Below are 57,671 nucleotides of genomic sequence, written 5' to 3' on the forward strand. Positions count from 1 at the left end.
GGACTTTTTCAAAGGAACCTCAACCCACCGGAAACCCGGCAGATCGGGGTATCAACATATCTGGCGTTGACTTTTGGCACGCTGTTGAGTTCTCAAGGAACGGACGCTTCCTTCGAAACCATCTCACTGGCTTCTCCGGGCGCTTCCCTTTCGGTGTCTCCGACTCTATCAGATCGAATCTGCTAGAAGATCGGGGCGCTTCTTTCAAAGGAATACCGTTACCGGTTTCTTTGTATGAAGCAGAAGAGAGACTAACTGTTGCTGCCGAGCTCGTCCAGCTCTAGGCAACTGTTGGAATCTACTACCCACAGTCTGCCGTGTCAACGGTTTTCTGGGGCGAAGAGGACAGTAGCAGGTTGTCGGCCCCCTTCGCACATCAAGCAGGTCGCGGGGGACCCCGACGGGCTGTCGGGGCGCGGCTTCGGGGCTCAGGTGAAGGCCGAGGGCGGGGACTCTAGGTCTTCCAGTTCGATGCCGGGGGCCGCGAGGACGACGTCACCGGCTAGGTGCACGGCATGCTGTTCGCCCGTCTCCAGGTCGTTGACCTGGTAGTCCTCCACGACGAGGGGGGCAGTGTCAGTGGTGTGTGCTTCGGTTTTCAGCAGGGCCCAGGACTGGTCGAGAGTGCGGGGTGCGAGGACGGGGGGCGTGAGGGCGACAAGGCGGACGCGGGTGGCTCTGTCGCCAGGAGCCAAGCGCAGCAGTCGCGATGTCGCGATGAGGAATGCGGGGGAAGCCCCGGTGAAGGAGTGAGCGGCGACGTTGCCCTCCTGGGCGTACTCGCCCGTGGGGTCGGTGCGTACCCATGTGACCCCGTGCAGAGCCGCGCCGCGTACCTGCCAGTTGGCGGCGTGCAGTTCGAGCCGGAGGGGACGGCCGAGTTCGTCGAGGGTGAGATCGACGGATCCCGTGTGTTCGCCTGTGGGGGTGGTGAGTTGGGAGACGTAGCGCCAGCCGGAGGGGCCGGTGGCGCAGTGGAAGTGCTCTTCGCCGAGGGGGGTGTGATCGTGCGGGTCGTGAAGCGAATATCGGCCTCGGGGCATGAGGAGTGTCCGGGGTCGGTGCGGTGGGGCTGAAGTCCGTGGGGTGGCCGGCGCTCGGCGGGGGCTGGGGTCTGTGAGGCCCCCGCCCGGGGGCGGGGGCCTCACAGACCGAGCGACTGGCGGGCGTTGAGCCTGGTGTGGCTCAGCGCCGCTGTGCCTGACGGATCAGTAGCGGTAGTGGTCAGGCTTGTAGGGGCCCTCGACCGGGACGCCGATGTAGGACGCCTGCTCCGGGCGGAGCGTCGTCAGCCTGGCGCCGAGTGCGTCGAGGTGGAGGCGGGCGACCTTCTCGTCCAGGTGCTTCGGCAGCACATAGACGTCGGTCGGGTAGGACTCGGGCTTGGTGAAGAGTTCGATCTGGGCGATCGTCTGGTCCGCGAAGCTGTTGGACATCACGAATGAGGGGTGTCCGGTGGCGTTGCCCAGGTTCAGCAGGCGGCCCTCGGAGAGGACGATGATCGTCTTGCCGTCCGGCCAGGTCCAGGTGTGCACCTGCGGCTTGACCTCGTCCTTGACGATGCCGTCGATCTTCGCGAGGCCGGCCATGTCGATCTCGTTGTCGAAGTGGCCGATGTTCCCGACGATGGCCTGGTGCTTCATCTTGGCCATGTCCGAGGCCATGATGATGTCCTTGTTGCCGGTGGTGGTGACGAAGATGTCGATCGTCTCGACGACGTCGTCCAGTGTCACGACCTGGTAGCCGTCCATGACTGCCTGGAGCGCGCAGATCGGATCGACCTCGGTGATCAGGACGCGCGCGCCCTGGCCGCGGAGGGACTCGGCGCAGCCCTTGCCGACATCGCCGTAGCCGCAGACCAGGGCTGTCTTGCCGCCGATGAGTACGTCGGTTGCGCGGTTGATGCCGTCGATCAGGGAGTGGCGGCAGCCGTACTTGTTGTCGAACTTCGACTTGGTGACGGCGTCATTGACGTTGATCGCCGGGAAGAGCAGCGAGCCGGCCTGCTGCATCTCGTAGAGGCGGTGGACGCCGGTGGTGGTCTCCTCGGTGACGCCGCGGATCGCGGAGGCGAGCTGCGTCCACTTCTGGGGGCTCTCGCGCAGGGTGCGGTTGAGCAGTTCGAGGATGACGCGGTGCTCGTCGCTCTCGGCGGTGTCCACCGCGGGGGCGGCACCGGCCTTTTCGTACTCGACGCCCTTGTGGACGAGGAGGGTGGCGTCGCCGCCGTCGTCCAGGATCATGTTCGGGCCGCCGGTGGCGGTGTTGGGCCAGGTGAGGGCCTGCTCGGTGCACCACCAGTACTCATCCAGGGTCTCGCCCTTCCAGGCGAAGACCGGCACGCCCTGGGGGTTTTCCGGGGTGCCCTCGGGGCCGACGGCGATGGCAGCCGCGGCGTGGTCCTGGGTGGAGAAGATGTTGCAGGAGGCCCAGCGGACCTCGGCGCCGAGGGCGACGAGGGTTTCGATGAGCACGGCCGTCTGCACCGTCATGTGCAACGATCCGGTCACGCGTGCGCCGGCAAGGGGCTGCTGTGCGGCGTATTCCTTGCGGATCGCCATCAGGCCGGGCATCTCATGCTCGGCCAGCGTGATCTCCTTGCGGCCGAAGGCCGCCAGGGAGAGGTCCGCGACCTTGAAGTCCTGGCCGGTCGTGGAGGTCGTCGTCATTGCGAGCTGCTCCTCGAAGTCGAGAGTGTGGCTGACTGGTCCGTGCTGCGGCGCGGGGCGGTGTGGTGACCGGACGCGCGGAGGCGCGCATTCTTTCCGGGCACACTCGTCCCCTGCTCGCAGCTCAGTCCGTCGGAGGCCCTCTCTCCCTCGGTGGCCCGCTGGGCGGACCGCCCGACCGCCATCAGCAGCGACGTCTGGCTCTACGAATCTACACCGCCCGTCCAGTCGAACGGATTGCCTCGGGTCACAGCAAGGGCGACACTGGGGCGGTTTTCGGCCGCTTGCGCGCCGGACTGCGCGTTGATTCGGTGCAGTTGCGGACTGCCTCGACGCCACTGCCGGCTCGTACGAAACATTGATCACATCCCCCACCACACCGGCCGAACGAGGAGTTGCCACGTGACCAGTCCTGCACACCCCCACGACGAGGCGACGCCTCCGCCCGAGCCGGGGCTGAAACTGCTCGCTGTCACGGCCTGCCCCACGGGTATTGCTCATACGTACATGGCGGCAGAGAAGCTGTCCCAGGCCGCCAAGGGGCGGGGCGTCGCCATGAAGGTAGAGACCCAGGGCTCCATCGGGGCCGAGAACGTCTTGACTGACAACGATGTCAAGACCGCTGACGGAATCATCATCGCCGCGGACAAGGATGTGGACCTCAGCAGGTTCGAGGGCAAGCGGCTGCTGTTCACCGGAGTCTCGGAAGGCATCAGCGATCCGGGCGGGCTGATCGACAGGGTGCGCGAGGCACCCGTCCACCGGGGCTCCGGATCGTCCTCGCCCGGCCCCGACTCCGCCTCCGGGTCTGCCTCCGCCGGAGAGGGCCGGGGCGCAGATGGCGGCGCGGGCGGCGGATCGTCACCCGGTGCGTCCGGTGCGTCCGGTGCCCGTGGGCCTGCCGGGGCCAAGGGACGGGAGCGCAGCGCGGGCTACAAGGCGCTGATGAACGGGGTCTCGTACATGATCCCGTTCGTCGTTGTCGGCGGACTGCTGATCGCCGTCTCCCTCGCTCTCGGCGGGCATCCGCAGGCCGATGGCGGGCTGGTGATCCCGGATGACAGCTTCTGGAAGCATGTGAACGACATCGGGACCATCGGCTTCCAGCTCATGGTGCCGATCCTGTCCGGCTATATCGCCTACGCGATCGGAGACCGGCCGGCGCTCGTTCCGGGGATGATCGGCGGCTGGATCGCCAACACCGGTGAGCTGTACGACTCCAAGTCGGGAGCAGGCTTCATCGGGGCGATCGTGACCGGATTCCTCGCCGGGTATCTGGTCCGCTGGATAAAGCTCGTGCCGGTCTCGCGGTTCGTGCGGCCGATCATGCCGATCATCGTGATCCCGGTCGTGGCCACTTCTGCGCTCGGTTTGTTCTTCATCTACGTCATCGGGCGACCGATTTCCTGGGTTTTCGAGAGTCTGACCGAGTTCCTGGGTGGCATGACGGGCGCCAGTGCCGCGCTGCTCGGCGTCGTACTGGGCCTGATGATCGCGTTCGACATGGGCGGCCCGGTCAACAAGACGGCGTTCTTGTTCGGCGCGGGCCTGGTCTCCAAGAGCCCCGAGGTGATGGGCATGTGCGCGGCGGCGATTCCGGTGCCGCCGCTGGGCCAGGGGCTCGCGACCCTGGTGCGCCGCGGGCTGTTCTCCGGGCAGGAGCGTGAGACAGGGTATGCGGCGCTGTTCATGGGTTTCTTCGGCATCACCGAGGGCGCCATCCCGTTCGCGGCGGCCCGGCCCGCGCGAGTCATCCCGGCGAACATGCTCGGCGGCGCCGTCGCGGGCGCTGTCGCCGGAATCGCCTCGGTCGGGGACAACGTGCCGCACGGTGGGCCCATCGTCGCGGTGCTCGGGGCAGTCGATGGCGTGGCGCTCTTCTTCTTCGCCGTCGTCGCTGGTACGGCGGTTACGGCTCTGACCACGGTCGCGCTGATGACCGTGGGAGAGCGGCGCGCGGGGCGGGTACCGGACGGCCGCTCGGGAGGGCAGCCGGACGGCGGCGGGGTGCCGGAGGTGGCGCGCGAGTCCGGGGAAGCGGCGGCAGTGGCTGTCGGGGCGGAGCAGCCCGAGGTGCTCTCCGGGTATCTGACGGCGCGGACGGTCGCGGACCGGCTGTCGGCGGGCGGCAAAGAGGCCGCCATACGGGAGATGGCGGCGGTGCTCGGCCGCAGCGGCAAGGTGAAGGACGGTGAGGCGCTCGTCCGGGCGGCGCTGGCCCGGGAGGAGCAGGGCACGACGGGGCTCGGCGAGGAGGTCGCCGTTCCGCATGCGAAGACGGACGCGGTGAGTGCTCCGGTGGTCGGGTTCGCGCGGGCGCCGGAAGGCATCGAGTGGGGCGCTCCGGATGGCACGAAGGCACGGCTGGTCTTCATGATCGCGGTGCCGGAGGCCGCCGCGGGCGATGAGCATCTGCGGATCCTGGCGCTGCTTTCCCGGAAGCTGGTGGACCCCGGATTCCGGACCCGGCTGCTGGATGCGGCCGACGAGGATGCGGCGCTCCGGATACTCGCTGAAATCCGCTGACGCCTGCTGCTGCTCTCTACGGCTGCTCCACAAGCCGGAAGACTCCGGCCGGCCCCACGCTGGACGCGGGGCGGCCGGAGTCTTCCGGGGTGAGGGAGGCGGCGGGACGGGCAGGCGGCAGGGTGAACAGAGGGGCGGGCGGGCTCAGTTGCCTTCTGACGCACCGGATGCCTGGACGGACTCCGCACCGGGGGCGCGGAGGATGTCCGGTTCCAGGTAGATCACCCGGGCGATCGGCACGGCTTCGCGGATGCGCTGTTCCGCCGCGTTGATGGCGTTGGCGACCTGCTCGGCCGTGTCGTCGTGCTGTACGGCCACCTTGGCGGCCACCAGCAGTTCCTCGGGGCCGAGGTGCAGGGTGCGCATGTGGATGACGCTGGTGACGGTCTCGCCGTCCACGAGGGCCTCGCGGATGCGGTCACGCTCGGCCGGGTCGGCGGACTCGCCCAGCAACAAGGACTTCGTCTCGGCCGCGAGCACGATCGCGATGACGACGAGGAGCGCGCCGATGCACATCGTGCCGACGCCGTCCCAGACGCCGTTGCCGGTCAGCAGCGCCAGCCCGACGCCGCCGAGGGCGAGTACGAGGCCGACCAGGGCCCCGAAGTCCTCCAGCAGGACGACGGGCAGCTCCGGCGCCTTGGCGCGGCGGATGAACTGGCCCCAGCCGAGCTTGCCGCGGATCTCGTTGGACTCCCGGATGGCCGTGCGGAAGGAGAACGACTCCGCGATGATGGCGAACAGGAGCACGCCCACCGGCCAGTACCAGTGTTCGACCTGGTGGGGGTGGCTGATCTTTTCGTAGCCCTCATAGAGCGCGAAAACCCCGCCGAGGGTGAACAGGACGATGGAGACGAGGAAGCCGTAGATGTAGCGTTCCCGTCCGTATCCGAACGGATGCTCCTCGCTGGCTTCCTTCTTGGCCTTCTTTCCGCCGAGCAGCAAGAGCCCCTGGTTCCCGGAGTCGGCGACCGAGTGGACGCCTTCCGCCAGCATCGAGGCCGAGCCGCTGAAGGCCGCGGCGACGAACTTGGCGACCGCGATGGCCAAGTTGGCGCCGAGCGCCGCGACGATCGCCTTCGTACCGCCTGATGCACTCACGAGTTGGGGGTCCCTTCCTGCTGGGGTCAGCCGCTGTGTCAGACGGCCGCTGTGGCGCGGAAGAGCGTACCGTCACCCGAGATCCGGACTCGCTCGCCTGCTGGCACATATGCGGACCGGCCCGGGGCGAGGGTGATTTCGGCGCTGTCGTCCCCTTGGAGCGCTGCTTCTCCCCCGGTGCACAGGAGGATCTGCGCGGCCGGGCCGTGCAGCATGTGCGGGGCGGCACCGGATACCAGCGTGAAACGGGAGAGCCGGAACTCGCCGACCGGAGTGTCGTAGATTTCCTCGCCGTCGGTGTCGTCGGCTTCGGGGCGAAGGATGCCCGGGTCGGTCGGCTCGAACCGGACGATGCGCAGGAGTTCGGGCACGTCCACGTGCTTGGGGGTCAGGCCGCAGCGAAGGACGTTGTCGGAGTTGGCCATGATCTCCACGCCGAGTCCGCTGAGGTAGGCGTGCGGGACCCCCGCCGCCAGGAAGAGTGCTTCTCCGGGGCGCAGGCTCACGTGGTTGAGGAGCATGGCGGCGAGGACTCCGGGGTCGCCCGGGTAGTGACGGGCGATGTCCGCGCAAGTGGCGTACTCCCGCTGGAGGCCCGCCCCCTCACTCCCGGCAGACGGACCGGACAGGCCGGACGGGCCGGAGGCCAGCCGGGCCGCCGCTTCCGCCGCCTCCGTGACGGTCTCCGCCATCTCGTCCTTCTCGGCCGTGAGAAGGGCCGTCAGCACCTCGCGCAGGGCTTCCGTTCCGGGCCGGGCGCGCAGGATGTCGGCGAAGGGCTTCAGTCCGTTCACGCCGAGGCCCTCGAAGAGTGCGGCGGCCTCGTGGGGGGCCCGGAAGCCGCACAGGCCCTCGAACGGGGTGAGAGCGCAGATCAGTTCGGGCTTGTGGCCGGCGTCCTTGTAGTTGCGCTCCGGAGAATCGAGCGGCACCCCGCGGGCTTCCTCCTCGGCGTACCCCTCGGCGGCCTGCGTGCTGTCGGGGTGCACCTGGAGCGAGAGGGGCGCGGCGGCGGCGAGCAGCTTGAGCAGGAACGGCAGCCGCGGCCCGTAGCCGCGCACGCTGTCGGCGCCCAGTTCCCCTTCCGGGTCGGCGGCGATGATCTCGGAGAGCGGTGTGCTGCCCCCGCCCCGGTCGATGCGGGAGGGCGCTCCGGGGTGGGCGCCCATCCACAGCTCCGCGCGTGGCTCGCCGGTGGGCTCCTCGCCGAGGAGTTCGGGGATGGCGGTGGTGGAGCCCCAGGCGTACGGCCTGACGGTGTTCTCCAGACGGTCCATGGAAGTGCGTTCCTGTCGTGCTCGCGGGCGTTCAACGGGCGTTCAGCGGACGTGCGGTGGGGGCGCGAGGGGCGTGCGGTGGGTGTTCGAGGACGACGATTCGCAGGCGGGGCCGTTCCCGCCTGCGTGCGACACCGCCGTACCCCTCCAGCTCCGTCACCGCCCGGAGGTCACGCCCAAGGGGAGTCGCTGTCGGCGATCGTGAGGTAAACGGCGGCGAAATCCGCAGTGGCGATCAGCTCGGCCGCGGCCTCCAGCGCGCTGCTGCCCTCGGCCGGCTCCAGCTCGCTCAGCGGCGTGTCATGGGCGTATGTGAGGTCGCGGGCCGCGACGGCCGACGAGTCCGCCCCGGGCGGGGAGTCGCGCACCAGGACGACTCGGGCGTGCAGGGACTCGGGCTCCGCCACCCTGTCGCGGAAGAAGTCGTCCTCGGTGGAGCCCGCCGCGAAGGATCCCGACAGCAGCGCTCCGTGCGAGGTCATGGCCTCGGGCAGTTCGGCGGCCAGCGCCGGCCTCCCAGGAAGCGCGCCGAGGGCGGCGACCCAGTGGCGGGCCGCGGCGCCCGCGATGTCGCCCTCGCTCCACAGCAGCGGGAGGGCACCGGCCAGTTCGGCGGCCAGGGTCTTGCCCGGGTTGCTGTAGGGGGCGATGGCGGGGCCGCAGCGCTCGGCGACCGTGTCGAGGCGGTCGGCGAGCGCCTCTATGGCGGACGGCCCGCTCTGCGCGAGGCCGAGCCGGTCGGTGAGCAGGAGCAGCGGGGTGAGCAGCGCCCAGAACGTGCCGGGTGCCGCGCTCGGCAGGCCCTCCCCGGGCTGCGTCGGATGCCGCGTGCTCTCCCCGCCCGCTCGGTGGCCCGGCCCGGAGTCGCTCAGCGCCGCGTCGCTCAGCGCGGCGTCACGCGGGACAGTGTCGTTCGACCCGGCATCCGGTGCGCGCGGAATATCCGCGGCATCCGGTCGTGTGGGCTCGGCGGGGTGCGAGGGCAGGTCCGGGGACGCGTAGATCGCGTGCGGGCCGGGGGCCAGCGGCACGGCCAGCCCCCTGGTCTCCCCGATGGACTCGGCCAGCGGGACGCCGGAGGGTGTGACGGCCACGACGGTGCAGCCTCGGCGGTACGCCTGCTCGACCAGCGCGGTCAGGCCGGGCTCGGTGCCGTCCGGCGTGACGAGCAGCAGCAGGTCGAGCGGACCCGCCCAGCCGGGCAGCGACCAGCGCAGCGCCCCGGAGGCGGCCAGCGCGCCGGAGGGCCGCAGTCGGGTGACCGGGAGGGCGCCGTTGGTGAGACCGCCGAGCACGTCGGCGATACAGGCGGTCGCGGGCCCGGGACCGGCCACCAGGAGCGCGCGAGGGCGGCCGTCGGGCTGGAGCTTGCCCAGGCCCGCTTCGGTGGCCTGACGCAGCGCTGTACGGACGCGGGCCCCGGCCTGGGCCGCGCCGCGCAGCAGGCCCAGGGCGTCGGCCCGCGCCAGGGCCTCGGGGGCGTCGAGGAGGGACTCGTCGAGCATCTTCCGTAGCCTCCGCTCGCTGCCTTGGGCAGCGTCGTCTGGTAAGGCGGCGTCTGGTGAGGCCGGTGTCTCCTGGTGCGGCGGTGAGTCAGGGGCCCGGTCCGGTGGGCAGGACTCGGGCTCAGGCTCGGGCTCAGGAGGGCCGGCGTGCCTCGTCCACCAGGAGCACGGGAATGCCGTCGCGTACCGGATACACGAGGCCGCACTCCGCTTCCCCGGTGCAGACCAGCTCGTCGCCCTCCTCACGCAGCGGCGCGTGGCACGCCGGACAGGCGAGGATCTCAAGGAGTCCGGCTTCGAGCGGCATGTGGTTTCCTCCTGGACGAACGGCTGACTGTGCGGTCAGGGTACCGCCGGGGCCCGGGGCCCATGCCATCGAGGACATGCCCCGGGGCCCGCCCCGCGAGAGGCGGACCCCGGTGGCCCGCGCCCCGGCGCCTCGGCGCCCCGGTGAGCCGTCCCCCGGATCCCGCGGCACGGACGCCCGGCCGAACAGGCGCGCAACCGGCCGGGCCGGCAGACGCGAGCGACCGGATGCCCGGGCACAGACGTCCGGGGCGCTCAGGCGCGGACGCCGCCCGGCGCTCAGGCGCGGACGAGGGCCAGGACCTCGTCGCGGACCCGCTCGACCGTGGCCGCGTCCCGCGCCTCCACGTTCAGCCGCAGCAGCGGCTCGGTGTTGGAGGGGCGGAGGTTGAACCACCAGTCCTCGGCCGTGACGGTCAGGCCGTCCAACTCGTCGAGTTCCACGCCCTCCCGGCCCGCGTACGCCTCCTTGACGGCCGCTGCGCGGGCCGCCTGGTCGTCCACCGTGCTGTTGATCTCGCCGGAGGCGGCGTAGCGGTCATAGCGGGCGACGAGCTGCGAGAGGGTGTCGTCCTGGCCGCCGAGGGCCGCCAGGACGTGCAGGGCGGCGAGCATTCCGGTGTCGGCGTTCCAGAAGTCGCGGAAGTAGTAGTGCGCCGAGTGCTCACCGCCGAAGATCGCGCCGGTGGCGGCCATCTCCTGCTTGATGAAGGAGTGGCCGACCCGGGTGCGGACGGGCGTCCCGCCGCACTCCTTGACGACCTCGGGGACCGACCAGGAGGTGATGAGGTTGTGGATCACCGTGGAGCCCGGAACCCTGGCGAGTTCGCGGGAAGCGACCAGTGCGGTGATCGCCGACGGGGGGACGGGGTCGCCGTTCTCGTCCACCACGAAGCAGCGGTCCGCGTCACCGTCGAACGCGAGGCCGATGTCGGCGCCGGTCTCGCGGACACGACGCTGGAGGTCCACCAGGTTCTTCGGATCGAGCGGATTGGCCTCGTGGTTGGGGAACGTGCCGTCCAGTTCGAAGTACAGGGCGTCGAGTTCGAGCGGCAGCCCTTCGAAGACCGTGGGCACGGTGTGGCCCCCCATGCCGTTGCCCGCGTCCACGACGACTTTGAGGCTCCGGATGCCGGAGAGGTCCACCAGGTCGCGCAGGTATTCCGCGTAGTCCCGCAGTATGTCCCGCTGTGTCAGGGCGCCTTGGGGCCCGTCGGCCACCGGGGCTCCCGCGTCCGACCACTCCTCCACGAGCGTGCGGATCTCGCCGAGACCGGTGTCCTGGCCGATCGGAGCGGCGCTGGCGCGGCACATCTTGATGCCGTTGTAGCGGGCGGGGTTGTGGCTGGCGGTGAACATGGCGCCGGGCAGGCCGAGATATCCGCTGGCGAAGTAGAGCTGATCGGTCGAGCACAGCCCGATCTCGGTGACGTCGGCGCCCTGTCCGGCCGCGCCCTGCCCGAACGCCCGCGCGAGGCCGGGTGAGGAGGGGCGCATGTCGTGCCCGACGACGATGGCCGAGGCGCCGGTGACGCGCACGAAGGCCGCACCGAACAGTCCGGCGAGCGCCTCGTCCCACTGGTCCGGCACGACTCCGCGCACGTCGTACGCCTTTACGATCTGGGACAGATCAGCCACAGCGAGCACTCTCCTGGGGTTGTCAGCCGTCAACGAGCCCCAAATCTACCCAAGAGGGTGAGCACCACGACCCGGCAGCCGGACCGTTACGGCTCCGGGGAGCGCAGGACCCTCAGATGGCCGCGCCGTGCGACCTCCATCGGGTCGGCGTCGCGTCCGTCGGGCCCGCTGAGCGCGTCGGTGGCGCTCCGGGAGGGCCGCTGTTCGCGGGGCGGCGTACGGGCGGCCTCACGCACGGCGTTGGCGAGCGCTTCGAGGTCGTCGCCGCTGGGGCGGGCCGAGGCGGCGTCGATGGCGAGCCGGACGACCTCCCAGCCGCGCGGCGCCGTGAGCCGCTCCGAGTGCTCGGCACACAGGTCGTAGCAGTGCGGCTCGGCGTAGGTGGCGAGGGGGCCCAGAACGGCGGTGGAGTCCGCGTAGACGTACGTCAGCGTCGCGACGGCGGGACGACCGCAAGCGGTGCGCGAACAGCGACGTACAGGGCTCACGACGTTGGACCGTACCGCACTCTTGAGCGGGCTGCGACGACTCTTCATGAGGTCACTCTGCCGTGTCGTCCGGGTTCGCCGGAAACGCCTGATCTGCTGAAAGACGCGCTCTGCGGTGCGATACGGCGGCTCCCGGCGCTTCACGAGGGGCCACCGGAGACCGGGCAGAACCATGAATCGGAAGGTTCCGGTCATAGGTCGGTCTCCTGCGGCCTCGGCACGGAAAAAATTCATGCCACGTTCCGTCATCAAGGTGACAGGAAGGCGGCGGAGGGCGCCCGGAAGAAGACGGAACCGGCTACGGCGGAGGACGACGCGAAGGCGACGGGGCGGGCGGGGCGGGCGGGACACGAGGGTGAGGATGTGCGGCGGGGAACGGGAGCCGAGACCGGGAGAACGCGGGGCGGCGACGGAACGGAACCCTCCGGTCTCCGTGGCGGCGGCTCGGCCGGAGGCGGAACGGCCCGCGGGGCCCGTCGGGCCTCGCGCGGGGCGCCTTGAGGGCTAGGCTCGGAGACGATGGAAAGCCCCGTACCGCCGCGCCGGTCCGATTCGCGGCCCCGCAGCCGAGACCGCCATGGCCGCGGCATGCGCGGGCCGGTGGCGCCGCCCCAAGTGCCGCTCGCAGTCAGCAGGTCCGAGGCGTTCGACGACCTCGTGCGCGATTCGGTGAGTCGGCTCGAACGGCACTGGCCACAGCTGGCGAGCGTCGAGTTCGCCGTCCAGGAAGTGCCGAGATCCGACAACGGCGAGGTGCCCGAGGGGGACGAGACCGTTCCGCTCGGCCGCGTCACCCAGGGGAACGGCGAGAATCCCGACCGGGTGATCGTCTACCGGCGGCCGGTGGAGATCCGCACCAGGAGCCGGGACGAGCGCGCCCTGCTCGTCCACGAGGTCGTCGTGGAACAGGTGGCCGAACTGCTCGGCCTCGCCCCGGAGTCGGTAGACCCCCGCTACGGGCAGGACTAGGTCCCCCGGCGGGCACGGACGGGAGACGGGCGGACGGGAGCGGCAAGCGGCTCCGCCTCCGGAACGCCGCCACGTCACCCCGTCACCCAGGCACCCCGTCCCCCAGGCACCCGCCGGGCGTCCCGCTTGTCGTCGTTCGCCTCACTTGTCGTCGTTGAGCACCGACAGATCCTGCGAGGAGTGCGGTACGGCGACGGTGCTGCCGTCGTCCGGGAGGGTCTGGATGGTGAAGGCGGGGATGCCGTCCTGCTTTCGGGCGAGCATCCGGGACGCGTGAACCTGTCCACCGGATACTCGCTCGACCGTCACCGCGTAGGTGCCCTTGCCGCCCTCGGGGCGGGGCGGGGCGAGCGCCTTGGTGGTGTGGGCCTTGACCGTGAGGGTGGTGCTCTTGGGGCTGCCGCCGCCGCTGCCCGCGGAGGCGGTCACCCGGACCCTGGTGTCCTTGTCCGGGGCTGTCAGCGCCAAGGTGGCATCCCCGTTCCCGTTGCCGGCCGCGGTGGCGCGCTTGCCGACCGGGGCCGTGGACGGGATGAACGCGGTCTCCTGGTCGGCGCCCTTGCCACGGGTGACGCGTACGGCGGCGACGATGGGTGCGGCATCCGAGCTGTTCTCGGCGGGCGAGAGCACCAGGGAGCCCGCCTCGCCCTTGGTGAGCTCTTTCAGATCGACGGCGGTGGTCATGCCGCCCTTCACATGCAGGGTCTCGTAACCCGCGGGGCTGATGAGGCTGGAGGCGCCCGCGAGCCGGACCTTCAGGTCGGCGTCCTTCCCGCCCCGCGCGAAGACGACGAGCCGCACGGAGGTGGCGTCCTCGGGGATGCCGGGCAGGACGGCGGTGGGGGTGGCCTCCCCGGCGGGCGCCAGCCAGTCGCCGCCCGATTTCGTATCGGATGCCTGCACTTGTGCGCCCACCCGCCCGGTGCGCGCGGTGACGTGCAGCGTCGCGTTGGTGACCGGCTTCGCCGTCAGCGTGGACAGCAGTACGGGGACGGTGGAGCGGGGCGGGATGGTGACGCCCTCGCCGGTACCGGCGCCGCCCTTCTCCTTGCCGTTCTTTCCGTACAGCTCAAGATCGACGACGGCGCTGGTGTCGTCCGGGTTGGTGAGGTGCGCGTAGTCCTGGCGGTCGGTCGCCGTGCTGACACCGGGGAACCAGAAGGAGGTGTCGGGCGCCGTGCAGGCCGCGCCCTGCAGACCGCGCCCGGCTCCGGCGCCGATACTCGTCGTCTGCTGGACGGTCCAGCCCGGCGCGAAGGGGCCGTCGGCCGTGCCGAACAGCGCCGGGGCTTCCGGATCGTCCGTGCCGGCGGTTACCGGGGTGCCGGGTGAGGTGAGGGGGACGACGGGCTTCTGACTGCTGCCCTTCCCGCCCTTGTCGCTCTTCCCCCCCTTCTTCCCCTTGCTGTCCTTGCCGCCCTTCTTGTCCCCCTTGCCGCCCTTGCCGTCCTTCTCACCGGAGTCGGCGGGGTCCTCCGGTTCGGCGAGTTCGGCCGGGTGGAGCTCGGCGCCGCCCTTCTTCTTGCCCGCGGCGGAGCCCTTGGGTGTGAAGGCGGCGTAGGAGGTCTCCGCGACGTCCGAGCTGCTCGGCCGGGGGCACACCAGGGTGGAGCGCTCCACGGGCTGGTGCGCGGCTGCGGACGCCGCCTCGGGGCCTTGTGAGTCCTCGTCAGGGGTCGTGAGGGCCGCGACCCCGGTCACGGCGGCGAGCGCGACGACGGCGCCCCCGAAGCTGAGGATGGTGCGGTTCACTGCTGCTCGCTCCCGTTGCCGTACCGGTTGTCATAGCCGCGCGTGCCGTCGTAGCCGTCCTGCGGGTATCCGTACGCGTCGGCGCCGGGCGCGGCCTGCGGAGCCTGCGGATCCTGCGGAGCCGCGTACTGCTGCGCCTGCCACTCCTCGTAGGGCATCTGGTCGCCCTGTTCGTACGGCTGTCCGTAGGACTGCTCGTACGAGCCCTGGTACGGCTGCTGCTCGTACTGCTGCTCGTAAGAGCCTTGGTAGGGCTGCGCGTAACCGGATGCCTGGTCGTACGACGGGTCGTAGGGCCGCTGTTCATAGGGCGCCCCGCCGTACGGCGCCTGCTGCGGCACATAGGGCTGCTGCTGCTCGTACGGGTCGGCGTATCCGGGGTCGTAGTGCGGCTGGCCCGGCACGGTGGGCAGGGGCGGGTTTCCGGTGTCCGGATGCTCCGGGCCTTCGCCGCCGTCCGGATGAGGGGCGTCAGTGCCGTCGGGGCCCTGAGCGCCGCCTTGTGCCTCGGCCGCTTCCGCCGCCGCTGCCGCGCGCAGCCTGCGCGCCCTGCGGCCCTCGCCCGTCACGGGCTGCTCGGGTACGGGCTCTTCCTCCGGCAGGTCGTCGTCGATGTCGCGGCGGCGGCCCGGCAGTGCGAGGACCAGGACGACCAGCAGCAAGAAGCCCTGCGCCCAGGCCCAGAGGGTGTGCGTGAGGGGGGCCTCGTACGTCAGCTCCAGCTTGCCGCCGCCGGTGGGGAGTTCGAATCCCTGTGCCCAGCCATCGACCGTGACGCTCTTGAGCGGGCTGCCGTCGAGCGTGGCCTGCCAGCCGCTGTCGGCGGTGTCGGCGAGCCGCAGGACGCGCCCGGAGGGCCCCGAGGGCAGCGTGGCGTGCGACTCGACCGGACCGGCGGCGACGGGGACGGGCGCGGTCACCGCGCCGGCCGCGCCGTTCTCCGCCTTCCCCGGGACGATCGAGACCCGCGAGACCTGCTGGTCGAGGCGCCACAGCGCGCTGCCGTCCGCCTGGCTGAGCCGCGTCAGGCCGGGGGTCGCGTCCAGCACGCGGCTCATCCGGTGCGAGGCGCCGTCGCGCAGCAGGACGTAGCGCACGGCGTAGCCGCCGAGCTGGCTGGTCTGGTCGGCGCCCGAACCGGCGACCAGATGCGAGACGATGCCGTCCAGGCGCTGGTCGTTCCCGTCGGCCGCCGCGAGGTCGGCGTCGCCCAGCCGGGCCCCGGAGCCGCGCACCAGCGTGTACGTCACACCGGATGCTTCCCCGCCGCCGTCCAGCACCAGCGTGCGGGCCTGGTCCTCGGTGCCGCTCTCCTCGGCAACGAAGGCGGGCACCTGGACCGGGTCGCGCCGCGAGAGCGGCCCGTCCGCGCCGCCGATCATCCAGCCGACGGCGGCGAGCAGCGGGGCGGCCACAGCCGCGGCGGCGACCAGCGCGGCCAGCGGCTGGCGCCATCCGAAGCTCTGCGTCGCCACCCGCTCCTTGGCTCCCTCCGCGCCGACCACGGCGGCGCTCAGCAGCGCCAGACCGTAGACGAGCGTGGCCGGGCCCGCCCAGGCCGAGCCGTTGGAGAGCCCGGCGAAGAGCAGCCCGGCGAGGGCCGCGACCCAGGCAGTGCGTACCGCCAACTGGCGCCCGGCGCGCAGCAGTGCGGCCAGTCCGGCGGCCACCAGGCCGACCAGGAACAGCCCGCTGGTGGCGCCGGGGCCGCCCGGCGACAGCGTCAGCAGGTCCACCGGGGTGGCGGCGCCGGCGCCGTAGTCGAGGCCGGCCTCGGTGAGGAACTGCTTCGGGCTGCCCAGCAGCGTCAGCGACCAGGGGGCCAGCAGCAGCATCGGGGAGGCCAGCGCGACGGCGCTGCGGAGGGCGCCCGCGACCAGTGAGTCGCCCTCTCCCCGGGGCAGCGCGAGCGCGGCGACGGCGAGGACCAGCGCGATCGGCCACACGACGGGGGTGAAGGCGGTGGCCAGGGTCAGCAGCAGCGCGTACGCCCACACGGCGCGCCAGCCCGGCCTGCCGCGCAGCCCGTGGGCCGCCGCTCCGGTGCGGGCCAGCAGGGGCAGCAGGACGGCCAGCACAGCGGTGCCGATGCGGCCTTGGGCGAGCGCTCCGGTGGCCGCGGGCAAGAAGGCGTAGGCGACGCTGCCCCAAGCACGGACGAGGCGGGAGTCCACCAGCGGCCGGGAGACGAAGTAGGCGGTGAGCCCGGCCAGCGGGACGGAGCACACGAGCAGCAGCGTCAGCGCGAAGCCGGTGCTGCCGAACAGGAGTGTGGCGAAGGTGGCGACGATCGCCAGGTACGGAGGCGCGGACTGGGTGCCTCCGGTGCCGACCGGATGCCAGCCGTCCAGGTAGCGCGACCACAGCTCCGAGACGCCGTCGGGGGTCGGCAGCAGCGCGCCGCCCGCCAGTGCCCCGCCGCCCAGCAGCGCCCGGCAGGCCACCAGGGAGACGACGAGCAGGACGGCGAACAGGACGGGGCCCGGCTTGCGCGCGAGCCGCTTGAGGCGCGCGAACTGCTCGACCTCCAGGAAGTCGGCGTCATCGCCGCCGGGCCCGGACTCGACGGCGCCGTGCCGCCCTCCGGAGGTGAGTTCCGGCTCGGAGCGGCCCCCGAAGTTGCTGGCGACCTGTTCGGCCGTGGCCCGCAAGGTGGCGCCGGGCGGCGGGAAGAGGGGGCGCAGTTCCTTGTGCGCGACGGCCGGCCTGCCCCGTCTGCGGCGTGCCGCCGTGATCCGTCCGGCGCGCAGCAGCGTGCCGGACAGGCCCGCCACCTCATCCAGCGCCTGTCCCGGCACCTTGCCCACCAGATACGCCAGGGTGCGCAGCAAGGTACCGAGGACGAGCCGCAGCAGGACCCAGGGCAGGAGTGCGGTGGGCGCGTTGGCGAGCAGGGTGTAGACGGCGCCGGCCTTGTCCACCCGGTGCGGGCTGGCCCCGCGGCTGGCGCGCCCGACACAGTCGACGGGGCGGCGCTCGCGCGAGGCCGCCTCGGCGTGCCGCATCGCGGCATCCGGCACGACGAAGACGCCGTGTCCGGCGGCCTGGGCGCGCCAGCACAGGTCCACGTCGTCGCGCATCAGCGGCAGTCCGCGATCGAAGCCGCCCAGCTGTTCGAAGACATCGCGCCGGATGAGCATTCCGGCGGAGGAGACGGACAGCACGGGCCGCACCTGGTCGTGCTGGCCCTGGTCCTGCTCGCGCCGCTCCACGCCGGTCCAGCGACGGCCGCTGTGGGCGATGGAGACGCCGGCTTCCAGCAGCTGCCTGCGGTCGTACCAGCTGCGCAGCTTGGGGCCGGTGACGGCGACCGAGGGGTCGGCATCGACGACGCGCAGCAGCTGGGTCAGCGTGTCCGCCTCCGGCGCGCAGTCGTCGTGCAGCAGCCACAGCCACTGCACGGGCTCGCCGTAGGGGAGTTCGGGCATGTCGTAGGCGTCGTCGCGCCAGGTGCGGCTGACCGGGTCCCAGCCGCTGGGCCGCTTCAGGTACGGGAGGTCCTCGGGGGTGAGCACCCGTGCGGTACGGACGGCCTCTTCGACGGCGGTGCCGAATCCGGTGCGCCGGGCCATGTGCAGGACGCGTTCGGCGCCCAGGGCCTCGGTCAGCAGTTGGGCGGAGTCGTCGGCGCTTCCGGTGTCGGCCGCGATGATGTTCTGCACCGGGCGCTCTTGCCCCAGCAGACCTGAGAGAGCGTCAGGAAGCCAGCGTGCGCCGTCATGCGCGACGAGCACCGCCGTGACGACGTGCCGGGGGAACTCGGGTGGTGTGGAGTTGGCCAACCCTGCTGTGGCCGCCTCGTAGTGGGCCGCCATATGGCTGTGCACGGACATCGAGGTAGGGGCCCTCCCCGGGGGTGCCAGGGCCTCGCGGCGGTGCCGCGTAAGGCTGCAAGCTCCCGGAAGACGCGTATCGGAGCGGTGGACGCACCCGCCCCGCGGGGGTGGTGTGTCTCGGACGGCCCCACACTAACGGCTCGCCCGCGCCTGCCCCGCGTCTCCGTGCAACTGTCCCGGGCGGGCTCGGTGGCGCCCGTGTGACCTGTGCCGTGCGGGACCTGTGCCGGATACGCGGGCGATCGCGCCCACCCCGGTGCGCAGTCCGGTTCACCGGGCGGCTTCGCACGGTCCGGCTTCACCCGGTCCGGTTCACACAGCGGCTTTCTTCAGGCGGCGCCGTTCACGCTCGGACAGGCCGCCCCAAATACCGAATCGCTCGTCATTGGCGAGGGCGTATTCGAGGCATTCCGAGCGGACTTCGCAGGCGAGGCAGACCTTTTTCGCCTCCCGGGTGGACCCGCCCTTCTCGGGGAAGAACGATTCGGGATCGGTCTGCGCGCACAATGCGCGCTCCTGCCAGCCCAGCTCCTCGTCCGCCTCTTCGACCAGCAGTTGCTGGAACAGCTCGGTCATGTGCGCGCCCCTCGTCCGTCTTTGCGGCCCCGTGATGCTGTCGTTCCCGTGATGCTGTCGTTATCGAACCTTCTTGAACGACACGAGTGAAATTACAAGTGTGCCGATCCGGGGCAGTCAAGCCGAGATCTGCTATTGAGCCCGTTATTCACTCGGCGGAACCAAGCCTTCGCGGTAAGTGTTCAAATCACCACGAACTATGACACATGCCCGAGGCAGATGGCCGTTTTGCCCCGCTCCTCTCTCCAGAACGCGGTGACCTGCGGACACGTTCCGCGCCGCCCCTCGGATGGCCCTGGTCACGCCGCGGTCACAGAAGCGCAACGGCGCGCCGGGGCAGTCAGAGCGCCGTGTCTCCCGGATCGCGCCACACAAACCCCCCGGCACTCCGGGCAACCGGATGCGGTGAAACATCGGCCGCAAACCCGACATCCGGTTGACACCGGAGCATCGAAACGTTGTCCTGGTACGCATGCCAGTGCACTCCGACTTCCCCATGGCCCGCGGCCCGCTCGCCGCGGGGCCCGTCGCGGGCCGCGGTGCCCGCGCCGCCTCGGGTGTCCTGGAGTCCTGTCGCTGTCGCTGTTGTTGAGTTCCCCCTCCGACACGCCCGCCGTCCTCTGTACGGCTCCGCACTCCTCTCCGAAGGCACTCACGCACGTGAACAGCGACGTCGAAATCGCGGGCGATCCGCTCGCGATCGCACACCTCCTCCCGCCCGTCCCCGCGCACCCCTCCACGGTCTCGGGCTTCGCCGGGCTCATCCGTCAGCTCGCCGACGACCGCGCCGCCTGGGCGCCGCTCGTGCGCTACGACCCGACGGTGCGCTGGTACCACCGGCTGCGCACCGGCCCCGGCTATGAGATGTGGCTGCTGAGCTGGCTGCCGGGCCAGGGCAGCGGGCGGCACGGCCACGGGCCCTCCGCCGGGGTCTTCGGCGTCCTGGACGGACAGCTGACCGAGCACGGGCGCGGCTCGCGCGCTCTCGGCGCCGGGACGGTGCGCGTCTTCGCGCCCGGCTACGTGCACGAAGTGGTCAACGACGGACTCGAACCCGCCGTGAGCGTGCACGTCTACTCACCTGGGCTGACGGAGATGCCGATGCACTGCCCGCTGGTGCCGGATACCGCGCGTGATGCCCTGGCCTGGTGACGGAGTCGGGCCGTGGGCTGCGAGACTGGTGCCCATGCAGCGCATTGTGGTTCTGGCCGGGGGCATCGGCGGTGCCCGCTTCCTTCGCGGGCTCAAGTCCGCGGTGCCTGACGCGGACATCACCGTGGTGGGCAACACCGGTGACGACATTCATCTGTTCGGCCTGAAGGTCTGCCCCGACCTCGACACCGTGATGTACACCCTCGGCGGTGGCATCCACGAGGAGCAGGGCTGGGGCCGGGCGGCGGAGACCTTCGCCGTCAAGGAGGAGCTGGCCGCCTACGGCGTGGGCCCCGAGTGGTTCGGGCTGGGCGACCGCGACTTCGCCACCCACATCGTCCGCACCCAGATGACCGCCGCCGGCTACCCGCTCAGCGCGGTCACCGAGGCCCTGTGCGCGCGGTGGCAGCCGGGGGTACGGCTGCTGCCCATGACCGACGACCGGGTCGAGACCCACGTGCTGATCGACGACCCCGAGGCCGAGGGCGGTCGCCGGGCCGTGCACTTCCAGGAGTACTGGGTGCGGCTGCGGGCCTCGGTGGACGCGCACGCGGTGGTGCCCGTCGGCGCCGAGGCGGCCAAGCCGGCGCCCGGGGTGCTGGAGGCCATCGCCGGGGCTGACGTCATCCTCTTCCCGCCGTCCAACCCCGTCGTCAGCATCGGCACGATCCTGGCCGTGCCCGGCATCCGGGAGGCGATCGCCGACGCGGACGTGCCCGTCGTCGGCCTCTCCCCCATCGTCGGTGACGCGCCGGTGCGCGGGATGGCGGACAAGGTGCTGGCGGCCGTGGGTGTCGAGAGCACGGCCGCCGCCGTCGCCACGCACTACGGCTCGGGACTGCTCGACGGCTGGCTGATCGACACGGTGGACGCGGACTCGGTGGCCGCGGTGGAGGAGGCCGGCATCCGGTGCCGTGCCGTTCCGCTGATGATGAGCGACGAGGAGGCCACCGCGACGATGGCCCGGCAGGCGCTCGAACTAGCTGAGGAGGTACGGCCGTGACGGCTTCGGTCATGGACGCCGAGGGGGCGCGCCCCGCCTACGAGGTGTGGGCGCTGCCCGGCATTCCCGAGGTGCGGCCGGGTGACGACCTGGTCGGGCTGATCCGCGACGCCGTGGGTGCGGCGGACGGGCGCGGGCTCGCGGACGGCGACGTGCTCATCGTGACGTCGAAGATCGTCAGCAAGGCCGAGGGCCGAATCGTCGAGGCGGAGGACCGGGAGACGGCGATCGAGGCGGAGAGCGTGCGGGTCGTCGCGCGGCGCGGACCCGCCAGGATCGTCGAGTCGCGGCACGGCTTCGTCATGGCGGCTGCCGGGGTCGATGCCTCCAACACCCCCAAGGGCACCGTGCTGTTGCTGCCGGAGGATCCGGACGGCACGGCGCGGCGGCTTCGCGAGGGCGTGCGGAAGGCCCTCGGGGTCACCGTCGGCGTGGTGATCACCGACACGTTCGGGCGGCCGTGGCGCGTGGGCCAGACGGATGTGGCGATCGGCGCGGCGGGCGTCCGGGTCCTGGAGGACCTGCGCGGCGACGTCGATATGTACGGCAACCCGCTCGGCGTGACCGTCACCGCTGTCGGGGACGAACTGGCCGGCGCGGGTGAGCTGGTGAAGGGCAAGGCCGCCGGGCTGCCGGTGGCGGTGGTGCGCGGACTGTCCCAGTATGTGCTGCCCGCGCCCTCGGACGGGGAGACGCCGGGCGGGGAGGCGGTGCCCGGCCCCGGGGAGACCGCGCGGGCGCTGGTGCGGGACGCGGCCGACGACATGTTCCGGCTGGGCACTTCGGAGGCCGTGCGCGAGGCGGTGACGCTGCGGCGCACCGTACGGGAGTTCACCGACGAGGCCGTGGACGGCGCGGCCGTGCGGCGCGCTGTCGCCGCCGCCGTGACCGCGCCGGCTCCGCACCACACGACGCCGTGGCGGTTCGTCCTGCTGGAGACGGCGCAGATCCGCGTCCGGCTGCTCGATGCCATGCGGGACGCCTGGATCGCCGACCTGCGGCGCGACGGCAAGAGCGAGCAGAGCATCGCCCAACGGGTACGGCGCGGCGATGTGCTGCGCGCGGCGCCCTACCTGGCCGTGCCCTGCCTGGTGATGGACGGCTCGCACGACTATCCGGACTCGCGCAGGGCCGCCGCCGAGCGGGAGATGTTCGTGGTCGCGGGCGGCGCCGGCATCCAGAACTTCCTCGTCGCGCTGGCCGGGGAGGGGCTGGGGTCGGCGTGGGTCTCCTCCACCATGTTCTGCCGCGACGTGGTGCGCGAGGTGCTGGGGCTGCCGCGGGACTGGGACCCGATGGGTGCCGTCGCGGTCGGCCGCGCGGCGGGCGCGCCCCGGCAGCGGCCGGACCGGATGGCCGAGGACTTCGTCGTCAGCATGTGAGCCGTCGTCAGTCAGCGGCCCTCAGCCTGGCCGCCGGCGTGTGAGCGGCCCTCAGCTTGTGAACCCTGGCCGGCATGTGAACTGCCGTGGCGGGCGGGCCCGTCCGCTGTCGTGGTGCCCGGCGCCCCCGGTGGCTGCCCTACAGGCGGGCTATGTCGCCGACCGGGAAGCGGGGCTGTCTGCGCGGCATGCGCGGGCCCGCGAGCAGGATGAGGCGTGAGGCGCGGTGCCGCTGGCCCTCGTAAGGGGCGAGGAGCGCGAGCATGCCCTCGTCGTCGGTGTCGCGCTCTCCGGTGAGTGCGTGGCCGACCTGGCGGGGCAGGTGCAGGTCGCCGACGGTGACGGCGTCCGGCTCGCCGTTGCTGCGCTGGAGTACCTCGGCCGCCGTCCACGGGCCGATGCCGGGGATCGCCTGGAGCCGGGCGAGCGCGGCCGGGAGATCCATCCGGGCCGCCTCCTCCATCCGGCCCGCCCGCTGGACGGCGCGGATGATCGCCGCGGAGCGCTTCTGATCCACCCCGGCACGGTGCCACTCCCATGAGGGGACGCGCAGCCAGTCGCGCGGCGCCGGCATCACCCACAGGTCCGGGTGCGGGCCGGGGGCGCGCTCGCCGAAGCGGCGCACCAGCAACCGCCAGGCGCGGTACGCCTCTTCGGCCGTGATCTTCTGCTCCAGCACCGAGGGGATCAGCGACTCCAGGACGCGACCCGTACGGATGAGGCGCAGCCCCGGGTGGTGGCGGTGTGCCCGGCGGGTCAGCTCGTGGTGCGGGACGAAGGCGCCGGGGTCGTCCTCGGCCCCCAGCAGCGCGGGCAGTCCGTCGAGCACCCAGTCGGCGCCGGGCCCCCATGCCTCGGCGCGCACCTGGCCGCCCGCGCCGTCCGCGCCGTCCGCCCCACCCGTGCGCCGGACGAGGCGGAGGGTGGCGGGCCCGAGCGGGGTGCGGGTGCCGCGCCAGAGGGCGCCGTCCTCCGCACGGAACGTCGGGTCGTACGGGCCGCGACGCAGCACGCCCAGGCTGCGGCGCAGGTCGTACGGGCCCGGCGGGGTCCAGGTGCGGGTGAGTGACACGGGCGCAAGCGTAGGCCCCGGGGCTGGCAGCCCTGGGGGTCGGGGTTCGGGCCCCCTCCGCCTCCGCGCCTCCGCCTCACCCACGCCCTCGCCGCTTCCCCCTGTGGGCGGGGGACGCGTGGGGGCGCGGGTCACTGGTCGGAGGAGAAGCGGACGGCGCCTGCGGGGATCCGGGCGCCGCACCAGACGCGGATGCCGCCGCGCAGTTCGTTGTCCTCGCCGATGACCGCGCCGTCCCCGATGACCGCGCCGTCCAGGACGGTGTGGGCGCCGATGTGGGCTCCCGCGCCGATGAGCGAGTCGCGGATGCGGGCGCCGGGGGCGATCACGGCGCCGTCCAGCAGCGCGCTGCCGTCGATGCGCGCCCCCGAGCCCACCTCCGCGCGGGCGCCCGCGACCGAGCCACCGGTGAGCTTGGCGTCCCCCGCCACTTCGGCCGTCTCCAGTATCAGCCGCTCCCCGCACCGGCCGGGGACGGCGGGCGAGGGGGCGCGGCCCAGTACGAGGTCGGCGGAGCCGCGGACGAAGGACTGCGGAGTGCCCAGGTCGAGCCAGTAGGTGGAATCAACCATTCCGTGCAGGTGGGCGCCCGCCGCGAGCAGTCCGGGGAAGGTCTCGCGCTCCACGGAGACGGGGCGTCCGCCCGGGATGGTGTCGATGACGGAGCGGTTGAAGACGTAGGCGCCCGCGTTGATCTGGTCGGTGACGATCTCCTCGGGGCTCTGCGGCTTCTCCAGGAAGGCGGTGACCCGGCCGGCGCCGTCGGTGGGGACGAGCCCGAAGGCGCGGGGATCGGTCACCCGCGTCAGGTGGAGCGAGACATCGGCGCGGGCGCCGGTGTGCTCATCGACCAGGGCGCGGATGTCGAGGCCGGAGAGGATGTCGCCGTTGAAGACGAGCACCGGCTCGTCGGGGCGCGAGTGCAGCCGGGAGGCGACGTTGCGGATGGCGCCGCCGGTGCCCAGCGGCTCCTCCTCGGTGACGTACTCCAGGTGCAGCCCGAGGCCGGAGCCGTCGCCGAAGTAGGGCTCGAAGACCTCGGCGAGGTAGGAGGTGGCCATCACCACGTGATCGACGCCCGCGGCACGCGCGCGGGCCAACTGGTGGGTGAGGAAGGGCACACCCGCGGCGGGGACCATCGGTTTGGGCGTGTTCACGGTCAGCGGACGCAGCCGGGTGCCCTTGCCCCCGACCAGAAGGATCGCTTCTGTCACGTGTTGTCTCTGCTTCCTGCCGGGGTCCGCCGGCCATTCCTTCCGTGGCCGGCGGCCAGTGTATGCAGACGGGTACGAACACGTGGGCGGGCCCGTACGGCAACCCCGGCAGGTGGCCTCGCGGCCCTGGTCGGGGCCGCGAGGGGCCTTCAGCGACCCTGCATGCGAGCCGCCGAGGTGCGGGTCGCACCGAGCGTGCCGTACAGGCGGGCGCCGGGACACTCGGTGGTGAAGCCGTCCCGGTGCCCGGAGATGGTGCGGAGCTTGACCTTCTTCCCCTTCTTGAATTTGCCGCCGCCCGAGGTCATCCAGACCTTGCTCTTCGGATTGCGGCCGGTCAGTCCGAGCTTCCAGGCCGCGAGCCGGGAGACGGCGCGGGTGGCCGCGGCCGGCGGCTTCGTCTTCTCGTAGGAGCCGAGAACCGCGATGCCCGTGCTGTTGGTGTTGAAACCGTAGGTGTGGGCACCCATCACGGGCTTGGCCACACCTCCGGCGCGGCCTTCGTAGACGGTGCCGCACTTGTCGACGAGGAAGTTGTAGCCGATGTCCCGCCACTTGCTGCTCTTGACGTGGTACCGGTACATGGCACGGATGATCGAGGGGGACTGGCGGCACTTGTAGCTGTTGGTCATGGCCGTGTGGTGCACGAAGGCGACCTTGACGGTCTTGGTGTATTTGAGCCCGGACTCGCGCAGCTTCTCGTTCGCGCCCCAGCCCTTGCGGGTGACGATGCGCGGCCGGGGGCCGATGTAGGGGCGGCCCGCGGGGTATGCGGTCTGGGTCGCCTCCCTGCTGAGGGCCGGGAGCGCCCCGCCCCTGGCGGACTCGGCCGACGCGGGTGCCTCGGCGTTCCCCGTGTCACCGGTGTCTTCTGCGTTGCCTGTGTTGTTTGCGCTGTTTGTGTTGCTCGTGGTGCCCGTCTCCGCGTCGGGTGCCTGGCCGGGCTCGGGCGCGCGGCCCGCTTCCGGATCCGTCTCCCCTCGCCCGCCGGAGCCGGTCTTCCCTCCCGCCGGATGCCCCTTCGCCGGGTCGCCGCCCTTGGGCTTCGAGGGGGACTTCGGGGGGGTGCCCTTCCCCTTGGCGGGGGATTTGGCAGGGGCGCTGCCCTTCGGCTTCGAGGGGGCCTTGGAGGGGGACTTCGACGGGGGTGCCGAGTCAGGGCCGGGGTCCCACGCGGGTTCGGGGCCGGGGTCGATCAGTTCCAGTCGCAGCCCGGCGGGCAGGAGCGAGGCGAGGCCCGGCGCGTTCTGCTGCCCGTCGGAGTCGCCTTCCAGGGCCACCCGTGCCTGTACGCCGTCCGACTGGCCGACCCACAGCGGCGCTGTGGCGCCGCGCGCGGCGCCGCCGTCGGCCGCGGCTTCGTCCGGTACGTCGCCGGGGTGGGAGTCCAGTTCCTGCCAGCCGGTCCAGCGCTGGGTGGCGGCGTCACGCGTGCGGACCTGGATGTGGCCGTTGAGCTGGTCACTCACGTGTTCCCATACGACGCCGAGCAGCGAGTAGGGGCGCACCGAACGGGCGCCGATCTCGCGGCTGCCCGAGTCCTTCTCCCCGGCGCCTCTGGTGGCGGGCCTGGCCCCGAAGGGCAGCGACTGGGTGCTGCCGGCGACCCGGCCCTGAGCGCTCTGCCCTCCCGGAGATCCCTCAGCGCTCCGAGATCCCTGGGCACTCTGAACCCCCTGAGTGCTCTGAGACTTCTGAGTGCCCTGAGCGCCCTGGCCGTTGTTCCTGGTCGCGGATTCCGGCTCCGCGGCCCGGGATGCCCGCTCCCCCGGTGCGCCGGCCGCCGGGGCGACGCAGACGAGCGGCAGCAGCAGGGCCGCACTGACGACACTGATCGAGGTTGCACGTTTCGCTCGCATACCAATGATCGTGGTCATAGGTGATCATTCCTGTCCATTCAGGACCGGAGCCCGCTACTCCCACTCAGGTACTCACTGGCCCTCAGCACGGCTCCCCCGCCCCCTTTCTGATGCCCCGCCAGCCGCGTCGCGGCGTACGCTTGCGCGAATGAACGCCACCGACCGCACCCCCGCCGACCTGCTGCGCACCGCGCTGGCCGACGACCCCGCCCGCCCCCTGGTGACCTTCTACGACGACGCCACAGGGGAGCGCGTCGAACTCTCCGTCGCCACCTTCGCCAATTGGGTGGCGAAGACCGCGAACCTCCTCCAGGACGATCTCGGCGCCGAGCCCGGCGACCGGCTCGCGCTGCTGTTGCCCGCGCACTGGCAGTCGGCGGTGTGGCTGCTGGCCTGCTCCTCGGTGGGCGTTCTCGTCGATCTGAGCGGGGACGCCGCGCGCGCCGACCTCGTGGTGAGCGGGCCCGACACCCTGGAGGCGGCACGGGCGTGCACGGGCGAGCGGGTGGCGCTCGCCCTGCGCCCGCTCGGCGGGCGCTTCCCGCAACCGCCCGAGGGGTTCGCCGACTACGCCGTCGAGGTGCCGGGACAGGGCGACCGGTTCACTCCCTATGTCCCCGTCGATCCCGAAGCCCCCGCGCTGGCGCTGCCCGACGGCACCGAACTGAGCGGCGCACAGGTCGCCGACCGGGCGCGGGCCGACGCCGGGGAGCGCGGGCTGACCGCCGGATCGCGGCTGCTGTCGGCGCTGCCCTTCGACAGCTGGGCGGGCCTCAGCGCCGGGCTGCTCGCGCCGCTCGCCGCGGGCGGCTCGGTGGTGCTGGCGCCGCGCCTGGGACTGCTGGACGACGCGGCCCTCGGCGCGCGCCGGGAGAGCGAGCGGGTCACCCACACCGCCGTCTGACGCCGGGCCACGGCCGCCCGCCCCGGCCGGGCGCGACACGCTCCGCACGCACGCCGCGAGCCGGGTCCGAGCCGGTCCGAGCCGGTCCGAGCCGGGATCGTGGATCCGGCCCGCGTGCCCGCACGCCGGGCCCACCCATGGCCGGGCCCGGCGTGCGGTAAGCCCTCACCCGCCGGAGCGCGCCCGGGGCGTGCGACCCGCACGCATGGTCGGCAATACGTACAACCATGCGCATGTTTCAGGCGTCTGTCTTCGTAACCGGCGCGCCCGCACGTCTTTCGTACGCCCAGCGCCGCCGCGACAGAGGGACAACGCAGCCGTGACCGATCCGGGCACCACCGACGAGGACGCAGAGCACACCGGCCCCACCGCCACCCCCCGTCCTCGCCGGCGCCGCTGGCTGCGCTGGGCCGCACTGTCCGCCTCGGTTCTCGTCCTGGCCGCCTCCGGCACCGGCTGGGCCCTCTTCAAGAAGCTCGACGGGAACATCCACACCGACTACGACACCGCCGAACAGCTCAACCAGCACGCCGAGGAACGCCCGGCCCCGGTCAAGGCGGCGAGCACGGCGCAGAACATCCTGCTGCTGGGCTCGGACAACCGGGGTGACGGCAACGGCGCGTACGGCCGGGACGAGGGCAGCGAGCGCTCGGACACGGCGATCTTGCTGCACATAGCGGCCGACCGGCGCAGCGCGACCGGAATGTCCATTCCGCGCGACCTGATGGTGAACATTCCCAGCTGCCAGGAGAAGAACGGCTCCACCAGCCAGGAGCGGTTCGCCCAGTTCAACTGGGCCTTCCAGAGCGGCGGCGCGGCCTGCGCCATCCGGACGGTCGAGAAGCTGACCGACATCCGGGTCGATCACCACCTCGTCGTGGACTTCCAGGGTTTCAAGAAGCTGGTGGACGCCGTGGACGGCGTGGACGTCTGCCTGGCGGACCCGGTGCACGACACCGAGGCCAAGCTGGATCTGCCCGCCGGACGGCAGACCCTGCACGGCGAGGACGCGCTCGGCTATGTACGCGCCCGGCACGGTCTGGGCGACGGCAGTGACACGGAACGCATCGACCGTCAGCAACAGTTTCTGGGATCTCTTGTGAAGAAGATGCGCAGCAACGGCGTACTTCTGAATCCGGGGAAGGCGTATCCGGTCCTTGATGCCGTGACCTCATCCCTGACCGCCGATTCCGGACTCGATTCCCTCAGTGAGCTGTACGAAGTCGTGCGGAACGTGCGCGATATCCCGGAAGACCGCGTGCGTTTTCTTACCGTGCCCAGACGGTCGTACGAGTTGGATCGGAATCGCGATGAACTGAAGCAGCCCGCGGCACGTCGTCTCTTCGAGAGCCTGCGTCACGACCGGCCCGTGCGGCTGCGGGGCGAGGACCCCGTCGCTGACGCGGAGTCCCCGCCCGGTGACGCAGCGCAGAAGGACGGGAAATCCGGAAGCGGCGAGTACGGCCAGAACAAGAACGGCAACAGCGAGAACGGCAGGGACAAGAAGGACGGGGAAGAGACGGCGGACGGCGGCACCGAGAAGGACACGGCAGGTCAGACTTACCGGGGAACGACTGCGGCCCGGGACATCTGTTCCCCGAATGAGGCTGAGAATGAGCCGAATTGACCGTTTCGGGCCGCGTGGAATTTGTCACCGTCGTCACTAGCCGTCGAACCTGCCGGATAGTGTGAGCGCTCCGGTCAGCCCCGGAGCGGCAACAGCAGCCGGTTATTGGAGGACTTACGCAATCGTGGACGCGCAAGGCCGTGGGCACGCGGGTGATATCGATCCCGCTGATCAGTGGGTGTTCAACCCGAACACCGGCAGCTATGAGCTGCGACTGAACCCGGTTGCCGACGACTCCCCGAGTCAGTACGGCAACAGCCGCCCCACCGCCCCGCGCCAGAGACGCTCCCCCGAGTCCCCCTCCACCGGCGAGCCGTCCTCCTACGAACCCCCCGGCGACGAGGAACACGAGCGCCGCGGCGGACGCCGCTCCGAGCCGCGGCTGCCCGCGCAGCGGGGGCGTTCACGCGCCGCCGACAAGGCCGGGCACGCGGACGGCAGGGGCGGGGGCCACGGCCGCAGGAAAGCCAAACCCAAGCCGTCCGGCAAGAAGAAGGCGCTCCGCTGGGGCGGCGGCATCGTGGGGCTGGTCGTCGTCGCGAGCTGCGTGGGCGGATACGTCTTCTACCAGCGGCTCAACGGCAACATCGACAAGGTCGATGTCGGCATGAACAACGCCGCCGTCACCGACGGCCCGGTCAACATCCTGGTGATCGGCACCGATGCCCGCGCGGGCAAGGGCAACACCGGCTACGGGGACGCGGGCAGCGTCGGGCACGCGGACACAACGTTTCTCTTCCACGTCTCCAAGGACCGCACCAACGCCACCGCGCTGTCCATCCCGCGCGACATGATCACCGACATCCCCGACTGCCCCACGAAGCAGAAGGACGGCAGCAGGGAGACCGTCCCGGGCCAGCAGAGCCAGCGGTTCAACACCAGCCTGGGCCAGGAGAGCCGCGATCCGGGCTGCACCTGGCGGACCGTGGAGAAGCTGACCGGCGTGAAGATCAACCACTTCATGATGGCCGACTTCAACGCGGTCAAGGAACTGTCCAACGCGGTCGGCGGGGTCGAGGTCTGCGCGGCCAAGCCCCTCAACGACCCCAAGTCGCACCTGAACCTGAAGGCCGGCAAACACGTCGTCAAGGGCGAACAGGCACTGGCGTTCGTCCGCACCCGGCACGCCATCGGCTTCGGCAGCGACCTGGACCGCATCAAGCTCCAGCAGCAGTTCCTCAGCTCGATGATCCGCAAGATGAAGTCCGGGGACACGCTCAGCAACCCCTCCAAGCTCTTCAACCTGAGCGACGCGGCCACCAAGGCGCTCACCGTCGATACGGGCATCGGCAGCGTGAAGAAGCTGATGAGCCTGGCCCAGGACCTCAAGCGCGTGAACGTCAAGAACATCACCTTCGCCACGGTGCCCGTCCTCGACAACCCCGACGACCCGGCGACCGTCATACTCGACGAGGCGAAGGCCAAGCCGCTCTTCAAGATGGTCAGGGACGACAAGTCCATGACCAAGGTGAAGAAGAAGCACAAGGACAAGGCCCCCTCGAAGGCCAAGAAGGCACCGGCCTCCGAGGTCGAGGCCGAGGTGCTGAACGGCGGCGGCACGCCCGGTGCCGCACGCCAGACCTCTGACTGGCTCGTCAGCAAGGGCGTCGGCAAGGCCACCCCCTCGGGCAACGCGCCCAAGCTGCTGGAGAAGACCCGGCTGGATTTCGCGCCCTCGCAGGCGGGCCAGGCGGCACGGCTCGCGGACCTGATGGGCCTGCCCGACTCCGCGCTCAAGAAGACCTCGGACGCCGACTCGGGCTCCAGCATGACGCTGACGCTCGGCAAGGACTTCTCCCAGGCGGGCGAGCCGATAGAAGCACCGGACAAGGCGCCGTCCGGGGTGGAGAAGGTCAACGCGAACGACAAGAACGTGTGCGCCAAGTGACATCGACCCCTCCGGAACGTCCCACCGGACAGCCGGACGACCGGAGGACGCACCGCCTGTGAGGAACTCGGGGAGGTCCCGTGCGGCATAACAGCACCCGCGGCGGCAGGGGGGCGCGAAGAAGCGCGCCCACCGCCGCCGACCGGGGATGGGACGAGAGCCTCTACGAGGAGCAGTCACCGCGCCGGAGAGAGGGGAGCCTGGGCTCGGTCGGACCGGGCGCCCAGGCCGTCCGCCGCGCCGTCGGCCAGGACGTCCCGCAGGACAGCCCGCACGGCATCCCCCAGCACGGCCCTCCCGACGGTGGAGACGCAGGACAGGACAGGAACAAGAACGTGGTGGAGGAAAAGGGCCGGCGCAGACGCCCCCGGCGAAAACGGCGGGTTCTGCGCTGGTTCGTCATCATTCTGGCGCTGCTGATACTCGGGACCGCGGGCGCGGGCTACCTCTACTACCGGCACCTGAACGGCAACCTCGGCAAGGACGAGCTGAACCTGGGGGACCAGAAGCTCGACAAATCGGACCCCAACGCCGCGGGCCAGACCCCCATGAACATCCTCCTGCTGGGCTCCGACTCGCGCGCCTCCAAGGAGAACGTGAAGCTCGGCGGCTCCAAGGGCGACCGCGAACGCCCCCCGTTGGCGGACGTCCAGATGCTGCTGCACGTCTCGGCCGACCGCAGCAACATGTCGGTCATCTCCGTCCCGCGCGACACCAGGACGACGATCCCCAAGTGCACCGACCCGGACGACGGGAAGGTGTACCCGGAGACCACCGACCGCATCAACACCAGCCTCCAGCACGGCGGTCCGGGCTGCACCGTGGCCACCTGGGAGGAGATGACGGGCATCCCGGTCGACCACTTCATGATGATCGACTTCGCGGGTGTGGTCTCGATGGCCGACGCGGTCGGCGGCGTGCCGGTGTGTGTGAACAACAACGTGAACGACCCCCGCTCGAAGCTGAAGCTGAAGAAGGGGTCCTCCACCATCCAGGGCGAGCAGGCCCTCAGCTGGCTGCGCACCCGGCACGGCTTCGGCGACGGCACCGACATAGGCCGCGCCAAGGCGCAGCACATGTACATGAACTCCATGGTCCGCCAGCTCAAGTCGGGCACCAAGCTGACCGATCCGGGCAAGCTGCGCGGCCTGGCGGAGGCGGCCACCAAGGCGCTGACCGTGGACAAGAACATCGGCACGGTCAAGAAGCTCTACGACCTGGGCAACGACCTCAAGCGCGTGCCGACCAAGCGCATCACCATGACGACGATGCCCTGGGAGTACGCCGAGGGCGGCGCCTACGTCGTGCCCAAGGAAGGCGACGCCGACCAGGTCTTCTCCCTGATGCGCCGGGATGTGGCACTGGACGGCAAGGACAAGAAGAAACCCGAGGCCGAGAAGTCCCCCGAGCCGACGGAGCCCTCGCAGCCCAAGGCGAACATCCCCGTCCGCGTGATGAACGGCACCGGTACCTCGCTCCAGCGCCCGGTCGACGGACGTGCGGGCGCGATCGCCGCCCTCCTCACACGCAAGGGCTTCAGCCAGGCGGCGTCCGACAGCACGCTCAAGTCGCAGGCGGACTCGACGATCACGTATGCGAGCGAGCAGCAGAAGGGCGACGCGCTGGCCGTGGCCAAGAGCGTCGGCATCCCCGAACGGCTGGTCAAGCACTCCTCGGCGGTGGACCGGGTCACCCTCGTCATCGGCACCGACTGGCGCGAGGGCGAGATCTATCCGAAGGGCGACAAGGACGGCAAGAGCGGGGGCGAGGAGGACGACAAGACCCCGGACAGCGCCGACGCGCTCAACGGCAACGACAAGAAGGCGTGCATGAAGGTCAACCCGAACTACACGTGGTGACCTGACGGGGGCGGATGGGGGCGGACGCGGCGGAGTCCTGAGCCGGTCCGCCGCCGGAAGCACCCCGTACGCGGAGCCGCGCGGGCCAGCACGGGTACGCACGGATGACGCGCACACGGGTAAGGGGCGCCCTCTCTGGAGGACGCCCCTTACCCGTGCGTACCGCTGGTTACCCGTTCGTGCTGCCGGGCGCTCGCCTACTGGGCGGGCGCGGGCACCGGTTCGCGGCGGCTGGCGATGACCTTCCTGGCCAGCTTCTTCGGGCTCGTCAGAAAGCCCCAGCCCCAGGTCATGTGCATGGTCGCCAGCGCCACCGGGATCTGCGCCCGCGCCTTCAGCGGCAGCCCCTTGCCCGCGGGCAGCGAGCCGGCGGTGATGGCCGCAAGGTAGGCGCCGGGCACCACGAAGCCCCACGGGGTGACGGCGGCGCCCACCACCAGGCCCGCGGCGATGGCGCACACGGCGAGCGGCGGAGCCAGGTAGCGCAAGTTGATCGAGCCCGAGTGGTAGCGGGCCACGACATGGCGCCAACGGCCGTAGTTCCGGTACTGCTTGGCCAGCGCCCGCACGCTCGGCCGGGGGCGGTAGGAGACGCGCAGCTCGGGCGAGAACCAGACCAGGCCGCCGGCCTCGCGGATACGGAAGTTCAGCTCCCAGTCCTGGGCCCGGATGAACTCCTCGTTGTAGCCGCCCTGCTGCTCCAGCACCTCGCGGCGGAAGACGCCCAGGTAGACCGTCTCGGCCTCGCCCGCGGCGCCGCCCGTGTGGAAGACCGCGTTGCCCACGCCGATCTTCGAGGTCATGGCGGCGGCGACCGCGTGCTCCCAGGCGTTCTCACCCTCGGCGTGCATGATCCCGCCGACATTGGCGGCACCGGTCTCCTCGATGAGCCGCACGGCGGTGGCGATGTAGTCGCCCGAGAGCATGCCGTGCCCGTCCACGCGGACCACGACCGGATGCCGGGACGCCTCAATGGCGGCGTTGAGCCCGGCCGGGGTGCGGCCCGTGGGGTTCGGCACGGTGCGCACCCGCGGATCCTCGGCCACCAGCTCGGCGGCGATCTCGTCCGTGCGGTCGGTGGAGGGGCCCAGCGCGATGACGACCTCCAGCTCCCCGTCGTAGCGCTGCTCCAGGATGTGCTCGACGGAGCTGCGCAAGTGCCGCTCCTCGTTGAGGACCGGCATGATCACCGATACGGGAGTCGGGGCGGCGTCGGGGGAGGAGCCCGCAGACGGGCTTGGAGTCGCGCGAGTCACGGGCTCACGGTACCGCGATCGGGGGAACGCTCCGCACGGCCCGGGGACGCGAGGACGCCGGTCCGGGGCCGCGAGGGTGCCGGCCCGGGGGGCGGACGGCGTGTGTCCGCGATCCGGAGATCGTATCGGCTTACCGTTCGGAGACCATATGTAATCGGGACGTGACCAAACGTACAGTCTGGTAAGTCCCCCTCTGGGAAGGTGGACCTCCTTTGCCCGAGCGTGGTCAGTCCCCTCACCCCCACGATCCCGCGGCCCCGCCACCCCACGGCCACCCGGGCAGCGGGGGCGTCCCGGCCAGGGATCCGGGGAGGGGCCGACGGCCACGGCGCTGGGGCAAGCGGTTCATCCTCCTGGCCTCCGTGCTGCTGCTGACCGCGAGCGGGGCCGGGCACGCGGTGGTGAGCCAGCTGAACAAGGACGTCCGCAGGGTCGATCCCTTCCGCGGACTGGACGACCGGCCGCGGGCCGGCGTCAGCGACAGCTCCAACATCCTCGTCGTCGGCACCGACCGGCGCGACAGGATCTCGGCGCAGCAGAGGAAGAAGTACAAGCTGGGCGGCGCGGCCTGTGACTGCACGGACACGCTGATGCTCGTACACCTGTCCGCCGACCGGAAGCGCGCCAGCGTGGTGAGCCTGCCCCGCGACTCCTACACCGAGCTGCCCGCACACCAGGACCGCGCCACCGGCAAGGTCCTCCCCGCCCGCCCGGCCAAGCTCAACGCCGCCTACACCGCCGGCGGCCCGGCGCTGACCGTGCGCACAGTCGAAAAGATGACGGATGTGCACGTCGATCACTACCTGGAAGTCGACTTCACCAGCTTCATGAGCACCGTGGACGTCCTGGGCGGAGTGCCGGTGTGCACGGAGAAACCCCTCAAGGACAGCTACTCCGGGCTGAACATCCCCAAGGGCACCACGCGCCTCAACGGGGGCCAGGCGCTCCAGTACGTACGGGCCCGGCACCTGGACGGAGGCTCCGACCTCGGCCGGATGAAGCGCCAGCAGCGCTTCCTCGCCTCGGTGATCTCGCGGGCCACGGACAACGGGGTGCTGATGAACCCCGTCCGCTTCAACCAGGTCGCCCGCACCCTGCTGCGGTCGGTACGCGCCGACCGCGGCTTCGGCAGCGGCCAGATGATGGCGCTCGGCCAGGCGATGCGCGGCTTCCGCCCCTCGTCCTCCGAGTTCGCCTCCGTGCCGCTGTCCGACACCGACTACCGGGCGCCCGAGCTGGGCTCGACGGTGCGGTGGGACCAGAAGAAGGCCGAAGAGCTGTTCGCCGCGCTCCGTGAGGACCGCCCGCTGTCGGTGGACAAGCAGCCGGCCAAGCCCAGCGGACCCGCCCAGGTGGAGGTCCCGCCCCGCGACATCAGGGTCGAGGTGCGCAACGCGACGGGAAAGACCGGCCTGGGCGCACGCATCGACCGCGAACTGCGCACCGGCGGCTTCGCCACCACCCAGGCCCCCACGAACGCGCCGAAGGCCAAGGACACCCGGACGGCCCTCACCTACGACCCGCGCTGGGACCGCTCGGCGCGCTCACTGGCCGCGGCCCTGCCCGGCGTCAAGATGGTCCCGGCCAAGGGGCAGGGCCCGCGGATGAGGGTCACGGTGGGCGATCCGGACCAGCGCGTGCGACGAGTACGCGCCCCGGCCCTGGCCAGCGCGCCGGGCGGCGCGCCTGTACGAGGGGACAAGGTCGGCTGCGGGTAGGGGCGGATCCCCGGCCCCACCGGGGGGGCGCCAGGGCGGCACCGGCCGGGAGGCAGGACCGTGCGGCGGCGCGGCCCGGCGGTCAGGACGCGCGGCCCGGTGGGGTCAGGACGCGGCGGTGCGGGAGGCGCGGAGGTCGCGGATGGCGCGGCGGCGGGCGAGGCGGTGGGTGCGCCGGATCTGCGCCTCCTGGTAGCGCCGGCGGTCCTGGTCGTTCTCGGGTATGACGGGCGGCACGGGGCGGGGCTTGCCCTCCTCGTCGATCGCGGCGAAGACGAGATAGGCGGAGCCGACCTGGCTCGCGGGCGTCGATTCGTTCCAGCGCTCGGCCAGCACGCGGACGCCGACTTCCATGGATGTCCGGCCCGTCCAGTTGACCTGCGCCTTCACATGAACCAGATCGCCGACCCTGACGGGTTCGAGGAAGACCATCTCGTCCATGGAGGCGGTCACCGCGGGCCCCGCGGAGTGGCGCCCGGCGACAGCACCGGCCGCGTCGTCGGCGAGCTTCATGATCACCCCACCGTGCACGGTCCCGTACAGATTGGTGTCGCTGCCGGTCATGATGTGCGACAAGGTCGTGCGGGACGCGGACGTCGGCTTGCCCGGAAGCTCGCCTTCCGCCGTGAGTGCCTGGTGGGTCATGTCCTCCACCATATGCGGGCAGATGCCGGGGATCCGACCAGAGGATTTGCATCAGAACTGCTACAGCATTTCGCCGAAGTGGTACCCGCCCTGTGTTCGCGCCCCCTGCGCCAGGCACACTTTCCCGCATGAATCAGTGGCCCGACGGTTGGACCGACCGTCCCAGGGGCCGGGAGGGCCGCGGCAGCGACGCGCCCCACCCCGACCCCACACGTGTCATGCCCCACACAAGCAACCCCGGTGTACCGCCTCAGTCCCGTGGCCAGTACGACCAGGGACCGGGCTATGACCAAGGGCCGGGTTACGACCAGGGCTACAGCCAGGGCCAGGTCTACGGCGGCGGCCGAGGCGGTCGCGGGGGCGGCCGGGAGGGCGACGGCTACGGACAGTACGCCTCCCGGCCCCGGCCCGACTGGGGCCGGCGGATCAAGTGGACCGCCATCACCCTGATCGTGGTGATGCTGGTCTGGTCGGTGTCCACCTACTTCTGGGCCGACTCCAAGCTGCGCCGCGAGGTGGACCTCAGCATCGTCGAGGACCGCCCCGAGGCCGGAGACGGCACCAACTACCTGATCGTCGGCTCGGACAGCCGCGAGGGCATGTCCAAGCAGGAGAAGAACGACCTGCACACCGGCGGCCCGACCGACGAGGGCCGCACCGACTCGATCATGATCCTGCACGTCGGTGACAACGGGAACACGATGGTCTCGCTGCCCCGCGACTCGGACGTCGAGATCCCCTCCTTCACCGGCTCGGAGTCGGGCAAGCACTTCCCCGCCCAGGGCAAGCACACCAAGATCAACGCGACCTACGCGATGGACGGCCCCGAACTGCTCGTCCGCACCGTCGAGCACAACACCGGGCTGCGCATCGACCACTACGCGGAGATCGGCTTCGGCGGCTTCGCGAAGATCGTGGACGCGGTCGGCGGCGTCGAAATGGACATTCCGCGCGACATCCACGACAACAAGTCCGGCGCCGACTTCAAAAAGGGCAAGCAGACGCTGGACGGCAAGAACGCGCTGGCGTTCGTGCGGACCCGCTACGCGCTGCCGGGCAGCGACCTGGACCGCACCAAGAACCAGCAGAAGTTCCTGGCGGCCCTCGCGAACCAGACGGCCACCCCCAGCACCATCCTCAACCCCTTCAAGCTCTACCCGACGATGGGCGCGGGCCTGGACACGCTCAAGGTCGACAAGGACATGAGCCTGTGGAACGTCGCCTCGATGTTCTGGGCGATGAAGGGCGTCTCCGGCGGTGACGGCAAGTCGATGAACATGCCGATCTCGGGCCCGGCGCCCGGGGGCAACCTCGCGTGGGACAAGCCCAAGGTCAAGCAGCTCGTCGATCAGCTCAACAACGACGAGAAGGTCACCGTCACGTCGGACCGCTGACACGTCGCCGGACCGCTGACGCGCCGTTCGTCCTCTTCGCACAGGTGTGGCCGGGCCTTCGGGCCCGGCCACACCTGTGTTGCCCGACGCTGCGCGCTGTACGCGTTCCTGGGAGGCGGGGGCCTCAGCGGTCCGTCATGCACAGGCAGAAAGGGTGCCCCGCGGGGTCGAGGTAGACGCGCCAGTCGCGCGCGCCGTCCCCGTCGCCCTCCACCAGGCGGGCGCCCAGCGTGAGCACCTCGCGCTCGGCCTCCTCGATCCCGTCCCGGGGGACGTCGAGGTCGAGGTGGAACTGCTGCGCGTGCTCCAGGCTCGGCCACTGCGGCGGGATGTAGCCGGGCGACTCCTGGAACGCGAGCCGCCTGCCCGACGCCTCGTCCAGCACCTCCACCCAGCCCGGCTCCTCCTCGGGAGCGATCTTCCAGCCCAGCAGCGCGGCGTAGAACTCCGCGAGGCGCCTGGGGTCCGGGCAGTCCAGGACGACTACGCCCATCTTCGCGACGGCCATCGTGCTTTCCTCTCGTCGGCTCGCACTTGCTGATTCCGTCCGGCCGGGTTCGGTGTCCCGGCCGGGGCTCGGCACGTCTGACTGCTGTCGTTACCGTCGTACGGCGTCATCCGGTAACGCGCTGGTTACCCCATCATGGCGGGGTAGCAGTAACGTGACAAGGGTGGGAGACAGACAAGCCCCGGATCCCCTCCTTCTGGTCCAGGAGTTGGTGAACACCCTCGACATCGAGACCGGCGCCGATGATCTCGCCCGCCCCGAGGGGCTCGCCGCCTTCGTCCGTACACACCGGCTGAGCGCGTTCGGACTGGGCGCGCGCGATCTGCCGGAGCTGCGCGAACTGCGGGAGGCGCTGCGCGCCGCCTGCCTGGCACACGGGGGCGTCCCGATGCCGCCGGGCCATGCCGAAGCGCTGGAGCGGCGGCTCTCCGCCGCCGCCCTCACCCTGTCCATCGGCACGGACGGCGGGACGGCGCTCCGGCCGGCACCGGGGCTGACCGGGCTCGCGGCGCTGACGGCCCACCTCGCGGCGAAGATCGCCACCGCGGCCGGTGACGGCACCTGGCAGCGGCTCAAGGCATGCGAGGCGCGGGATTGCGTGTGGGTGTACTACGACCGCAGCCCCGCCGGGCGGCGGCGGTGGTGCGACATGGCGGTGTGCGGGAGCCGCGCCAAGATGCGCGCCTATCGGGCGCGCCGCGCCCGATAGGACATGTGAGGGGCACCCCTCTGGCCTTCTTCTGGTCTCACCTGTGGGGGCCGGGTGCGGCCGTGGGGCCGGTGGGGACGTGGAGTCGGGTGCGGCCGTGGGGCCGACCGCCCGCCGTAGGTCCCGCCGGCGGGTGGTCGGGGTGCACCCGCCGTAGGGCCCCCGGCGGATGGTCGGGTTGCGGCCGTTCGGCACCGCCGAGCGACATTGACGGTGGTGCTCGCCGTCGCGGCGGGAAGAAGTCGCCGCCGCGGCGGGGAGGAGCTGCCGTCGCGGCCGGACGGAGCTGCCGTCGCGGCCGGAAAAGGGGACGGGGCCCTCTCTGCCCGGTGGGGCAGGTCAGGCTGTGGGGCGGCCCAGGGCCCGGAAGGTCCAGTTGGCCTTGCGCCAGAGCGCGGGGTCCAGGGTGTTGCGGCCGTCGAGGATGTGCGGGGTGGCCGCCACCTCGGCCAGTGCCGCCGGGTCCAGTTCCTTGAACTCGTTCCACTCCGTCAGGTGCAGCACCACATCCGCGCCGCGTACGGCGTCCACCGCCGTGTCCGCGTAGCCCAGGGTGGGGAAGATGGCGCGGGCGTTGGCCATGCCCTTCGGGTCGTAGACCGTGACCTGCGCGCCCTGGAGGTGGAGTTGGCCCGCGACGTTGAGGGCCGGGGAGTCGCGTACGTCGTCCGAGTCGGGCTTGAAGGTGGCGCCCAGGACGGCGATGCGCTTGCCCAGCAGCGCGCCGCCCACCGCCTCGCGGGTCATCTCCACCATCTGCGCCCTGCGCCGCATGTTGATGGAATCGACCTCGCGCAGGAAGGACAGCGCCTCGGAAGCGCCCAGTTCGCCCGCGCGGGCCATGAAGGCACGGATGTCCTTGGGCAGGCAGCCGCCGCCGAAGCCGATACCGGCGCGCAGGAACTTGCGGCCGATCCGGTCGTCGTGGCCGATGGCCTCGGCCAGCTTGACCACGTCGCCGCCGGCGGCCTCGCAGACCTCGGCCATGGCGTTGATGAAGGAGATCTTCGTGGCGAGGAAGGAGTTGGCGGAGGTCTTGACCAGTTCGGCGGTCGGGTAGTCGGCGACCAGGAAGGGCGAGCCCTCGGCGACGGGTGTCGCGTAGACCTGGCGCAGCAGTTCCTCGGCGCGGGGGCCGCGGACTCCGACGACGATGCGGTCGGGGTGGAGGGTGTCGCGCACCGCGAAACCCTCGCGCAGGAACTCGGGGTTCCAGGCCAGTTCGGCGTCCTCGCCGGCCGGGGCCGCCGCCGCGATCCGGGCGGCCAGCCGCTCGGCGCTGCCGACCGGGACGGTGGACTTGCCGACGACGAGCGCGGGGCGCGTCAGGTGGGGTGCGAGGGAGTCCATGGCGCTGTCCACGTAGGACATGTCGCAGGCGTACTCGCCGTGCTTCTGCGGGGTGTTGACGCACACGAAGTGGACGTCGCCGAACTCGCCGATCTCCTGCCAGGAGTCGGTGAAGCGAAGCCGGCCGCTGGAGCCCTCGACCCCGGCTACGTGCTTGCGCAGCAGCTCTTCGAGGCCGGGCTCGAACATCGGCGCGACGCCCTGCTCCAGTTTCCTGATCTTCTCCGGAACCACGTCGAGGCCCAGCACCTCGAAGCCCAGCTCGGCCATGGCGGCGGCGTGGGTGGCGCCGAGGTAGCCGAGGCCAATCACGGTGATCTTGGGCGAGGCCATACGGGTTTGCTCCTTGTGACGGCAGAACGCTGCCCGCGAGCATAACGGGGCGTCCCCTGTCGTGAACCTCACGTACCCCGGGGAGCTTCCCGCCCACTAAAATCGAGTTACTTAACGGTAATTAGCAATCCGCTGGCACGCTCTCTTAAGGAGTGAGACCCCTTGGCGTCTGATTTCGACCTCTACCGGCCGTCCGAGGAACACGACATGCTGCGCGACTCGGTGCGCGCGCTCGCCGAGGCCAAGATCGCTCCGCACGCCGCAGAGGTGGACGAGGAGGCGCGGTTCCCGCAGGAGGCGCTGGACGCGCTGGTGGCCAACGATCTGCACGCCGTCCACGTCCCCGAGGAGTACGGCGGCGCCGGGGCCGACGCGCTGGCCACCGTCATCGTCATCGAAGAGGTCGCCCGGGTGTGCGCTTCCTCCTCGCTGATCCCCGCCGTCAACAAGCTGGGCTCACTACCGGTGATGCTCTCCGCCTCGGACGAGCTGAAGAAGCGCTACCTGACGCCGCTGGCCAAGGGCGAGGCGATGTTCTCCTACTGCCTGAGCGAGCCGGACGCCGGCTCGGACGCGGGCGGCATGAAGACCAAGGCCGTACGGGACGGCGACGGCTGGGTCCTCAACGGCGTCAAGCGCTGGATCACCAACGCGGGCGTCTCGGACTACTACACGGTCATGGCCGTCACCGACCCCGACAAGCGCACCAAGGGAATCTCCGCCTTCGTGGTGGAGAAGGACGACGAGGGCGTCTCCTTCGGCGCTCCGGAGAAGAAGCTCGGCATCAAGGGCTCGCCCACCCGCGAGGTCTACCTCGACAACGTACGCATCCCGGCGGGCCGGATGATCGGCGCCGAGGGCACCGGCTTCGCCACCGCGATGAAGACCCTGGACCACACCCGCATCACCATCGCCGCCCAGGCCCTCGGCATCGCGCAGGGCGCGCTCGACTACGCCAAGGGCTATGTCCAGGAACGCAAGCAGTTCGGCAAGCCCGTCGGGGACTTCCAGGGCGTGCAGTTCATGCTGGCCGACATGGCCATGAAGATCGAGGCCGCCCGCCAGCTCACCTACGCGGCGGCGGCCCGCTCCGAGCGGGTCTCCCAGGGCAGCGACAACAACAAGGAAGACCTCACCTTCTTCGGCGCCGCCGCCAAGTGCTACGCCTCCGACGCCGCCATGGAGATCACCACCGACGCCGTCCAACTCCTCGGCGGCTACGGCTACACCCGCGACTATCCGGTCGAGCGGATGATGCGGGACGCGAAGATCACGCAGATCTACGAAGGCACGAACCAGGTGCAGCGGGTGGTCATGGCCCGCAACCTGCCGTAGGGGTTCGCGGACCCTCGGCCGGTGGGAGCCCCAGCTGAGTCGGGGCCCCACCGGGGGCGAAGGCCCCCACGGTTGCGGTCCGACGCCGCCGGACCGCAACCGTGGGGGCCTTCGCAGCGTGGGGTGTGCCACCGCCAGGTCGTTCGTGAAGGGTCCACCGCCCCGTGCCGGCGGCTGTGGCCGGCCTTGTCCACGACAGCGGGAAGTGCACATTTCTACACATGAGTGAGGTATTGCCGATCACTGAGGCACGAGCCCGGTTCGGTTCCCTGGTACGGCGTGCTTCCCACAAGCGGGAGCGCATCACGATCACCGATCACGGCCAGCCCGCGGCTGTCCTGATCAACCCGCAGGAGCTCGCCGACCCGGAGGACGCTCTCGCTGTGGCCGAGTACCGGGCCCGGCAGGCGGCGGGCCCGACAGCTGCCGTGCCCCATGACGAGGTACGCGCCCGGCTCGGTCCGGAGCGCGGTTGACCTACACGCTGGAGCGCGGTTGACCTACACGATCGTCTGGGAAAAAGCGGCTCTCGACGCTGCCGCCCGCTTCCTCAAGGACGACGCCGAGGGGCCGCGCCGGCTGATGGACGCGGTGGACCTCCTCGCCGTCCGGCCACGCCCTGCGGGCACCGCCGAATACGGATCACCTGACCCTGCGCCGCATGTACACAGGCCGCTACCGCGTTGTGTACGAGATCACCGAGACCACCGTCGCCGTCGTTGTCATCCACCTCGGCCGGACAGGCTGATCCCGGCCCGGGGCGCCGGCACCAGATCGACCCGGCCGTCGTCCGCGACGACCGTGAGGCGCTTGCCCTTGAGAGGAATACCCCGGCGCTCCGTCTTGCCGGTGGCCCGCCGGAATCCAGCGGGCCACCGGGTTCATGGTGGGGGCGGCCCCCCGCCGCGAGGGGTCAGTGCCCCAGGTCGCAGCAGCTGTCGCGGCGCAGTTGGCGGCTCACCTGCTCCCAGTGGCTCTCCTGGGCCTTGTGGGCGCGGGTGCCCGAGGTGCTGTAGGCGTCGATGAGTTCGGCCTGTTCGTAGGGGACTCCGCCGCGTACCGCGGTCACCGTGCGGATGAGCGAGTCGAAGTCCGTCAGGGGGTCGCCGTCCACCAGGGTCAGGTCGGCGAGCTTGCCCTCCTCGACCGTGCCCAGGTCGCGGTCGGCGCCGAAGACCTTCGCGGCCGTCGCCGTCGCCGTGCGCAGCACCTCGTGCGGCTTGAGCCCGGCCCGGTGCAGGGCGCGCAGCGCCAGGTGCAGGTGCAGTCCGACCGGCACCAAGGGCTGGTCGGTGCCCAGCGCGACGGCCCCGCCGGCGGCCAGGACGCGGCGGTAGACGCCGGTTTCCACGTCGAGGGTGGCCAGGTCGGCCTCGGTGGGCGGGGTACCGGCCAGCTGTTTGACCGCCGTCACGTCCCAGGGGGGCATGAGCGTGGTGACCCTGCGGTCCTCGGCCAGTTCGGGATGGGCGCCCAGCAGCGGCGCCGCGGTGAACGGGGTGGCGATCAGGTGGAAGTCGCCGGGGGTGGTGTAGATGCCGATGACGTCCTCGTAGCTGTGCCCGGTGGCCGAGGTCGCGTGGCCGAACTCCAGCCGCTGGGTGGCCTGGAGGTGGGTCGTCAGGTCCTGGCCGACCTGCACACCGGGGGTGCACAGGTGGCTGCCGGAGCGCACGCCGAGTTTCTCGTGCGCGTAGGCGGCGGCCGTGCGCATCATCGAGGCGGGCGCGCGTACGTAGGTCTTGACGAAGTCCCAGTCCAGCGCGCCGGCCCGGTCCAGGGACCGGCGCAGTCCCGCCTCGGTGCGGTGGGCCCGGCCCATGCTGTAGGCGACACGTGCCCCGTCCAGCAGTTCGCCGGTGGCCAGCAGCCGGGGCCCGGCGAGCTTGCCCGCCGCCAACGCCTCGCGCAGCCGGGCCTGTTCGTAGGCGAAGCCGCCCAGCGAGACGGCCGTGGTGATGCCGTAGGCGAGCTGGGTGACGGTCTGCCTGCCGCCGTACGTCGTCTGCCAGGGGTGGGTGTGGCAGTCCCACAGGCCCGGCAGCACGGTCAGCGCGGAGGCGTCCACCCGGCGTGCGGCGCGGCGTCCGGCACGGTGCGGGGCCACCTCGGCGATGCGCCCGTCCCGCAGCACCAGATCGACGTCCTCGCGCACGCCCGGTCCGGTGCCGTCCCACAGCCGTCCGGCGTGCACGACGGTCTCCTTGGGCGCCGGGCGCCGCCAGTTCAGGTCCAGCGGTACGGTGCGCGCCCGGCCGCCCCCGTCCGTGGAGCCCTCGCCGCCGCCCGTGGTGCCGCGCAGGCGCAGCTTGCCCGCCGACAGGTACAGCAGGGTGCGGGAGTCGCCCGACCAGGAGGGGTGGTCGGCCGGGTCGTCCGACAGTTTGCGCGCCTCGCCGTCGGGGGTGCCGTCGGCACGTACCGGCAGCACCCACAGCGCGGACTCGTTGACCGCCGCCAGCCACCGCCCGTCGGGGGACCAGACGGGTCCGGAGGCGTAGCGGTCCGAGAGGGAGGCGTGCGGGGCCAGCGGGTGCAGCACGTCCTCGCCGCTCCCGGCGTCGATGACACGCAGGAGGTTGTAGCCCTCGCGGAAGCGGTAGTTGAGACGGTTGCGGTCGCACAGCGCGAGGTGCCGCCCGTCGGCCGACCAGGTGGGCGGGCCCGGGATGCCGCCGCCGCCCAGCGGTTTGGCCACCACGCGCTCCTCGCCGCCCTTCAGGTCCTTGACGAGGAGGTTGCCCGCCATGTCCAGGCAGGCCAGCTCCGTGCCGTCCGGGGAGAGCGCGGGGTAGACCCGGCCGCCGGTGGCCAGCACCGTCTCCTCGCCCGAGTCCAGCTCTCTTCGCCGTACGGCCAGCAGCCCGTCGCGGTCGTCGCTGTAGAGCAGCGCCTTGCCGTCCCGGGTGAAGGAGGGGGCGCACACATAGCGGGTGGCCGCCGCCTGCACCAGCTTGCGGGGGCGGCTCTTGCCGTCTGTGCGGGCCAGCCAGAGCGCGTTGACGGCGACGAACGCGAACCGCTCACCGTCCGGGGAGAGCACGGGCTGCTGGATGCCGCGCACCGGATGCCTGCCGGGCGCCTCGAAGCCGTAGTCCTTGACGCGGTAGTCGGGCCGCTCCACGGGGAGTTCGGCCTCGAAGGGAATGCGCTCGGCGGCCTCGGGGCGCGCCGGGCGCAGCAGCCGGAAGGTGCCCGAGACGGTGACCAGCAGTGTCTCGCGGTCCGTCCAGCGCGGCGGCGCGGGCTCCAGGTCGCCCTCGGTCTCCACCGCCTTCCCGTCCACGACCAGCGTGCACGAGGCTTTCGGCGCCGCCGTCGTGCGCAGGTAGGCGAGCTTGCCCGAGGGGGAGACGGCGGGGGCCATCAGCGCGACGCCCCCGGTGGGGTCGGTGTGCTCCTCGCGTACGTCCCCGCCGCCGTCGGCGGCCACCGAGACTATCGTGCGGGCCTGGAGTACGGGCCCCGTCGGGCCGTCCGCGACCTTGCCGCGCACGCACAGCACGCGCGCGCCGTCCGGGGACCAGGTGGGGTCGAAGTCCTCCCAGGCGCCGCCTTGGAGCGGGCCGTGCTGCCCCTCCTTGCCGGTGAGCCGGGTCAGCTCGCCGCTGCGCACATCGAGGACCCACACGCGGTACGGGCTGCCCTTGACGGGATCGCCGCCGCGCTCGGAGGCGAAGGCCAGCCGGGTGCCGTCGGGCGACCAGGCGGGCCCCCGGTCGTCCCACGGCCCCTCGGTGCGCTGCTTGAGGCCGGATCCGTCGGCGCGCAGCGTCCACAGGTGGAAGCCGCCGTCGTGGTAGGCGCACACGGCCAGCGTCTCGCCGTCCGGGGCCAGTACCGGGCGGGTGGGCTCCAGCCCCGGCGCGCTGATCGGCTTGGCCTTGCCGCCCGAACGGGGGACGGACCACAGGATGTTCTGCATCTCGGCGATCAGCGTCGCGGCCTTGGGTACGAGGGTGGCGGCGCCGTTGGTGGAGGCCGAGAAGGACAGCGTTCTGGCGCGCGCGGCGGCCTGAACGGGGGCCGCGGGGGCGGCCGGGGCAGCCGGTGTCGCCGCGGCTGCGGGTGACGGTGTGGTGAGGGCGCCGGTGGCGAGGGCGCCGCCCGCGGCGGCGCCGGCCTGGAGGAGCCGCCGCCGGGCCAGCGCGCCGCCTTCCGGTGTGGTGCCTTCCGGCTCGGCGGCGGGCGCGGGCGCGGCATCGGGGTCGGGTACGGGGGTGCGGGCAGGGGTCTGAACGGGGCGTGAACCGGATGCTTCCGAGGTGGCCAACAGTCCTCCCTGGACACGGGCGTGGGCCGCATGATGCTCGCGGGCCCCGAGGGGCGCGGTCAAGACCGCTTCGCCCTCGGGCGCCGCCGCAGGGGTCCGCCGGGGAGGCCGTTTCGGGAAGCCCCGCTGTCCAGGAAGAACACCGGCCCCGAACGCGAGAGGGAGGGAGGGAGGGAGGGCCCGCGTGCGGAGCGACGAAGGACCCGCATCCGGGCCGGTGGCCGTACGCGGGTCCGGGGGTCCGTACACGAACGGGCATGCGTCCGGCCGTACACGAACGAGTACGCGTCCGGGAGGGACCAGCCGCCCGGCGCCCGGGAAGGCTCAGTCCGCCGGCCACCCGGCCACCCGGCCACCCGGCCACCCGGCCACCCGGCCACCCGGCCACCCGGAAGATGGTCCGGTCGTCCGCGCGCTCTCGCCGCCCCGCGGGGATCAGCCGTCGAGCTGCTCGATGGTGGCGATCGACGGGCCGCGCCGGGTCTGGATGCCGCGCGCTGCGGTCTGTGCGTCGCGCAGCACGCGGACGGCGTTGCCCCAGGTGAGCTTGGCCAGGTCGGCCTCCGACCACTTCCTGTCGAGGAGTTCGGCCACCAGGTTCGGGTATCCGGCCACATCCTCCAGCTGGGCGGGGGTGAAGGGGGTGCCGTCGTAGTCGCCGCCGATGCCGAGGTGATCGACTCCGGCGACCTCCCGCATGTGGTCGAGGTGGTCGGCGACGGTCGAGGCGTCCGGGACCGGGCGGGGGTTGGCCCGTTCGAAGTCCCGCTGCACCTTGCGGCCTTCGTCGCCCATGTCCAGCGGGCTGAGGCCGTGCGCGGTCATGTTCGCGTCGGCGGCCTCGTTCCAGGCCACGGCCTCGTTCAGGACGAACTTGGGCACGAACGTGACCATCGCCACCCCGCCGTTGTCCGGCAGCAGCGCCAGCACGTCGTCGGGGATGTTGCGCGGGTGGTCGCACACGGCGCGGGCCGAGGAGTGCGAGAAGAGGACGGGCGCCTCGGTGACGCGCAGCGCGTCGCGCATCGTGGTGTCGGCGACGTGGGAGAGGTCCACGAGCATGCCCAGCCGGTTCATCTCGCGGACGACCTCCTCGCCGAAGCGGGTCAGCCCGCCGGCACGAGGCTCGTCGGTGGCCGAGTCGGCCCAGGCGAGGGAGTTGTTGTGGGTGAGCGTCATGTAGCGCACGCCCAGCTGGTGCAGGGCACGCAAGGTGGCGAGGGAGTTGTCGATGGAGTGCCCGCCCTCGGCGCCCATCAGCGAGGCGATCCGGCCCTGGTCTCGGGCCGCCGCCATGTCCTCGGCACTGAAGGCGAGCTGGAGGTCGCCGGGGTGGCGCGCCACGAAGGCCCGTACGGCGTCGATCTGCTCCAGGGTGGCGCTCACCGCGTGGTCGCCGGTCAGCTCGCCCGGCACGTAGACGGACCAGAACTGCGCGCCCACGCCGCCGGCGCGCAGCCGGGGGAGGTCGGTGTGCAGCCGGTCGCTCTGGTCGGCGGCCAGGTCGATGCGGTCCAGGTCGTAGCGCACCTGTTCGCGCAGCGCCCACGGCAGGTCGTTGTGGCCGTCCACGACGGGGTGGTCGGCGAGCAGCGCGCGGGCGGCCTCCAGACGAGGGCCGCCCGCCTGCGAACCGGATGCCTGGGGGCCGGGGGTCATCGGGCGCCTCCGGGGTGGCCGAAGCCGAAGCCGGTCTCGCCCGAGACCTTGCCGCGCAGCCGCTTGCCCTTCTCGGTGGCCTGCGCGTTGAGGTCCTGCTGGAAGTCGCGCATCTTCTCGCGCAGCCCGCTGTCGTGCGCGGCCAGCATCCGGACGGCGAGCAGGCCCGCGTTACGGGCGCCCGCCACGGAGACGGCCGCCACGGGGACGCCCGCGGGCATCTGCACGATGGAGAGCAGGGAGTCCATGCCGTCCAGGTACTTCAGGGGCACGGGCACGCCGATCACCGGCAGCGGGGTGACCGAGGCGAGCATGCCCGGCAGGTGCGCCGCGCCGCCGGCCCCGGCGATGATGACCTTGAGGCCCCGGTCCGCCGCGTCCTCGCCGTAGGCGAGCATTTCGCGGGGCATCCGGTGCGCGGAAACGACATCGACCTCGTACTCGACGTCGAACTCGCCCAACGCCTTGGCCGCCTCCTCCATGACCGACCAGTCCGAATCGGACCCCATGACCACCCCGACGGCCGGGCCGGCACTGCTTGAACTGCTCATACGTCTCCTTGAGAGAGAGCGCCCGACGGCGCGGCGCCGGACGGGGAGGGACAGCGGGTGGGCGGAAGCGGAAGCGGACTCACTCCACGACCGTGCCGCGCAGGTACCCCGCCGCGTGGGCGGCGCGGGCGCGCACGTCGTCGAGGTCGTCGCCGTACACGTTCACATGGCCCACCTTGCGGCCCGGCTTCACCGCCTTGCCGTACATGTGGATCTTCAGCTGCGGGTCGCGGGCCATGCAGTGCAGGTAGGCGGAGTACATGTCGGGGAAGTCGCCGCCGAGCACGTTGGCCATGACGGTCCAGGGCGCGCGCGTGCGCGGGTCGCCGAGCGGGAGATCGAGTACGGCGCGCACGTGGTTGGCGAACTGCGAGGTGACCGCGCCGTCCTGGGTCCAGTGCCCGGAGTTGTGCGGGCGCATGGCCAGCTCGTTGACGAGCAGCTCGCCCTCCCGCGTCTCGAACAGCTCGACGGCCAGGTGCCCGACCACGCCCAGCTCGTGCGCCACGCGCAGCGCCAGCTCCTGCGCGTGCACCGCCGCCGCCTCGGGAAGACCGGGCGCGGGCGCGATCACCGTGTCGCACACGCCGTCGGTCTGGATGGACTCGACGACGGGGTAGGCGACGGCCTGCCCGTGCGGGGAGCGTACGACGTTCGCGGCCAGCTCCCTGGCGAACTCGACCTTCTCCTCGGCGAGCACGGGCACGCCCGCCTTGAAGGGCTCGGCGGCGGACGGGTCGTCGGCCTCGCGCACGACCCACACGCCCTTGCCGTCGTAGCCGCCGCGCACCGTCTTGAGCACGACCGGGAAGCCCGAGCCCTCCGCCGCGAACGCCGCGACGTCCGCCTGGTCGCGCACCAGCCGGTTGCGGGGCGCCGGGATGCCCATGCGGCCGAGGCGCTCGCGCATGACGCCCTTGTCCTGGGCGTGCACGAGCGCGTCGGGCCCGGGGCGGACGGGGATGCCGTCCGCCTCCAGGGCGCGCAGATGCTCGGTCGGCACGTGTTCGTGATCGAAGGTGATCACGTCACAGCCTTGTGCGAAGCTCCGCAGCGTCTCCAGATCGCGGTAGTCGCCGACGACGACGTCGCCCACCACCTGCGCCGCTGAGTCCTGCGGAGTGTCCGAGAGGAGCTTGAACCTGATGCCGAGGGGGATGCCCGCCTCGTGGGTCATACGGGCGAGCTGGCCGCCGCCGACCATGCCGACTACCGGAAATGTCACGGTCACCAGGGTACGGGGCGGCGCGGAGCGGCTCCCGCCCTCCCGTCCCTCGCCTCCCCCGCGCCCCCTTCACACCCCCTCACCCCCGTCTCTCGCACCCCCTCCCCGCTGCCTCCCACCCCCTCCCTGCCCCCTGTCTCCCGCGCCCCGCATCCCGCGTCCGGCCCGCCCCGGCAGGGGACCGCACCGCGTCGGTTGTCACGTTCCGTATCGGCGGCACGGGCTGACCTGCGCGGACGTGCGGACCCCGGGAGTGCGCCCGGGGGCCGGTGTGCGCTCCGGCGTGGCCGGTGAGACGATGGCGCGCCCGGCTGGGGCACAGGAGCTGCGGCAATCGCCCTACGGAACGTTTCTCCGGCTGGCTAGCATGGGGCAACGGACGACGTCGACCGGAACGGGGCTCAGTATCACTAAGGGTGAATGGCGCTCTGTGCGCCCGCGACTTGAACGCATCGTGCGCGAACTGGCCAAGTTCGGCGCCGTCGGTGCGCTGGGTTTCCTCGTGAACGTCGCGATCTTCAACTTGTGCATGCACACCTTCCAGCTCGCCCCGATCCGCTCCGGTGTCATCTCCCAGGTCGTCGCCATCGGCACCAACTACGTGGGCAACCGGTACTGGACCTACCGGCACATCGACAAGAGCCGGGTCCACCGCGAGACTTCGCTCTTCTTCCTCTTCAGCGGAATCGCGCTGGTACTGGAGAACGGCGTCCTCGCGCTGTCGCACTACGGCTTCGGCTACACCTCCACGCTCGCCGACAACATCGCCAAGAACGTCATCGGGCTCGGCATCGGCACCGTCTTCCGCTTCTGGTCCTACCGCACCTGGGTCTTCCGGGTGGCGGCCTTCCACGCCGAGGAGGACGCGGCGGCGGCACAGGACGCGGCGGCGGCACAGCCCGCGGCAGCCGGGCAGGAGACGGCAGCGGCGGCGCGGGAGGCCCGGTCGGCCACCGCCCGCCGCCGGGCGGGTCAGCGCACCAAGCGGGTGGCGGGCGGCGGGGCGCGCGTCTCAGGCCGCAGGCGGCGGGTCGATGTCGGCGGCCTCGCGGCTGAGGAACAGCGCGAAGACCGGCGGCAACTGCTGAAGTAGCTCCAGCCGCCCGCCGTCGGCCTCGGCCAGGTCGCGGGCGACGGCCAGGCCCAGCCCGGTGGAGTTGTGGCCGCTGACGGTCCGCTCGAAGACCCGCGAGCCGAGCGCCTCGTCCACGCCGGGCCCCTCGTCGGTGACCTCCACCACCACCTGGTTGCCGATGACGCGGGTGCGCAGCGCGACCGTGCCGTCCCCGTGCATCAGTGAGTTCTCGATCAGCGTGGCCAGCACCTGCGCCACGGCGCCCGGCGTGCCCACCGCGCGCAGCCCGGTCTTCCCCGAGCGCACTATGGCCCGGCCCGCGCTGCGGTAGGCGGGCTTCCACTCCTCGATCTGCTGCTTGACGACCTCGTCCAGGTCGAAGCTGACAGCCGAGCCCGAGCGCGGGTCGCGGGAGTTGGTCAGCAGCCGCTGCACCACGTCGGTGAGCCGCTCGACCTGCGCGAGCGCGATGGTCGCCTCCTCCTTGACGGTGGCCTGGTCCTCCGGGTCGTCGGTATCGGCGGTCGCGATGATCTCCTCCAGCCGCATCGACAGCGCGGTCAGCGGCGTGCGCAGCTGGTGGGAGGCGTCCGCGGCAAGCCGCCGCTCGGCGGTGAGCATCCGCCCGATCCGGTCGGCGCTGGCGTCCAACACATCGGCCACCCGGTCCAGCTCCGGGACCCCGTACCGGCGGTGCCGGGGGCGCGGGTCGCCCGAGCCGAGGCGCTCGGCGGTCTCGGCCAGGTCGGTCAGCGGCGCCGCCACCCGGTGGGCCTGGCGTACGGCCAGTACCGCCGCCGAGATCACCGCGAGGACCGCGACGGCGAGGATGATCAGCAGGGTGCGGCCGACCTCGGCGCGCACCGTCGAGCGGGGCTCCTGCACGGTGACGCGCTCGCCGCGCGCGCCGGTCTCCCGGGCCTGGACGACATCATCGGCGGGCTTCTTGCCCACTTCGATCGGACGGCGGCCGGGCATCTCGACGCGGACATAGCGGTTGCTGGACGCGGTGACGCCGATGGACTCGGCGGTCACCCGCTCCCCCGCCACCACGCGGCTCTCGACGGTGGAGATGAGGCGGACGGCCTCGGAGCGGACGTTCTCCTGGGTGCTGTTCTCGATGGTGCGGGACTCGACGATGACGAGCGAGATCCCGAAGACCCCGACGACGACCAGGACGACGGCGAGGGTGGAGAGGATGAGCCGACGGCGCACGTGCCGGCTTTCCTAGCTCTTCTCGAAGCGGAAGCCGACGCCCCGCACGGTGGCGATGTAGCGCGGGTTGGCCGCGTCGTCACCGAGTTTCTTGCGCAGCCAGGAGATGTGCATGTCCAGCGTCTTGGTGGAGGACCACCAGGTGGTGTCCCACACCTCCCGCATCAGCTGGTCGCGGGTGACGACCCGGCCCGCGTCCCGCACCAGCACCCGCAGCAGGTCGAACTCCTTCGCCGTGAGCTGCAACTCCTCCTCGCCCATCCAGGCGCGGTGCGACTCGACGTCGATCCGCACCCCGTGGGTGGCGGGCGGCTGGCTGGGCTCGGCGGGGCTGCCGCGGCGCAGCAGGGCCCGCACCCGGGCCAGCAGTTCGGCCAGCCGGAAGGGCTTGGTGACGTAGTCGTCGGCGCCCGCGTCCAGGCCGACGACGGTGTCCACCTCGTCGGCGCGGGCCGTCAGGACGAGGACGGGGAAGGTATGACCCTCGTTGCGCAGCCGGCGGCAGACCTCCAGTCCGTCCATGCCGGGAAGCCCCAGGTCGAGCACGACCAGGTCGATGCCTTCCCGCAGTCCGGCGTCGAGCGCGGTGGGGCCGTCCTCGCGCACCTCGACCTCGTATCCCTCGCGGCGCAGGGCGCGTGCGAGCGGTTCCGAGATCGATGCGTCATCCTCGGCGAGCAGTACACGGGTCATGTACCGATGGTAGTCCGCGTGGCCGGGCCCGAGGGGAGGCCGGTGCGCTCCCCCGGGGCCGCCAGGCCGGTCACCAGGGCGGTCACCGGGCGGTCACCGCGCGGATTGATCCCGTCACTGTCGGGGGCGCGAAAAGGTTGCACGCTGCGCCTGTGAGGTATGTCGCAAGCCCTCGTCGAGGTGCCAACCGTGACATATGGTGAATGCACTCAAGTAGTGAACGTCTAGGACTCCTGGCGCACAGCACATAGGCCCAGGGGTCCTTTTACGTGTACGGGTCCCCCCACACGTCCCGTAGCGCAAGGCAAGGAACACGCATATGGCGCGCAGCCTGACGAAGGACGCCCCCGGCGACTCCGGCGGCAAGACCTTCCTCGGCCACCCACGAGGACTGGCCACGCTCTTCATGACGGAGATGTGGGAGCGCTTCAGCTTCTACGGCCTTCGCGCTCTTCTCGTCGTCTACCTCGTGGCAGGCGGGCCCGACGCGGGCGAGGGCGGGGCCGGGCACCAGGCCGGCGGCCTCGCCATGACCCTGGCCGCGGCGACGGCGATCTACTCCGTCTACAACGCCACGGTCTACCTGCTCACGATGCCCGGCGGCTGGTTCGGCGACCGCGTCTGGGGCCCGCGCAAGACGGTGGCGGTCGGCGCCTGCATCATCATGCTCGGCCACCTCACGCTGGCCCTCCCCGGCCAGGCGTCCTTCTTCATCGGCCTCTCCCTGGTGGCCACCGGCTCCGGGCTGCTCAAGGCCAACATCTCCAAGATGGTCGGCGACCTGTACAACGGGCCCGAGGACCCCCGCCGGGACGGCGGCTTCACCATCTTCTACATGGGGATCAACACCGGTTCGTTCCTCGCGCCGTTCGTGATCGGCACCGTCGGCCAGACCGTCAACTGGCACCTGGGCTTCGCCCTCGCCGCCGTCGGCATGGGCCTGGGCCTCGTTCAGTTCTTGTACGGCTCGCGCCACCTGGATCCCAGGAGCAGCCAGGTGCCCTCGCCGCTGTCCGCGCGGGAGCGCTCCGGGGTGCTGCGCAAGTCGCTGATATGGCTGCTGATCGCCGTCGTCTTCTACGGCGTCGTCGTCGCCACCGGCACCTTCACGCTCAACTGGGCGATGGTCCCACTCACCGTCCTCGGCCTGCTCATCCCGATCGGGATGCTGGTGCGGATCAAGCGCGACAAGGACCTCACCCGCGCCGACCAGGGCCGGATGACCGGCTACATCTGGTTCTTCGCGGCAGCCGCGATCTTCTGGATGATCTACGACCAGGGTGCCTCGACGGTGCAGGCGTTCGGCGACGCGAAGACCTCGACGTCGATACTGGGCTGGCACTTCCCCTCGACCTGGTTCCAGTCGATCAACCCCCTGTTCATCATCCTGCTCGCGCCGCTGTTCGCCTCGCTGTGGCTCGCGCTCGCCCGACGCCGCAAGGAGCCCTCCACCACGGGCAAGTTCGCCTTCGCGCTGGTGGTGACGGGACTGTCCTTCTTCGTCTTCATCATCCCGATGAGCATGGCCACCGGCGGAACGAAGGTCAGCCCGATGTGGCTGGTGCTGATCTTCCTGATGCACACCGTCGCCGAACTGTGCCTCTCCCCCGTGGGCCTGTCCGTCACCACGAAGCTGGCCCCCGCCAAGTACGCCAGCCAGCTCATGGGTGTCTGGTTCCTCGCCGTCACCGCGGGTGACAGCATCACCGGGCTGCTGGCGATCGGCGGCGCCAACCTGAGCACGACGGGAGTCGTCTCCGTCGAGGCGTCCCTCGCCGTCCTGGCGGGCATCGCGGTCTTCATGTACCGCCGCCAGATCACCTCCACGATGAGCGAGGTGCGGTAGCTCCGCCGGATTCGTCCGGTGACGGCCTCTCGCGCCGGCTTCTGGCCGGCACGAGGGGCCGTTTGCCGCTGCCCGGCGCTTGAGAAGCCCCCCTCTCTGAGGTGCCCCCTTCGAGGGCCGTCCTCGTGACCGGGGTTGGTCACCCGGTGCGGCTTCGGCTGCGGCTTCCGCCTCGGCCGGGGTGGGGATCTACCAGCCGTGTTCCGTGAGCAGGGTGCCCGCGAGGTAGCCGTGCAGACCGGCGGCCGGATACTCGATGACGTCCTCGGGCAGCTCGTGCACCGACTGCCACCGCAGGTCGAGACACTTCTCGGGTTCGCGGTTGGCCGGCTCCCCCTGCCATTCGGTCGCGAGGAAGAACACACCGATGCGCTCGATCTCGTCCGACTGCCGGTGGTGCACGGTGTGCACCTGCCGCAGGTGGGCCGGATCGACGGTGGCGCCCGTTTCTTCGTACAGCTCGCGGGCCGCGCCGACGGTGAGCGGTTCGCCGGCATCGAGCTTGCCGCTCGGCAGGTGCCAGCGTCCGTATCCGTACGGGCCGCCGCGCTGCGACATGAGGATCTTGTCACCGTCCCGCAGGATCACGTGCGTGTCGACGACAGGCGTTGCGAGGGTCATGAGGTCACCGTGTGATTGTCGGGGTTCGTGTCGTCTCCGACGCTAGCGGGGACGGGCCCCAGCGAGGTCAGGATTCGCGCAGCGGCCTCCGCGGGGGTGGCCGCACTCGTGTTGACGCTAACGGCGGGTACGCCCATCCGTTCGAGTACGTCGGCCGCGTGCCTGTAGAGCTCGACCTCGCGCGCCGGGATGCTGGGGTCCTGCTCGAACCGGTGATGCGCGCCCCGGCCGGTGAGTCGGTCGGCGATGGTTTCCGGGCCGGCTGTCAGAAGCACGGCACCCGGCGGCTGGTGGAAGGGGAGCACCAGGCCGAGCGGTCTGCGAGGTCGCGTGTTCGCGCTGTCCGAACTCATGGTGCTGACCGAGTGGCGGGGGACAGGTCGGGCCAAGAGGCTCCATGACGCACTGATCGCGTCTGTGGAGGCGAATGCGGTGTCGCTTCAGGTGGAGAGCGCCCACGAGAAGGTCGTACTGCTCTATGAGAGCTGGGGGTACCGACAGGTGGACACGTCAAGGTCGCACGACGACTCACCCCAGTACACGGTGATGTTCAAGGATCTTCCCCAGGCCGACACGTTTTCCGCGGCATCGAAGATCCTTCTGTGAGGGCTGAGGGCTACGGGGTGGACTGTGCGTTTGGGGATTACCGGGCACCGTGGACTGTCCGCCCAGGTCGAGCGGATGGTTCGCGACGCCCTCCACGCGGGACTGCGGAAGTACGACCCCGCCGAACTGCTCGGAGTGCGTTGCCTCGCGGACGGGCCCGACACCTGGTTCGCCGAGGCAGTGCTCGACAGTGGCGGCCGGATCGAGGTCGTCGTGCCTGCCGAGCAGTACCGCGAAGGGCTGCCCGAGTCCCACCGCGCCACGTACGACGAGCTGCTCGCGCGAGCGTCCGAGGTGCACCACACCGGCATGCGCGCATCGACGTCGCAGGCCCACATGGCCGGCAGCGAGATCCTCGTCGGCCTGGTCGACCGGCTCGTCGCGGTGTGGGACGGGCAACCGGCGCGCGGCTACGGCGGGACGGCCGACGTCGTCACCTACGCGCGGCGTACCGGCGTACCTGTTGACGTGGTGTGGCCCAAGGGCTCGACCCGCGACTAGCTGCTGCTCACGGGCCGGTTTCTTGTGTGTGCGACGTATGCCGGCACGAGGGCCGATTGTCGCTGTCCGTCGCTTGTAAGGAGTGCCCGTCCTCGTGCCCAGGGGCGGTCACCTGGTGCGGCTTCGGCTTCCGCCTCGGCCGGGGCCCGGCGGAGAGGGCCGGGCGCCGTGCCCGTTCGTGGCCGGGGCGCCGTTCGCGGGGCCGGTGGCGGTCTCGTTCGCCGGTCCGGGCTCCCCCTGCCGTGGCGGGTAGGCGGCGGGCCGCATGGTGGCCGCGTCCGGTACCGGGTTGCCCGAGAGCGGACCGTCTAGCCCCGGTCCGGGTTGTGCGACGGCCCCGTGCGCCCGCGCCGGTCCGTTCCCCACCCCCATGGCCGCGGCCTGCTGCCTTGCCGAACGCTGGGCCCGGTCCCGGTGCTGGAGCAAGAACTCGGTCTCGCGTCCCAGCGCTTCGTTGGTCTGCTCTTCTCCTCGTTCGCTAAGCCGACGCGCCGCGATCTCGGCGAGGGTACGGAGAATCGGACGGTCAGGTGCCGGAGTCGTGAATTCCTCCGCCACCCACTGCTCGATCAATGCCACGAGTTCCTGGTCCTGCCGCTCCGCGACGGTCGGCTGCCGTGGTTGCGGCTCCGGGGCGGCTCTCCGCCGGTCCGGCGGATCCGGGGTCACCGCCCTTTGCCGCCGCGGTGTGGCGTCTCCCTCTTCGTACATCCGAACACCCACGGTGACCACTCCCTGCTTTTCGAACATCTGAGGGCGCGGGCCCACTTCAGTGCCCCGCGATCACCTGCTTCCCCCACGTCCCGCTACCACGCACCCCGCCACCGACAGGTTCAGCGATCGGGCGGCGGGATCGTGTCGGGCGTGAACCAGGGGAGCTTCTTCGCGGGAGCTTGCCCCTCCTCCGGGGCCGGGTCGTCCTCCGGGGCCGGGCCTTGGGAGGTCGGTGGGCGGGCGGACGGCACCCCGGAGGACGGGGCCCGGGAGGACGGCCGCCAGGAGGACGGCAGGCGGGGCTTCCAGCGGATGCGGAGGCGGAGGCGGGGGCGGGGGCGTTCCGCGACGATCGTGCCGGGGCCACCCGCGACGCGGGGGCGGACGCGGTCCACGACCGCCATGCCGAGCCGGAAGAGTGCCAGCGGCACGATCACGCACAGCAGCAGCCAGAAGAGGGTGACCCCCCAGGGGCGGCCCACGTCCCAGGGCTGTTCCGTCAGCACCTTCTGGCCGTACTTGGCGGCCACCGTGTAGTCCCCGTGCGACCCCGACGACAGCTCCACCGGGAAGGTGACCCGCGCCTTCTTGCCCGGGTCCACGGTGCCGCGCCATTGCCGGTGCTCCCAGTCGGGGGCCAGGACGCCGTGCGCGGTCCCGACCTCGAAGACCGGGTCCTTGGCGCGCTCGGCGCCCAAGTTGCCGACTGTCAGGACGAGTTCGCGCTGCTCGGGGGCGCCGAACCAGTTGAGGAGCCCGCTGTCGCCGCGCAGCCGGGCGGCCAGCACGGTCAGCCGCCCGCCGGTACGTTCCTCGGGCAGCGGCTTGACGGGGTGCCCGG

47 protein-coding genes (1 of these 47 running past the window's edge) are annotated in these 57,671 nt (G+C 71.5%); 19 read left to right on the plus strand and 28 right to left on the minus strand.

The genetic code is table 11. The features are described from left to right. The coding region (locus tag ABD339_RS17455; RefSeq protein ID WP_344567068.1) for a hypothetical protein at positions 1–186 on the plus strand (186 nt) is incomplete at its 5' end. A gap of 242 nt (positions 187–428) precedes the next feature. Here ABD339_RS17455 and ABD339_RS17460 read toward each other — a convergent pair. Together ABD339_RS17460 and ahcY are read right to left on the minus strand one after the other, a co-directional pair. Next, positions 429–1,043, minus strand: coding sequence for a hypothetical protein (locus ABD339_RS17460; RefSeq protein WP_344567070.1), 615 nt, complete (start codon positions 1,041–1,043; stop codon positions 429–431). Between the two features lie 165 nt (positions 1,044–1,208). Beyond that, complete coding sequence (gene ahcY, locus ABD339_RS17465; protein ID WP_344567072.1) at positions 1,209–2,669, minus strand: adenosylhomocysteinase; 1,461 nt, start codon at positions 2,667–2,669, stop codon at positions 1,209–1,211. A 402-nt stretch (positions 2,670–3,071) separates the two neighbouring features. Between ahcY and ABD339_RS17470 the strand changes: the two genes are divergently transcribed. Further along, the gene (locus tag ABD339_RS17470) at positions 3,072–5,195 is read left to right on the plus strand and encodes a fructose-specific PTS transporter subunit EIIC (protein WP_344567074.1); all 2,124 of its coding nucleotides are present in this window, start codon (positions 3,072–3,074) and stop codon (positions 5,193–5,195) included. Between the two features lie 144 nt (positions 5,196–5,339). Here ABD339_RS17470 and ABD339_RS17475 read toward each other — a convergent pair whose 3' ends face one another. The 6 genes from ABD339_RS17475 to ABD339_RS17500 form a co-directional block, all read right to left on the minus strand. Continuing rightward, the gene (locus tag ABD339_RS17475) at positions 5,340–6,296 is read right to left on the minus strand and encodes a cation diffusion facilitator family transporter (RefSeq protein WP_344567076.1); all 957 of its coding nucleotides are present in this window, start codon (positions 6,294–6,296) and stop codon (positions 5,340–5,342) included. 38 nt (positions 6,297–6,334) lie between these two features. After that, complete coding sequence (gene manA / locus ABD339_RS17480; protein ID WP_344567078.1) at positions 6,335–7,573, minus strand: mannose-6-phosphate isomerase, class I; 1,239 nt, start codon at positions 7,571–7,573, stop codon at positions 6,335–6,337. A 170-nt stretch (positions 7,574–7,743) separates the two neighbouring features. Next, positions 7,744–9,078: an SIS domain-containing protein gene (locus ABD339_RS17485; RefSeq protein WP_344567080.1), complete on the minus strand. Its 1,335-nt coding sequence runs from the start codon at positions 9,076–9,078 to the stop codon at positions 7,744–7,746. Positions 9,079–9,211: 133 nt separating this feature from the next. Continuing rightward, the gene (locus ABD339_RS17490; protein WP_344567082.1) at positions 9,212–9,385 is read right to left on the minus strand and encodes a Trm112 family protein; all 174 of its coding nucleotides are present in this window, start codon (positions 9,383–9,385) and stop codon (positions 9,212–9,214) included. Positions 9,386–9,663: 278 nt separating this feature from the next. Continuing rightward, complete coding sequence (locus ABD339_RS17495; RefSeq protein WP_344567084.1) at positions 9,664–11,022, minus strand: phosphomannomutase/phosphoglucomutase; 1,359 nt, start codon at positions 11,020–11,022, stop codon at positions 9,664–9,666. Positions 11,023–11,108: 86 nt separating this feature from the next. Continuing rightward, positions 11,109–11,558 (minus strand): DUF3499 domain-containing protein, encoded by a 450-nt coding sequence (locus ABD339_RS17500; protein ID WP_344567086.1) that lies wholly within the window; start codon positions 11,556–11,558, stop codon positions 11,109–11,111. Between the two features lie 471 nt (positions 11,559–12,029). Between ABD339_RS17500 and ABD339_RS17505 the strand changes: the two genes are divergently transcribed. After that, a complete protein-coding gene (locus ABD339_RS17505; protein WP_344567088.1) occupies positions 12,030–12,479 on the plus strand; it encodes a metallopeptidase family protein in 450 nt (149 codons plus the stop codon). Between the two features lie 141 nt (positions 12,480–12,620). Here the strand turns inward: ABD339_RS17505 and ABD339_RS17510 are convergent, their stop codons facing one another. From ABD339_RS17510 to ABD339_RS17520, 3 genes are all read right to left on the minus strand, one after another. Continuing rightward, positions 12,621–14,231 (minus strand): DUF5719 family protein, encoded by a 1,611-nt coding sequence (locus tag ABD339_RS17510; RefSeq protein ID WP_344567090.1) that lies wholly within the window; start codon positions 14,229–14,231, stop codon positions 12,621–12,623. Then, the gene (locus ABD339_RS17515; RefSeq protein WP_344567092.1) at positions 14,228–18,064 is read right to left on the minus strand and encodes a glycosyltransferase family 2 protein; all 3,837 of its coding nucleotides are present in this window, start codon (positions 18,062–18,064) and stop codon (positions 14,228–14,230) included. Before ABD339_RS17515 ends, ABD339_RS17510 begins: the two co-directional genes overlap by 4 nt. Positions 18,065–18,379: 315 nt before the next feature. Continuing rightward, positions 18,380–18,643, minus strand: a complete 264-nt coding sequence (locus ABD339_RS17520) for a WhiB family transcriptional regulator (RefSeq protein WP_004952403.1) — start codon at positions 18,641–18,643, stop codon at positions 18,380–18,382. Positions 18,644–19,303: 660 nt separating this feature from the next. Here ABD339_RS17520 and ABD339_RS17525 point away from each other — a divergent pair. From ABD339_RS17525 to ABD339_RS17535, 3 genes are read left to right on the plus strand one after another with little or no spacing between them, the layout of a single operon-like run. Next, positions 19,304–19,795 (plus strand): cysteine dioxygenase, encoded by a 492-nt coding sequence (locus ABD339_RS17525; protein ID WP_344567094.1) that lies wholly within the window; start codon positions 19,304–19,306, stop codon positions 19,793–19,795. A gap of 34 nt (positions 19,796–19,829) precedes the next feature. Continuing rightward, positions 19,830–20,798, plus strand: coding sequence for a 2-phospho-L-lactate transferase (gene cofD, locus ABD339_RS17530; protein ID WP_344567096.1), 969 nt, complete (start codon positions 19,830–19,832; stop codon positions 20,796–20,798). An 11-nt stretch (positions 20,799–20,809) separates the two neighbouring features. Next, positions 20,810–22,180, plus strand: coding sequence for a coenzyme F420-0:L-glutamate ligase (locus tag ABD339_RS17535; protein ID WP_344567462.1), 1,371 nt, complete (start codon positions 20,810–20,812; stop codon positions 22,178–22,180). Between the two features lie 139 nt (positions 22,181–22,319). On the opposite strand, the gene ABD339_RS17540 is transcribed toward ABD339_RS17535, so the two are convergent. The 3 genes from ABD339_RS17540 to ABD339_RS17550 form a co-directional block, all read right to left on the minus strand. Continuing rightward, positions 22,320–23,252 (minus strand): DNA-3-methyladenine glycosylase family protein, encoded by a 933-nt coding sequence (locus tag ABD339_RS17540; protein WP_344567098.1) that lies wholly within the window; start codon positions 23,250–23,252, stop codon positions 22,320–22,322. Positions 23,253–23,383: 131 nt separating this feature from the next. Continuing rightward, on the minus strand, positions 23,384–24,466 hold the full coding sequence (gene manB, locus ABD339_RS17545; RefSeq protein WP_344567100.1) for a mannose-1-phosphate guanylyltransferase: 1,083 nt from the start codon (positions 24,464–24,466) through the stop codon (positions 23,384–23,386). A gap of 149 nt (positions 24,467–24,615) precedes the next feature. Next, positions 24,616–26,325 carry a peptidoglycan recognition protein family protein gene (locus tag ABD339_RS17550; protein ID WP_344567103.1) on the minus strand — a complete coding sequence of 570 codons (1,710 nt, stop codon included), beginning with the start codon at positions 26,323–26,325 and terminating at the stop codon, positions 24,616–24,618. Between the two features lie 148 nt (positions 26,326–26,473). Here ABD339_RS17550 and ABD339_RS17555 point away from each other — a divergent pair, with 148 nt between their 5' ends. From ABD339_RS17555 to ABD339_RS17570, 4 genes are all read left to right on the plus strand, one after another. Further along, positions 26,474–27,229 (plus strand): TIGR03089 family protein, encoded by a 756-nt coding sequence (locus ABD339_RS17555; RefSeq protein ID WP_344567104.1) that lies wholly within the window; start codon positions 26,474–26,476, stop codon positions 27,227–27,229. 319 nt (positions 27,230–27,548) lie between these two features. Beyond that, positions 27,549–28,856: an LCP family protein gene (locus tag ABD339_RS17560; RefSeq protein ID WP_344567105.1), complete on the plus strand. Its 1,308-nt coding sequence runs from the start codon at positions 27,549–27,551 to the stop codon at positions 28,854–28,856. Positions 28,857–28,980: 124 nt separating this feature from the next. Beyond that, the gene (locus ABD339_RS17565) at positions 28,981–30,744 is read left to right on the plus strand and encodes an LCP family protein (protein ID WP_344567107.1); all 1,764 of its coding nucleotides are present in this window, start codon (positions 28,981–28,983) and stop codon (positions 30,742–30,744) included. Between the two features lie 80 nt (positions 30,745–30,824). Further along, complete coding sequence (locus ABD339_RS17570) at positions 30,825–32,603, plus strand: LCP family protein (protein WP_344567109.1); 1,779 nt, start codon at positions 30,825–30,827, stop codon at positions 32,601–32,603. A 197-nt stretch (positions 32,604–32,800) separates the two neighbouring features. On the opposite strand, the gene ABD339_RS17575 is transcribed toward ABD339_RS17570, so the two are convergent. Beyond that, on the minus strand, positions 32,801–33,859 hold the full coding sequence (locus ABD339_RS17575) for a glycosyltransferase family 2 protein (RefSeq protein ID WP_344567111.1): 1,059 nt from the start codon (positions 33,857–33,859) through the stop codon (positions 32,801–32,803). Between the two features lie 212 nt (positions 33,860–34,071). Here ABD339_RS17575 and ABD339_RS17580 point away from each other — a divergent pair, with 212 nt between their 5' ends. After that, on the plus strand, positions 34,072–35,577 hold the full coding sequence (locus ABD339_RS17580) for an LCP family protein (RefSeq protein ID WP_344567115.1): 1,506 nt from the start codon (positions 34,072–34,074) through the stop codon (positions 35,575–35,577). A gap of 105 nt (positions 35,578–35,682) precedes the next feature. Here the strand turns inward: ABD339_RS17580 and ABD339_RS17585 are convergent, their stop codons facing one another. Then, the gene (locus tag ABD339_RS17585; protein ID WP_344567117.1) at positions 35,683–36,222 is read right to left on the minus strand and encodes an acyl-CoA thioesterase; all 540 of its coding nucleotides are present in this window, start codon (positions 36,220–36,222) and stop codon (positions 35,683–35,685) included. Between the two features lie 128 nt (positions 36,223–36,350). Between ABD339_RS17585 and ABD339_RS17590 the strand changes: the two genes are divergently transcribed. Beyond that, a complete protein-coding gene (locus ABD339_RS17590; RefSeq protein ID WP_344567121.1) occupies positions 36,351–37,616 on the plus strand; it encodes an LCP family protein in 1,266 nt (421 codons plus the stop codon). Positions 37,617–37,740: 124 nt separating this feature from the next. Here ABD339_RS17590 and ABD339_RS17595 read toward each other — a convergent pair whose 3' ends face one another. Then, complete coding sequence (locus tag ABD339_RS17595; RefSeq protein ID WP_344567123.1) at positions 37,741–38,124, minus strand: VOC family protein; 384 nt, start codon at positions 38,122–38,124, stop codon at positions 37,741–37,743. Between the two features lie 163 nt (positions 38,125–38,287). On the opposite strand from ABD339_RS17595, the gene ABD339_RS17600 reads away from it, so the two are divergent. After that, entirely contained in the window at positions 38,288–38,833 is a 546-nt protein-coding gene (locus tag ABD339_RS17600; RefSeq protein ID WP_344567124.1) for a CGNR zinc finger domain-containing protein, read from the plus strand. 339 nt (positions 38,834–39,172) lie between these two features. Here ABD339_RS17600 and ABD339_RS17605 read toward each other — a convergent pair whose 3' ends face one another. After that, complete coding sequence (locus ABD339_RS17605) at positions 39,173–40,516, minus strand: UDP-glucose dehydrogenase family protein (RefSeq protein WP_344567126.1); 1,344 nt, start codon at positions 40,514–40,516, stop codon at positions 39,173–39,175. 162 nt (positions 40,517–40,678) lie between these two features. Here ABD339_RS17605 and ABD339_RS17610 point away from each other — a divergent pair, with 162 nt between their 5' ends. Continuing rightward, on the plus strand, positions 40,679–41,851 hold the full coding sequence (locus ABD339_RS17610) for an acyl-CoA dehydrogenase (RefSeq protein WP_344567128.1): 1,173 nt from the start codon (positions 40,679–40,681) through the stop codon (positions 41,849–41,851). 221 nt (positions 41,852–42,072) lie between these two features. Next, the gene (locus ABD339_RS17615) at positions 42,073–42,327 is read left to right on the plus strand and encodes a type II toxin-antitoxin system Phd/YefM family antitoxin (RefSeq protein WP_344567130.1); all 255 of its coding nucleotides are present in this window, start codon (positions 42,073–42,075) and stop codon (positions 42,325–42,327) included. 437 nt (positions 42,328–42,764) lie between these two features. Here the strand turns inward: ABD339_RS17615 and ABD339_RS17625 are convergent, their stop codons facing one another. From ABD339_RS17625 to ABD339_RS17640, 4 genes are all read right to left on the minus strand, one after another. Continuing rightward, positions 42,765–45,998, minus strand: coding sequence for an amidohydrolase family protein (locus ABD339_RS17625; RefSeq protein ID WP_344567464.1), 3,234 nt, complete (start codon positions 45,996–45,998; stop codon positions 42,765–42,767). Between the two features lie 561 nt (positions 45,999–46,559). Further along, complete coding sequence (locus ABD339_RS17630) at positions 46,560–47,783, minus strand: dipeptidase (RefSeq protein WP_344567131.1); 1,224 nt, start codon at positions 47,781–47,783, stop codon at positions 46,560–46,562. After that, on the minus strand, positions 47,780–48,334 hold the full coding sequence (purE, locus tag ABD339_RS17635; RefSeq protein ID WP_344567132.1) for a 5-(carboxyamino)imidazole ribonucleotide mutase: 555 nt from the start codon (positions 48,332–48,334) through the stop codon (positions 47,780–47,782). Before purE ends, ABD339_RS17630 begins: the two co-directional genes overlap by 4 nt. Before the next feature lie 79 nt (positions 48,335–48,413). Beyond that, the gene (locus ABD339_RS17640) at positions 48,414–49,559 is read right to left on the minus strand and encodes a 5-(carboxyamino)imidazole ribonucleotide synthase (protein ID WP_344567133.1); all 1,146 of its coding nucleotides are present in this window, start codon (positions 49,557–49,559) and stop codon (positions 48,414–48,416) included. A 430-nt stretch (positions 49,560–49,989) separates the two neighbouring features. Here ABD339_RS17640 and ABD339_RS17645 point away from each other — a divergent pair, with 430 nt between their 5' ends. Beyond that, the gene (locus ABD339_RS17645) at positions 49,990–50,652 is read left to right on the plus strand and encodes a GtrA family protein (protein ID WP_344567134.1); all 663 of its coding nucleotides are present in this window, start codon (positions 49,990–49,992) and stop codon (positions 50,650–50,652) included. Here the strand turns inward: ABD339_RS17645 and ABD339_RS17650 are convergent. Continuing rightward, positions 50,572–51,849: an ATP-binding protein gene (locus tag ABD339_RS17650; RefSeq protein ID WP_344567135.1), complete on the minus strand. Its 1,278-nt coding sequence runs from the start codon at positions 51,847–51,849 to the stop codon at positions 50,572–50,574. The genes ABD339_RS17645 and ABD339_RS17650 overlap by 81 nt on opposite strands. 12 nt (positions 51,850–51,861) lie before the next feature. Continuing rightward, positions 51,862–52,542 (minus strand): response regulator transcription factor, encoded by a 681-nt coding sequence (locus tag ABD339_RS17655; RefSeq protein WP_344567136.1) that lies wholly within the window; start codon positions 52,540–52,542, stop codon positions 51,862–51,864. Positions 52,543–52,861: 319 nt separating this feature from the next. Between ABD339_RS17655 and ABD339_RS17660 the strand changes: the two genes are divergently transcribed. Further along, positions 52,862–54,388 (plus strand): peptide MFS transporter, encoded by a 1,527-nt coding sequence (locus ABD339_RS17660; RefSeq protein ID WP_344567137.1) that lies wholly within the window; start codon positions 52,862–52,864, stop codon positions 54,386–54,388. A gap of 189 nt (positions 54,389–54,577) precedes the next feature. Here ABD339_RS17660 and ABD339_RS17665 read toward each other — a convergent pair whose 3' ends face one another. Further along, complete coding sequence (locus ABD339_RS17665; protein WP_344567138.1) at positions 54,578–55,009, minus strand: NUDIX hydrolase; 432 nt, start codon at positions 55,007–55,009, stop codon at positions 54,578–54,580. After that, on the minus strand, positions 55,006–55,362 hold the full coding sequence (locus ABD339_RS17670; RefSeq protein ID WP_344567496.1) for a hypothetical protein: 357 nt from the start codon (positions 55,360–55,362) through the stop codon (positions 55,006–55,008). Before ABD339_RS17670 ends, ABD339_RS17665 begins: the two co-directional genes overlap by 4 nt. Between ABD339_RS17670 and ABD339_RS17675 the strand changes: the two genes are divergently transcribed. Further along, positions 55,361–55,615 (plus strand): GNAT family N-acetyltransferase, encoded by a 255-nt coding sequence (locus ABD339_RS17675; protein ID WP_344567466.1) that lies wholly within the window; start codon positions 55,361–55,363, stop codon positions 55,613–55,615. The genes ABD339_RS17670 and ABD339_RS17675 overlap by 2 nt on opposite strands. 24 nt (positions 55,616–55,639) lie before the next feature. Next, the gene (locus tag ABD339_RS17680; RefSeq protein ID WP_344567139.1) at positions 55,640–56,116 is read left to right on the plus strand and encodes a hypothetical protein; all 477 of its coding nucleotides are present in this window, start codon (positions 55,640–55,642) and stop codon (positions 56,114–56,116) included. 108 nt (positions 56,117–56,224) lie between these two features. On the opposite strand, the gene ABD339_RS17685 is transcribed toward ABD339_RS17680, so the two are convergent. Both ABD339_RS17685 and ABD339_RS17690 read right to left on the minus strand, forming a co-directional pair. Continuing rightward, positions 56,225–56,695, minus strand: coding sequence for a hypothetical protein (locus ABD339_RS17685; RefSeq protein ID WP_344567140.1), 471 nt, complete (start codon positions 56,693–56,695; stop codon positions 56,225–56,227). A 254-nt stretch (positions 56,696–56,949) separates the two neighbouring features. Continuing rightward, positions 56,950–57,671: the 3' portion of a hypothetical protein gene (locus tag ABD339_RS17690; RefSeq protein WP_344567141.1), read on the minus strand. 490 nt of this gene lie beyond the right edge of the window; only the last 722 of its 1,212 coding nucleotides appear in the window; the start codon falls outside the window, past its right edge — the gene reads right to left on this strand; the stop codon is at positions 56,950–56,952.

This window comes from Streptomyces axinellae, from assembly GCF_039532135.1.
GTDB lineage: Bacteria > Actinomycetota > Actinomycetes > Streptomycetales > Streptomycetaceae > Streptomyces > Streptomyces axinellae.

What these genes read in the sequence shown, in the direction of transcription:
- ABD339_RS17500 (WP_344567086.1), bottom strand. Translation starts at nt 11,558, where the DNA reads ATGAAGAGTCGTCGCAGCCCGCTCAAGAGTGCGGTACGGTCCAACGTC.
- purE (WP_344567132.1), bottom strand. Translation starts at nt 48,334, where the DNA reads ATGAGCAGTTCAAGCAGTGCCGGCCCGGCCGTCGGGGTGGTCATGGGG.
- ABD339_RS17585 (WP_344567117.1), bottom strand. Translation starts at nt 36,222, where the DNA reads ATGACCCACCAGGCACTCACGGCGGAAGGCGAGCTTCCGGGCAAGCCG.
- ABD339_RS17665 (WP_344567138.1), bottom strand. Translation starts at nt 55,009, where the DNA reads ATGACCCTCGCAACGCCTGTCGTCGACACGCACGTGATCCTGCGGGAC.
- ABD339_RS17590 (WP_344567121.1), top strand. Translation starts at nt 36,351, where the DNA reads ATGAATCAGTGGCCCGACGGTTGGACCGACCGTCCCAGGGGCCGGGAG.
- ahcY (WP_344567072.1), bottom strand. Translation starts at nt 2,669, where the DNA reads ATGACGACGACCTCCACGACCGGCCAGGACTTCAAGGTCGCGGACCTC.
- ABD339_RS17550 (WP_344567103.1), bottom strand. Translation starts at nt 26,325, where the DNA reads ATGCGAGCGAAACGTGCAACCTCGATCAGTGTCGTCAGTGCGGCCCTG.
- ABD339_RS17605 (WP_344567126.1), bottom strand. Translation starts at nt 40,516, where the DNA reads ATGGCCTCGCCCAAGATCACCGTGATTGGCCTCGGCTACCTCGGCGCC.
- ABD339_RS17675 (WP_344567466.1), top strand. Translation starts at nt 55,361, where the DNA reads ATGGTGCTGACCGAGTGGCGGGGGACAGGTCGGGCCAAGAGGCTCCAT.
- ABD339_RS17460 (WP_344567070.1), bottom strand. Translation starts at nt 1,043, where the DNA reads ATGCCCCGAGGCCGATATTCGCTTCACGACCCGCACGATCACACCCCC.
- ABD339_RS17660 (WP_344567137.1), top strand. Translation starts at nt 52,862, where the DNA reads ATGGCGCGCAGCCTGACGAAGGACGCCCCCGGCGACTCCGGCGGCAAG.
- ABD339_RS17515 (WP_344567092.1), bottom strand. Translation starts at nt 18,064, where the DNA reads ATGTCCGTGCACAGCCATATGGCGGCCCACTACGAGGCGGCCACAGCA.
- ABD339_RS17670 (WP_344567496.1), bottom strand. Translation starts at nt 55,362, where the DNA reads ATGAGTTCGGACAGCGCGAACACGCGACCTCGCAGACCGCTCGGCCTG.
- ABD339_RS17630 (WP_344567131.1), bottom strand. Translation starts at nt 47,783, where the DNA reads ATGACCCCCGGCCCCCAGGCATCCGGTTCGCAGGCGGGCGGCCCTCGT.
- ABD339_RS17615 (WP_344567130.1), top strand. Translation starts at nt 42,073, where the DNA reads ATGAGTGAGGTATTGCCGATCACTGAGGCACGAGCCCGGTTCGGTTCC.
- cofD (WP_344567096.1), top strand. Translation starts at nt 19,830, where the DNA reads ATGCAGCGCATTGTGGTTCTGGCCGGGGGCATCGGCGGTGCCCGCTTC.
- ABD339_RS17505 (WP_344567088.1), top strand. Translation starts at nt 12,030, where the DNA reads ATGGAAAGCCCCGTACCGCCGCGCCGGTCCGATTCGCGGCCCCGCAGC.
- ABD339_RS17490 (WP_344567082.1), bottom strand. Translation starts at nt 9,385, where the DNA reads ATGCCGCTCGAAGCCGGACTCCTTGAGATCCTCGCCTGTCCGGCGTGC.
- manA (WP_344567078.1), bottom strand. Translation starts at nt 7,573, where the DNA reads ATGGACCGTCTGGAGAACACCGTCAGGCCGTACGCCTGGGGCTCCACC.
- ABD339_RS17595 (WP_344567123.1), bottom strand. Translation starts at nt 38,124, where the DNA reads ATGGCCGTCGCGAAGATGGGCGTAGTCGTCCTGGACTGCCCGGACCCC.
- ABD339_RS17555 (WP_344567104.1), top strand. Translation starts at nt 26,474, where the DNA reads ATGAACGCCACCGACCGCACCCCCGCCGACCTGCTGCGCACCGCGCTG.
- ABD339_RS17535 (WP_344567462.1), top strand. Translation starts at nt 20,810, where the DNA reads ATGGACGCCGAGGGGGCGCGCCCCGCCTACGAGGTGTGGGCGCTGCCC.
- ABD339_RS17520 (WP_004952403.1), bottom strand. Translation starts at nt 18,643, where the DNA reads ATGACCGAGCTGTTCCAGCAACTGCTGGTCGAAGAGGCGGACGAGGAG.
- ABD339_RS17485 (WP_344567080.1), bottom strand. Translation starts at nt 9,078, where the DNA reads ATGCTCGACGAGTCCCTCCTCGACGCCCCCGAGGCCCTGGCGCGGGCC.
- ABD339_RS17655 (WP_344567136.1), bottom strand. Translation starts at nt 52,542, where the DNA reads ATGACCCGTGTACTGCTCGCCGAGGATGACGCATCGATCTCGGAACCG.